Origin of the sequence: Tenacibaculum sp. SZ-18 (genome assembly GCF_002813915.1) — a bacterium.
Taxonomy (GTDB): Bacteria; Bacteroidota; Bacteroidia; order Flavobacteriales; family Flavobacteriaceae; genus Polaribacter.
The window spans coordinates 2,718,907-2,776,577 of sequence record NZ_CP019335.1 but is presented as its reverse complement, the minus strand read 5'-3'; the positions used below and the strand labels follow the sequence as shown (position 1 = coordinate 2,776,577).

Here is a 57,671-nt window from a genome sequence, read left to right as displayed (position 1 = left end):
AATTTTCCATTTTTTGCTAATTGAAATTCTTTAGCGTTTTTAGTTATTTCAATTGGTTTAATACTTACCGCTTCGAAAGGTCCATCATCCATTCCACAACCAACATTAAACTGATACCAAACCAATCCAACTAGTCCTAAATACCCAGTGATTCCAATTCCTGCAATAATTCCGACTCCGATTAATATTCTTTTTAAAATTTTGTTCATTTTTCTAATGCACGCCAACGGTTTGGCTAAGCTGCGTTTTAATGCAGTTTAGGTGTTGTTGTGGTGTCGTTATTTTTCTTTCAATTCAATTTTAGTTCTTTGTGAAATCACATCTCCATTCTCATCAAATTCATTTTCGTGATTTACGTCAACCGTTAAATTACTTTTGTCTAAAATTTTTAAAGTCAATTTTGCCTTTTCTCGAAGAATGTCCCAGTCTTCCTTATGATTCTCCATCTCAAACCAAAAGCCTTCTTCTTTTTCAGAACTCCATTTATCTGTCAAAAAGTCAATGTCATCCAATCGCTTCTTGGATCCTTTGTTAATCAATTTTCGCTCAACAAATCTTACTTTATTTAAAGTATAGTAAGAATAAAAGTCCTCAAGCATTTCATCAGCTGTTGCACCGATTCCATAAAATTCTTTTTGACACTCGTATGGCATTGACATAGCTATCAGAGTTTTGATTAACTCTTGGAATTGCCACATTAAATTGTCAGATTCAAACAATTCGCTACGAATAAGTTCTTTACTTGCTTTTCGTTCTCCTTTCCAAAATTGATTCTTCATATACTTTCGCAAATGTTTTGCCCATTCTGGAGATGTTGTCAAATGTCCTTTTTTCTTATGAGCCATTTTATTTCTCTAATGCACCACAACGGTATCGTATAACCGTCAGTTACGGGTTTAAAGTTACTGTTTTTCGGTTAAGCACTAACGTTTGTAATTCCGAGTGGATTCGGACCTAGTCGAATCCGCCGTAATTGCGGTTATACATTGTTGTATGTAGTTTTTCATTCTACATAGGCTACACTTTCTCCAATTTTATATCTTAACCATTTCTTTTCCGATGTAGATTTTTGAGTTATTGTTCCACCATTTAGATAAACTTTATAACCTCCTATCACAAATATTTCTTTTGTTTTTTTACTTAGAACGATTTTATCTGCATTCTCAAATTCAAACACACTGGTTTTCAGGTTCACATTTCCGGTAAGAGTAATTGTTCCTTCTTCAAAATTCTGTTTTACTATTTGGTCACAAGAGTAAGTCAATTTATTTTCAGGTTCAACTTCATTTTGAGAATAGCAATTCATTCCAATTGCTAAAATCAGACTTACAGTAATAAATAATTTTTTCATACTTTTTAATTTATTATTCATTTTTTTTTGAGCTAGTTGCTCACATTACATACAACGTTTAATGTAAAATGCGTTTTAATGCATTTTTACATATTGTTGTGCTTAGTATTTATTTTATCCATCTCAATTGAGAGAAAATTATTGAATCATTCATTAATGTAATATTCGTCTCTCCGTACCAATCTGTGTCAACTTCGTCAACAATTATGGTGTCCAGGAAGTCGGCTGTCTTTTTATGATAAATTCGGAGTTTTTCGTTTTTTGCAAATTCAATTACCGCCCAACGAATTTCGTCAGTGATATATGCATAAGGATGGCCTTGGTCTCTAACCCTTATTAAACTGTCACTTTGGTTAAACACAACCTCCTTTTCAACTTCCATCTTAGTTCCGAGTGTGTCTGGAATAATTACAGGTTTTCCATTAAAAGTAGTAATATATTCAATTATCTGAGGGTAAGTGAAGTCTTTGTCTTCCCCGTCATTCTCTTTCTCGCAATATTTTATAAGTTCAGCTCTCCCAAAATAGAAATCAGCAACTGATGTTCGATAAATGACATCCGATTCTCCATTAGACTGCTTTAACACAAGAACAGTTTTATTGTGGTCATTGCATGAACTTAAGCAGATGGTTAGAATCAAAATTAATGGTATAATAAATCTCATTTTCATATTAAGCACAACGTAATTGTGTATGAAAAGTTGCGATGATTTTAGTAGCAATTTTTCATTCATTTTCATGATTTAAAAGTAAATATAATTTTTGATTTATAGAGAATTAAGCAATTTTTTATACACGCTGTTAACTAATGTTGGAGAACACTAGCCAAGATTGAAAGCGTTTAGAAAATTTTACACTGAAAGCAAACGAGACAGAATGCAAATCTAAAGGTTTATAAACAAGAACAATTTTCAGCCAAAAAAAGATAAATAGTTACAAGCCTTACTTGCATTTAGTTTGCGTATTTTAAGATTTGTATAAAGCCTTTTTTTAGAAAAAGAACGGATCAGAACGTTCAGCGAGAATTGGCTAAAAATACGATGAGGTTCTACTCAAAAGTAAAAAGTAAGCTAAGTTATCGGAACGATTCAGAGACTTTGCAAACACAAAATAAGAACCGACAATCAAGAAATTAGGAGATTGGCAAATGAGCCAAACCATAAAACGTTTAGTTCTCTAAAAAAAGGACAAGGCTAGAATTACCTTTGAAAAGTAAAATTTTGCAACTTACTTTGATTTATCAAAAAGAGAACTTCACATAATTCTCGACAATGATAGTTAACGGTCTGGCTAAGCTGCGTTTTAATGCAGTTTAGGTGTTGTTGTAAAACGTTTTTAATTTGGTTATTTTATTTTCAATTACAGATTCCGATTCATAAGGTGATTCAGCCATAAAGTATGAGTAAGCCAAATCATTTATTAATTCATAGGCTTTTTCATAATATTCTTCAGCGAATTCTTTTGGGAAATTTTGATGTTCAGTCCAATTTTTGATGAAATCAGATATATACCAAATACCACAAGCAGTATCTCGTGATAAATTCAGACTTTCTTTTGTTCGTTTACATTCAGCATTTAATTCATTCAGTAGGTTAATAAACGAATCGTGATTCCAATTTAAGTCAGTTCTTAATTCAAGTAAAAAAGAACCATTTTCAGCTTTTAATTCGTCTATTAATTTCATCCTAATTGTTTTCAGAGCCCTTGTCTAATTTGTAAGTTACAGAAATAATCTTTCCATCTTTTCGTTCAACTTTGTCAGCGTCTTCAGAAGCTATATTCAAAAATTCCTGCGTAAAAGGATTCGGTTGAGAATATAAGAAACTCCAACTTGAACAATTAAAGACCATTTCTTTCGCTTTTCCGAAATCGATATTTAACTTTTCCACAATTATTTTAATAGTCATAATCGGATTAGAACCTGCTTTTTTTAAATCAGATATAAACTGGTCTATTTCCAATTCAGACGAAGATTCATTTACGTTCCGTTCAATTATTTTTTCAATTTCTTTATTGTGTTCAAGCATTTTTTCAAATGTCTAGTCCTGAAATATGGCTACAGGTTAAAATTTGATTTATGCTGTTTTTAAATATACCATATTTGGTGTTTTATAGTTTAAAGATACGTGTAATCTTATTTGGTTGTATAGATTGATTGCATTTTTTGTAGCTCTTTTTGCATGTATCACATTATCAAATGTTTGATCTAAGTAAAACTCATCTTTTAATATACCATTTACCCTTTCAGCTACAGCATTTTCATAACAATGATTATCTTCTGTCATGCTAATTTTAATGTTCTTTCCTTTTAAAATTTGTGTGTATAGATTACTGCAATATTGTATTCCTCTATCGGAGTGATGTATGAGTTCATCCGTATTTTTAGCTTGATATAATGCTTTTTTTAATGCTCTTACACAGCCGCTAAGCTCTAAGCTATCACTGAGATCATACCCTATTATTTTTCTAGAATACAAGTCGGTTATAAGGGCTAAATAACAAAATCCCTTTACAGTTCTGATGTATGTGATATCACTTACCCATACCTGGTTAGGTCTATCAACAAGCACATCTTTTATAATGTTTTTGTATTTATAGAATCTATGAAAAGAATTGGTAGTTCTATAACTAGGTTTCTTTCTGGTTGTGAGCATATTGTGTTTTCTAAGCACATTGAATAGCATGTCTCTTCCTACTTTAATATTTGCATTATCAAAATCGTTTTTCAAGGATATTTTGAGTTTACGCACACCTTCTCTTGGTAAGGATTTGCGTTTTTGCTTAACAATTTGAATAATCTGTTGTTCTAGCTTTAAACGTTTATCAGCTCTGTGTTTATATTTGTAATATGCATCACGTTTAAGTCCGAAACAGTTAGTTATAGTTGTCAAAGACGCAAATCCTTTAGCTTTGGTTTTAGATGTAATTAACGCTCTATATTTAGCTTTTTTTTTAGTTCTGCTACAGATTTATAACCAAGGTCTTCAGCAGCAACTTCAAGGTATGAATCTTGAATCATAGCATCCAAGTCTTTTTTTAACAAGAGTTTTTTTTAGTTGTTCAATCTCTTTTTGAAGTTGTTTAATTCTGGTTATTTCATCCTTAGTTTTCACGGTTATTCTGGTATTCATAAGGTCTTTACGGTTATACTTTTTAATCCATTCATTAATGGTAGTTGGAGCAATACCATATGCCTTACCTAATTGATACTTGTTTAATTTTCCGGTTGTAAGTTCGTCTAAAATTTTCAATTTAAAAGGTTCTGAATAGCGTCTGATGACTTTGTCGTTTTTATACATAATGTTTAAAATTATGTAGCCTTTATTCAGGACGGGTCAAAATGTTTTACAACGTATTTGTATAACTGTTGTTACGGGATTAAAGTTATATATTTTGTTTAAGAACTAGCGTTAGTAATTACCGAGTGGATTCAGACGTAGTCGAATCCGCCGTAATTGCGGTTATACATTGTTGGGTGACGTTATTTTTTCAATCCCATCAGAATCTCCATTTCTCCTTGCTTAAATCTTAAAATCAATTCATTGTCATTTAAAATTATAATTTCTTGATTAGAAACTTTTCCTTTATCAGTCATTTTAATCGTTTTTTCATCTTTCAGGTATTCCCATTTTCCTTTATTCATTTCACCCATTGTCATGATTTCGTGATTTCCGTCTGAATGGAATATCATCCAATTATTCTCTTTTAGTTCAATTGGTAATGATTTTTTCTGACCAGCCATTTCCATATATTCTAAATACCATTTTCCAGAAGTAATTAAATCTAATTCGTTTTTCTCTTGTCCTACAATTGTCTGAAGTGATGAAATAAGTATTAAAGAGATTACAATCAGTTTTTTCATAATTTTTTAATTCTATATGTTTATTATTTTGTTCAATTTATATTAAAATCGTAATGACACCCAACGTTTCGTGTAAGTTGCGTTTTAATGCAATTTACACGTTGTTGTTGCACGTTTTTTATTTCCTTTGTGATAATGTAATATCATTAATTTTCTCTAAACATTTAAACCTTATTCGGTTATTGCCCCAGTGAAAAGAGTTCATTTTTTTCTCATTTGTTATGTCGAATTCAATTTTCTCTCCGTTGTAACTTTCATCATCTTCCGCACCAATTACTGGTGTTATTTCAATCATTGCTTCAGGATTATTAATCGAGTCATTTGAATGAGTCAGAAATCTTTCGGATAAATGAATTTCTTTAATAAATGGTCTCCAACCTTTTTCGTAGTATAAGTTCCCTTTTATTCGGTAGCTTACAAGAGATTTACTGTTGAAAAGATTCAGTTTGCTGTCAATTATTTTGATCTCAAAAGAGTCAACATTCAGAGCTTCTTGTTTAGACCACCATCCGATTGAGTAAGTTTCAGTTATTTCAACTTTAGGATCTCTCGGTTCAGATGATAGACTATACAGCAATAATCTTGGTAAAAGAAAATAATAAGCCAAAGCAAGAATGGCTAAAATCAGTCCGGTACTTATTAATAATTTTTTCTTTTTCGTCATTTTTGTCAAATGTGCTACAACGTAATTGTGTATGAAAAGTTGCGATGATTTTAGCGGCAATTTTTCATTCATTTTCATGATTTAAAAGTAAATATAATTTTTGATTTATAGAGAAAGAAGCAATTTTTTATACACGCTGTTAACTAATGTTGGAGAACACTAGCCAAAAATTCAAAGCCTTTAGAAAATTTTAAACTGAAAGCAAACGATACAGAATGCAACTCCAAACGGTTTCAAACAAGAACAATTGTCAGCCAATAAAAGATAAATAGTTACAAGCCTTACTTGCATTTAGTTTGCGTATTTTAAGATTTGTAATAAGCCTTTTTTTAGAAAAAGAACGGATCAGAACGTTCAGCGAGAATTGGCTAAAAATACGATGAGGTTCTACTCAAAAATAAAAAGTAAGCTAAGTTATCGGAACGAGCCAAAGACTTTTCAAACACAAAACAAGAACCGACAATCAAGAAATTAGGAGATTGGCAAATGAGCCAAACCATAAAACGTTTAGTTCTCTAAAAAAAGGACGAAGCTGGAATTACTCTTGAAAAGTACAATTTTGCAACTGACTTTGATTTATCAAAAAGAGAACTTCACATAATTCTCGACAATGATAGTTAACGTTTTGGCTAAGCTGCGTTTTAATGCAGTTTAGGTGTTGTTGTGTAGCGTTCTATTATTTAATCAATTTTATCTCAAGTGTATTTCCGTTAAAACCTGAGTCTTTTTTTTCAATCGTCCAATGCTTCATATCAATTGTTTCAATTTCGCTAGAGTCTTCTATCATTTTATCAATAGTTAGCTTGAATTTAAATTCTTCCATCTCAGGAGTTAAAAAGCCTATTCTTCCCTCTACGACGCTTGGGTTCAATTCGAAATAATAGACTTTGGGTTCAATCCAATCACAATATGCATCTAGAATTCCTGAATTAGTTATCTCAAATCTTAGCCCTGTCCAAAAATCTAATTTGTTTTCTGTCATTTTTATTTATGCTACACAACGTTTTGGCTAAGCTGCGTTTTAATGCAGTTTAGGTTTTGTTAGCAATAGTTATTTTCTTGGTATTTGATAATTCAATAAATCGTAATAATATGCTCTCATTTCACTTGAACATTGAATTAATGAGTATCTAGCTATGTTTGAAGTGTATTTTTCAATATTGTTTTCAACAACTAAGTCAGAACTCAAATGCGATGTAAAAGCAAAAATGAATGATATTTTTTTGTCAAAAAGTGATTTAAAATCATCTAGTGATAAGTTGTCAATATTATGTTTTTTTTAATTAATCTGTTATAAATCTTTTCAAGTAATGGTTTGTTTTTGGTTCCAAGTGTTTCTCTTAAACGCCTTGCTGAAATTGTAATTTGATTTGTCAATTCACGTATTTTAGATTGAAAACCATATTTTACGTGTATAAGATAAATATTATTGTCATCGTAATGAATTATATCACATAGTTCAAGTCCATCAGCAATTATAGTATCAATCACTATGTAATTGGGTTTTGAATTATACCTGAAATTATAATCTCCCTCAACTCGAATTACATTTTTATCCCAAGGTTCAGTTAATATTTTATTTGACGCTTTATATGTTTTTAAAACGTGCTTAGTGTTTGTTTTTAAATCCTCAACAAAAGAATCTTGTAAGCGATACCACTTTGTGTCAACCAAAAAAATAGGTGTTCCATCGTAAGGAAATTCTGTGGATATATGGAATATAAAACCAGAACCTATTGAGTGGTTGCCGTCTTGATAGCAAGTTACATAAGCACTTCTAACAAAGTTCATAAAATTGAAACGGTCATTCACTCCAAATCTTTCTACGGCTCTATTTAAAACAGCATCATAAATTTCATTTCTGTCATAGACAATTTTAAATACTGTATACCCATTGTTTTCTGTCTTTTCTTTTAGTCGAAATTCATCAGCCTCATAGAATTTTTCAATATTATTTGGATTACAAAAGTCGTGTTGAAATGATTTATGTTCATTGGATTTTCTTCTACCCAAGTTTTCAGTATCGTTGAACAAATGAGTAATTAATTCTTGGTGTAGAATGTTATCTTTTAGATTTGTATCGGTTATTTCCTTATAAGAATCCAAATAGTCAGATGGTGCAAGCTCAGATATTACAACTAATTCCTCAATGACTTTATGCAGTTCATTAAAATCTAGATTCTTTTTTATTTTAAATGCTTTACTTACATATATTTGAATTTTATCATTTTCCTTGTTTTTTAAGAATCCAAAATGTAAATCTGTTGTTTCTTGACTTAATTTTAAGTGTATTTCTTTGGTAACCTTTCCAAATTTTATATAATCAATTATTCTATAGTTATCCCTAAATTGTTCACTTAGTCCTGCTCTTGAACCTGTAATTCCTCTTGATTTTATTGATGCAATTTGGTCATATTGAGGTTGCATTATTCTAGAATAAACGTTTAGTCCAAAAGATTTATCAATAAAAGGTAATATTATTTGAAAAGCGTTACCTCCAATAATGCAAAAAATGTCAAATTCGGTTTCAGCAAATAAAACTAGTGATAATTTTTGCTGAATGAATCCTTCATTTTGTGTTAATTCCTTAGGTAGAAAATCTTTCCAATCAGATACCGTTTCATTAGAATCATAGAGATATAAATAATATGTGATTTCATCTTTAGAAATTTTCTTTAATGAAGTTGAACTAAAAGTTTCCTTGATTCCAAGTTTCGCAAATGAAGTATTGATTATTTTTTCAATAATCAGTTCGCAAGTAGGTAACTTTGTTAAAAGCCTATCTTTTGTATTAATCCTGTATATTTTAGGATTTTGTGTCATTTAGAATCTTGAGTCATAATTATTGCTAACGTAATTGTGTATGAAAAGTTGCGATGATTTTGGTAGCAATTTTTCATTCATTTTCATGATTTAAAAGTAAATATAATTTTTGATTTATAGAGAATGCAGCAATTTTTTATACACGCTGTTAACTAATGTTGGAGAACGCTAGCCAAAATTCAAAGCGTTTAGAAAATTTTACACTGAAAGCAAACGAGACAGAATGCAAATCTAAAGGTTTACAAACAAGCACAATTATCAGCCAAAAAAAGATAAATAGTTACAAGCCTTACTTGCATTTAGTTTGCGTAATTTGATTGTTGTAAAAAGCCTTTTTTTAGAAAAAGAACGGATCAGAACGTTCAGCGAGAATTGGCTAAAAATACGATGAGGTTCTACTCAAAAGTAAAAAGTGAGCCAAGTTATCGGAACGAGCCAGAGACTTTTCAAACACAAAACAAGAACCGACAATTAAGAAATTAGGAGATTGGCAAATGATCCAAACCAAAAAACGTTTAGTTCTCTAAAAAAAGGACAAAGCTGGAATTACTCTTGAAAAGTACAATTTTGCAACTGACTTTGATTTATCAAAAGGAGAACTTCACATAATTCTCGACAATGATAGTTAACGTAATTGTGTATGAAAAGTTGCGATGATTTTTAGTAGCAATTTTTCATTCATTTTCATGATTTAAAAGTAAATATAATTTTTGATTTATAGAGAAAGAAGCAATTTTTTATACACCCTGTTAACTAATGTTGGAGAACACTAGCCAAAATTCAAAGCCTTTAGAAAATTTTATACTGAAAGCAAACGAGACAGAATGCAACTCCAAACGGTTTCAAACAAGCACAATTGTCAGCCAATAAAAGATAAATAGTCACAAGCCTTACTTGCATTTAGTTTGCGTATTTTAAGTTTTGTAAAAAGCCTTTTTTTAGAAAAAGAACGGATCAGAACGTTCAGCGAGAATTGGCTAGAAATACGATGAGGTTCTACTTAAAAGTAAAAAGTAAGCTAAGTTATCTGAACGAGCCAGAGACTTTTCAAACACAAAACAAGAACCGACAATCAAGAAATTAGGAGATTGGCAAATGATCCAAGCCATAAAACGTTTAGTTCTCTAAAAAAAGGACGAAGCTGGAATTACTGTTGAAAAGTACAATTTTACAACTGACTTTGATTTATCTAAAAGAGAACTTCACATAATTCTCGACAATGATAGTTAACGGTTTGTGTAATGTTAGTTGCGTGGTTTAAGAATCGAATTTAGCAAAAGCAAACCGAATATAAAAGCAGGCAAGATTTTAGATAATAAAATCTGCAATAGCAATTAATTTTACACAGTGTTGCCACCAGTTTCTATTTTTATCAGACTTAAAATCAGAAGTCCAATTAATCCAATATTCAACCAAATCACATACTTTTCCATTCGCTCCTTTTTGTCCGTTTTAAATGTCAATTCTTCTGCGATTTGAATTTTATCAGAAGTGATATTTTTGGTTTCTGTTATTTCCAAATCGTATTCACTGTTTTGCTCTTTTATAACTTTCAAGTATTCAATTGCGCCGTTTCTACTTTTTGCTACAATCCAGAATTCTGTCGTGCCATCATTCTCGAACCAAAAGTCAGACTTCCCATTTGGTTTTAACTCCTTGTCATAAGTCACGTAGTTTTCAGTTCCATTCCAGTTTTTACTCCAAAATGCTATTGCGTAAATTTTTAAGTTTTTATCGGTCAGATTTTCAGTCCGAATATTAACTGGTGTTGAAGCTCCGAATGAATCGTCAAACAAAGAATTCAATCCCAAAGCAGATAGCCCAATTACAATTCCGAAACCTACCAATATTTTCAGTTCTATATTCTGCTTTTTACGAGCAAAATATTTAAGCAATAAGATTGTTAAAAGCAGGAATATTGAAAATAGTAATATTGTCATTTTTCAAATTGGTGGCAACGGTCTCGGCTATGCGTAGTGCGGGATTAGAAAGCACTTCACTGTCCGTTTACCGATATATTTGTTAATATTCATTTACTTTCAAATTTGCACTAAACACCGCATTACGTATAGCCAATGTTGTAGGTAGTGTTTTTATAATTGTGGCCATCCGAAACTATTCAGTTTTTTTGTTTCCATATTATATTCTTTCAGTCTAACATTTGTTTCAAACCAACCGTGCCAACCTCCAATCCAGCTTTTAGTCAATTGGTCTTTTAATCTATAAGGGTCTCGACTAAAATCAATAAATTGAATTACTAATATTTTTTGTCCGTTTTCAATAAAACCTAAATATTGTCGGTCAAATTTTATGCTCTTTTTTGCTTCTTTTTTATTCCATTTCATTAGGTTTTGGAAATCCTTTTGTCTTTCCTCAAGAGTCCATTCAGGGTCGTCCTTAAATCTCACAAAATTTTGATTGTAGGCAAATCTTTTGTCGGAATTCAAATACTGCTTATTTATTTCAATTTCGGCTTTTCTGACTTCATTTTCAGTAGGTGTAAATCTGTTTGATAATCTACCTTTATTGAAATTAGCTTCATATTCTTTTGGAAATATCACTCCTGTACTTTTCTCTAAATCAAGAATTTTCATTTCTCTTTTTACTTCCTCAGAAAGTGGTTCGAGTACAACTCCGTGATTTACGTTGAACTTGGAACTTCCACAACTTAATGTCAAAGCCAAAATTATTGATATGTAAATTGTCTTTTTCAGCATTACCTACAACGTTTAGTATAACCGTCAGTTACGGATTAATATACGTTAATTTTCTGTTTAGCACTTACATTAGTATTTACTAAGTGGATTAGGACGTGGTCGAATCCGCCGTAATTGCGGTTATACATTGTTGGCTTTATGTGTTTTTTCAGTTTAATTTCAGTTTCTCATTTTTTCCAATAAACAAGTACAACAACGAACCTATAAATGGAATCAATATGACTGCTAAAATCCAAATTATTTTGTCATTTTGAGCAAACTTATTTTTTATAATGTCAAGCAAGCAATAAATCCAAAGTCCAATTGATAATAAAATTAAAGCTTGACATATAAAAAGTCCAATTGAGAAATCATTAATTGTTTTATCCATATTATATTTTTATTCAGTTTTTCTTTTTCACAAACTAGCTCAAATTCCGATTTTTTCCGCAAAGCAATTCATTCAGCGTTTAAGTTAGCAATCCCGATGTTGCTTTAAATTCCACTCTTGAATGAGATTTGAGACAGATTTTGGAATTCCACATTACAGTTTTTCTGTTTTATGTTTCATGAAATTCTCAAAAAAACCCAAAAATTCAAACTAGTTTTTTCTGTTTGGCAAACTAACTCTAGCATTAAAGCCAACGTATTTGTGTATGATTTTTTGCGGGAAAAGGACGCGAGTTCTTTTCCGATGTTGCGGAAAGATAATTAATAAGATTGAATTTTTTCGCAGTAATTCAGCCGCAATTAATTATACGCTTTGTTGTAAACAGTTAAATATTTCTAATTGTTTTTCAATTTTGTTAAATTATAAATGTTATAAGTTTTAAGGCTTTTGTCATAATTGATTAACCTTATGTATTCTTTTTGAATAATATAAAAATGCCTGTCTAGATTCATAATATTTTTCAATCTATTGTTATAAATATTTTCATCAATATCGTAATATTTATAGGCATTATTACTGTCAATTTTTTCTAAAGACGAATTTAAATTTAGCTCAAAATAGTTTCCTGTATTTTTCCCATCTGCTAGTGCTTTAAAAATCATCATTTGAGCAGTTGTACCATTAACCGAAAATGCACCAGAATTTAGATTGTAATTTAAAACATAAGCATGGTTATTCCACCAAAAGTTATTTGTAGTTTTATTGTTATAAGAATTTTTATCCAAATGCCCTATTCTTATTAAGTACTCATTATCTATAGTTTTATTCACAGAAATATTAAGAGCTGGAAAGTACATTGAACCAATTGCTTGTGGTGTAAAATCGTTATATATTTTTTTTGGTTTGAAAGATTTCGTAATGTCTTTTCCTCTCATTACAATTTTATTGTGTTTACCAAACTCAGATTTTGTATAACGAAAAGATTTAAGTTTTTCTAATGAGTTTAGTCTATAAATATCAAAAAAAGACTCTTCCTTGTACATTTTAAATGTAAAAAGTAAAGAGTCTTTAACAAAAGAACTTAATCTTTTTAATTTATTTTTATTTCTAACCCGAATATTTTGATTGTTAATTTTACCCGAAGGTTTAATAGTTAGAATATTTGTAACCCCCTTTTTTTTATCTTCATTAGTAAATATTAATTCTTCACCATTGTAAAAGCCTTTATAATCTAAAATAGGCCCATTAGCAAGAAATTGTTTATCATTCACAAATTCAGATTTTTTTCTTGAAGAACTAAAAAATGATTTTTCAAGTTTAGTCTTTGGAGTAATAATTTTGGCCACAGTATTTGATGCTTTTTTTATAAACGCAAAAGGATATGAAACATTTATTTTTTTACCTATAATAAATGTAATATTCTTATGAGAGTAAATTTGTTTCGCCTCAAATGGAATTTCAGAAAGAGTTGTTTTTCTATTTATATAGTTTATATCTTGTACGATAATTTTTTTGTTGGTGGTTTCCCTAACAATTGTTAATGTACTATCATTAACATGAAAAGTCAAGTAATTAGGTTTATTTACTTCATTATATATTTCTAAACCATTTATTTCATTGTTCTTATTCAAAAAGAAAATTTTTGAATTATATTCATTGGAAATTTTATTTATTATTATGTGAAATGAAATTGAATCGTTAATTGCACCTGAAAGGTTTGTTAAATTTTTACCTTCGATTGGAATACTCTTGATTAAATCTTGAGAGGATATAGTTTGGTTAATTCCAATTATAATTAATATTAAAATTAATATAGACTTTTGTTTTTCAGATTTCATATTTTCAATAGTTCTTAATAAGTAAATTTGAGTTTCGTACGTAATTGTTTACAACGGTTTTGCTAAGCTGCGTTTTAATGCAGTTTAGGTTTTGTTGGCATTAGTTTTATACTTTTTTAGTTAAATCCATTAGCTATGTTCATTGAAATAAAAAATAAAACAATATGAATTAGCAATATTCCAAGACCAATCATTTTCCTTTTTTCATGTCTCACCAAATGCAGTATAAATCCATAGAATGGAATTTGAAATATAGCTAGCCACATGGCTAAATCTGTAATTCTACCTTTTACTCCAGCTATCATCATAGGAATTGGATAGAATAACTTTCCAAAGAAATAGGTTCCATGTCCACCGCCCATGAAGTATACGGATAAGATTAAAAAAATAGAGGTCACGATAATCGTCCATTTTGCTATTTGTTTTCCACTTAATGTATTCAATTCTCTTTTAAGATTTTACATTTGATTTAATTAATGCCAACGTAATTGTGTATGAAAAGTTGCGATTATTTTGGTAGCAATTTTTCATTCATTTTCATGATTTAAAAGTAAATATAATTTTTGATTTATAGAGAATGAAGCAATTTTTTATACACGCTGTTAACTAATGTTGGAGAACACTAGCCAAAATTCAAAGCGTTTAGAAAATTTTACACTGAAAGCAAACGAGACAGAATGCAAATCTATAGGTTTTCAAACAAGAACAATTGTCAGCCAATAAAAGATAAATAGTTACAAGCCTTACTTGCATTTAGTTTGCGTATTTTAAGTTTTATATAAAGCCTTTTTTTAGAAAAAGAACGGATCAGAACGTTCAGCGAGAATTGGCTAAAAAGACGATGAGGTTCTACTCAAAAGTAAAAAGTGAGCCAAGTTATCGGAACGATCCAGAGACTTTTCAAACACAAAACGAGAACCGACAATCAAGAAATTAGGAGATTGGCAAATGAGCCAAACCATAAAACGTTTAGTTCTCTAAAAAAAGGACAAGGCTAGAATTACCTTTAAAAAGTACAATTTTACAACTGACTTTGATTTATCAAAAGGAGAACTTCACATAATTCTCGACAATGATAGTTAACGTATTTGTGTATGATTTTTTGCGGGAAAGGACGCGAGTCATTTTCCGATGTTTCGGAAAGATAATTAATAAGATTGAATTTCCGGTGAGGAAATTCAGCCGCAATTAATTATACGCTTTGTTGGTAAACGTATTTTTAGTCCACGTAACCATCATATTCAATTGTTTTTAATCTTTCATTTTCAAAAGTGAACGAAAAAACAGAAGTTTGTTCCAAATTCCCGATTTTAACCAAATCAGTATTCAATTCAGTTTTTAGTAAGTTTTCAAAACTCTGCTTTTTAGTTCCGACAGATAAAGAGTCTAAAAATTTAAATACAGAATTCTCAATTTTGGCGAAATAAATGGACTCCCAGTTTGTTGCTTTATATGAGTAAATAATAGTTTTATCAAAAGTGTATTTTTTAATTGTATCAATAACAGTTTCGTCGAAGTTATTGGTTTTAGGTTTAGCTAATAATTCAAACTTTAGATTTAAAGGAAGCTTATCTAAATCAGTCTCAAAAAGGTCTAATAGACTGTCATTCTCAAAATATTGTTCTGGAATAGTATTCTGTATTTGGTTAGTCTTTTGTTTTTTTGTGAATTTGAATCTTTTTTATTTTCTATTATTTTGTTATCAATTTTAAGAGCCTCTTTTACAGATTTTATATTCTCAGTCTTTTCAGTTTTCTTCTGGTTACAAGAGATAAATAATAAAAGAGTCAATTTAAGTGTAATTATATACTTTTTCATATTTGAATGTTTACCAACGTTTTGGCTAAGCTGCGTTTTAATGCAGTTTAGGTGTTGTTGGGTGCAGTTATTTTATGTTCAAATATTTTCCAAATTTCTGGAAAGTCTTTCTCCAAATTTTCTTCTTTCCATTGTTTTCCAGTCAGTTTTTGTTTTTTAACTCTTACAGGCGACATTAATTCACCAGTTTTATTTTCATAAACGTTTTCGGCAAGTGAGAACATTTCTTCAAGTTGTGGGTCTTCGTCAAAGTGTTTTTTCAATTTCGAGACGTTTAAGTTTTTAACATCCTCAAATGTTTCTTGTCCTTTTGAGATAACCCAAGCTTTGAAGTAGTCAAAAGCATCATCTCCACAACCACGTCTTACTATATAAGCCAAAGCCCAAATTTCCCAACGATTTAGTTCGTTGTATTTGCTTAAAAAAGTCCTTTCAAATCGTTTTATTTCAGTTGGTTTAAACTCCTCTAATTGATTTGATAAATTTTCTATAAAATCAAACTTATCTTCTGACTTTTCACGATTAATTTTGACTAACTCCCAAAATATATTTTTGTCAATCTTTCTTTTATCGGTCGTCTTTTTTGGTTTAGGCTTTTCTAACCTGTCAACTGTTTTTATTAATTCGTTAGTTTTCTCAATTTCTTGTTCAACCCCAAGTTCGACAAGTCCTTGTTTGAATCTGTATAAACCTTCTAAGGTTAGTTTTTGACATTCAAAAGTTTTTTTACTTCCATCCCAATATTCGGTCTTTCTTCCAAACTCTTTGTTCCAATCCCACAAACTCGAAAAACGATGTCTTAATATTCCTTTCCAAAACTTGATAAATTCCTTTTCCAGTTTGTTTTCGATTAAATGCTTTTCAAGTGGTTCAAAAAACTCGTCCCATTGACCAGAGTCCCAATTCTCGTGTATGAATGCAATCAGTTCAGAATATCTTTTGTCTTTTATCCAAATATCCCTTAAGTCCACAAAAGTTTTCTCGTAATGTTGGACAGGAAGATTGTTTTTCTTTCTCCATTCATTCAAGTCTCCAGATTCGTCTAAAAATTTTCCGTAACTCAATTTCGTTCTGTTTTAATTGCACCCAACGTTTTTGTATATGGTATGTTGCGTGTTTTAAGCAACTTAATTAGTAAATAAATACCGACCGAGAAAGTCCACGAGGAGTTTCGTAAGTAGACGTGAAGCCAGCAATAAATTATATACGGTGTTAGCAAATCGTTTTTTATTTTTTCACAAGTTTCAAATTCTGTATTGCGTAGAATTCAATTCCGTTTATTGGTTTTATTTTTCGCTTTTTTATTCGGTAAGTTATGGTCGAATTAATTTCATTCCATTTCTTATCGGATTTACTTTCTTTCTCCAGTTTTATATTCAGAATGAGGGTATCTTTTTCAATTTTCCATTCTCCTTTTAATTCAGAGTATAATATTTCGTGATAATGATAGAATTTTGTTCTATGAAAAGTACCGTCTTTATAAAGTACTAAACTGTCAGAATCGACATAATTCCATTTAATTCTGCTTTTAGGTTTCTGTTTTTTCTTTTCTTTCTTATACACATATTCAGATTGGATTTCTTGCGAAACCAAAATGTTAGTTAGAAAACTAAAAATAAATATTAGAAGTATTTTTTTCAAATAATAAAATTTTTGTTCTTTCAGATTTCGAGTGAGTAATGTTTGCTAACGTTTCGTGTAAGTTGCGTTTTAATGCAATTTACACGTTGTTGTTTGTAGTAAATATAGCTAAAATCTTATAGTTTCTGTTTTTATATTTACGTAGTCAGTCCAGGCGCTACATTCAGATTACTTTAAATCCACTTGTTTTTTCAAGATTATGAATTATATCAACCACAGACTGATATGGTTTGTTATCTGAAAAATGATTTTCTGCTTTGCTGTAAAACATTGATTTAAATAAAATTATCGTTTTAAAACTTGACATTGTCAAAAAAATCTTCTAATTTCGGCAAGCTTTTTACGCTAGCATGCGTATTTGAAAGTGTAACTCTCATACGATGTCAATCGATAAGCTTGACTAAACTGCATTCTTACGTTTAGTTAATTTTAATCCTGTTTTACCTATCCTTCATCACAATCAAAAAGTGTATTTAAAAGCCAAAAGTTGGACTTATTACATACAACGGTCTTGTATATGAAAAGTAGCAGATTTTACGCTCTAACTTTTCGACTTATAACCGACCTTTAATTTATTCATTTTCCTTCGATTAAGCGATTAAGCCGCTATTTTTTATATACGTTGTTACCACACGTTTTTATTTGATTTTCGTGTTAGGTAATGCTTTTTGTAATTCAGAAATATCTTGTTCTGAAATATTATTTCCCCATTTTATAAAAATTGTTTCCAAGCCTTTCATCTTATAAACTGAACTTGGAATAGTCTCAAACTTATTTTCCCATAAAATTAGGGTTTTAAGGTTTTTCAAATTTTCAAAACCTATTGGCAAATCAGACAGTTCATTTGCTCTAATATCAAACCATTCTAAACTTTCTAATTGATTAAATTCAATTGGAAGTACTTTTATCTGATTCTGTGAGATTACTAACTTTTTCAAATTTTTTAATTGACCTATTTCTGAAGGGATATTTTTAAGTTTATTCAAATCTATTCCCAAATATTCCAGATTTTTTAGGCAAGTAATTTCCTTTGGAAACTTCTTGAAATTGTTGCTATGCAATCCTAAAGTCTTTAGCTTTTTTAGTTGACAAATGGATTCATCGATTTTTGACAAACTATTAATATTGAAATACAAAATCTCGAGATTATAAAATTGCTTTATCTGTTTTGGATATTCAACCAATTCTCTGACTTCGAGATGTAGTTCTGTTAATTCTTCAATTTCCTGTGTGGTAAAATCAAACTCAACTTTCCTTTTTTTATTTAGTATTTCACTTTCTAATTTTTTCTCCCAAGACTTACCGTTTTTTTGATTTAAAAATTCTGTTGAATACTTATTATAGCTATCAACTAATTCTGGGATATTGCCTACAATACAAGAACAGTTTACACTTCCATATTTAAATCCATACTTTGATGTCAATCCATCAAACCATTCCCCATATCTACCACAATTACCATTCGTTCCCCAAGTTAGAATTAAACCTGTTCCATCAGAAAAATGTTTCTTTGACAATTCACGAATTCTCGACTCAAAAAAGGTTAAGTTTTTCTGCGAACTATACTCTCCATATTTAAGCACTTTATCTAATGAATTTAACTTTATATTTAAGCTATCCTCAAGCTTTTCAAGGTTTGGATTATTCTTGAAATCGGAATATTCCTTTTTAAAAATGCTTTCTAAACTTTGTCCAATTGATAGATTAGTAAAAGTCAAAAGAAGAATTAGTATGTAGTTTGTCTTATTCAATGTCGTTTTTTTCAAATGTGTGGTAACGGTTTGGCTATGAGTAGTTGCGTGGGATAGCAGTTAACTTTGCAAGTACACACCAAACTGAAAATCCTTGCGGATTTTCAGAAGTAGGTGAGAATAAGCAATTACTTATAGCCATTGTTGTAACCAGTTGTTTTAGAAACTAAATGTACGTTCCTGTCTTTTCATTCTAATATCCATTATTATTCCAATTCCAATTATTACTAAAGCAACTGAAACTACTCCAATCTTAATGCTATTATCTAAATTATTTTGAACAGCAAAACCAGCAGCAAACGAAAGTCCAAAACTAGCTGTCCAAGTTGTGTAATAATTATTTGGAACGAAATGTAATTTGTTTTTGAGGTACTTTTTAAATTTAGTCAGTTTCTGTTTAAACATTTCGTTGCTAAATGAAGGTATTTTTTCAAGTTCCAGAAATTGAATGTAGCTTTCAATTCCATCAATTTGTTCAGGACTCAAATCCTTTTCTTTTAGGCTCTGTAAAATAGCTATGAATTTTTCAAACGTCTTGATTTCTGATTTTTCGTTGGTTTTCGAAAGCTGTTTTTTTAGAAATATTATAGTTGCTTTTAAATCGTTTGTTTCAGCGACTAAATCAGAACCAGTCAGTTCTGTTAATTGCACATCTAAAGCATTGGCTATTCTTTTAACTGTTTCTCCAGTAGGTTCGGATTCATTATTCTCAATTCTTTGGATTGTTCTTAAACTTACTTTTGACTCTTCTGCCAAATATTCTTGAGACATTCCTCTGATTGCTCTTAATTCTTTTAATTTTTGTCCTAAATTTTTTGTTTCCATTATTCGTAATATTTGATGTTTCAGCAAATGTATATCGGAAACATATTCACTGATTACGTCAAGTTAACGTCATCTTTGCGTCAATTGGTTACAACGTAATTGTGTATGAAAAGTTGCGATGATTTTTAGTAGCAATTTTTCATTCGTTTACATGATTTAAAAGTAAATATAATTTTTGATTTATAGAGAAAGAAGCAATTTTTTATACACGCTGTTAACTAATGTTGGAGAACACTAGCCAAAATTCAAAGCGTTTAGAAAATTTTACACTGAAAGCAAACGAGACAGAATGCAAATCTAGATGTTTATAAACAAGAACAATTGTCAGTCAATAAAAGATAAATAGTCAAAAGCCTTACTTGCATTTAGTTTGCGTAATTTGATTGTTGTAAATAGCCTTTTTTTAGAAAAAGAACGGATCAGAACGTTCAGCGAGAATTGGCTAAAAATACGATGAGGTTCTACTTAAAAGTAAAAAGTAAGCTAAGTTATTGGAACGAGCCAGAGATTTTTCAAACACAAAACAAGAACCGACAATCAAGAAATTAGGAGATTGGCAAATGAGCCAAACCATCAAACGTTTAGTTCTCTAAAAAAAGGAAGAAGCTGAAATTATTGTTGAAAAGTACAATTTTGAAACTGACTTTGATTTATCAAAAGGAGAACTTCACATAATTCTCGACAATGATAGTTAACGTATTTGTGTATGATTTTTTGCGGGAAAAGGACACGAGTCATTTTCCGATTTTGCGGAAAGATAATTAATAAGATTGAATTTCCGCCGAGGAAATTCAGCCGCAATTAATTATACGCCTTGTTGCCCATAGTTATTTTAGTTTTATTTCCCATATCAAATATTTTCCGAATTCCCATTTCATTACAATTTCTTGAATTTGTTTGTGCTTTTTGAATTTCAAAACATGTTTTATGTCTTGATTTCGAGAAAATCTCATATTTTCTTCATACTCATTTAAGTTTTTAGTATCAACTTTTTCAAGTTCAAGTATGGATTCCCTGATGAGAGAGTAGATTCCAGATAAATCATTTTCGATTTCGTTTTTCCAAGAGTGTTTAAAAAAAAGTGTTTCATTATTTTTATAGATCTCAAGTCCTGGTGATAGAATTTCAGAAATCTCTTGGTTGTCTCCTTTTAGTTTTTTTAATAAAGAACTAAAACTCGGTATTTTTTCAGCTTTTGGTTTAGGGAAGAAGTTTGAGTATAATTCTTTTATTTTAATGCTTGACAATCTATTTTGTTTATTAATTTCAAATGAATAATTTGAATTATCGTACTCTAACATTTCTCCGTATTCCCCAACATTTGTAACTTTAGAAGGTTGTCCAATGTTTTTTATAACACTCTCCTTTGTCATTCCCATTTTTAAACCTTTAAAATTAGGATCAATATTTTCATCATCTCCATATAATTGAATTGACCAAATAATGTTTTTATCCCAATTAGGATATTCAAAAATCATGTATGCACTAGAGTCCGGTTTTATAAGATATAATTCAAATTCAAAACCGTCATCAAAAGTTTTTTTCTGCAGTGGTTCTTTTAATTCAGACAAAGGAACATCTCTGAATTGATTTAGTCTGAAACCATTAAGTTTGTCAACTAAGTCTTGTGAAAAACTAATAAAAGAAGTTATAAATAATATTAATAGTAGAATTCTATTCATAATTATGGGCAACGTTTTGGCTAAGCTGCGTTTTAATGCAGTTTAGGTGTTGTTGGCAACAGTATTTTTATTTTATGGCAGAAGAAAAAATCTTATTCCACCCCAACGGTTTCTATAATTCTCTTCAAAACTCAAAAGTTCATTTGATTTTGGTAGTTTATTATTCTCTGCATACTCATTAAATTCAGATTCGGTTTTGAATTCAACTATTTTGTCCGTTTTCAAGTTTAACACAAAATATGAGTTCTGAAATTGATAGAACCAACTTTCTAAATTACCACACAACTTATCATTTACAACTTTGAATCGTGTGGTTTCAATGTCATATCCATCGCTGGTCTTTTGTCCTTTTAGGTATCCGTATTCATTCCAATTCGTGTTTTCAATCGTTTCCCAATGTCCAATTGGAATCATTGGTCCATCTCCAAGTCCGTGATTTCCCCAATAAGTAAAAGAAAAAATGAAAAGCCCGATTGAGATTAAGAAACCAAAAGAAAACCAATATTTTTTCTTTTCCGATTTTACCCTTTTCAGATAATCATTCGGTTTAAATTTTCCAACAATTAATAGAATTCCAATTAAAATAAACGAATAAACTGATGCGAGAATTCCTATTTTAATTAACTGAAATATGAAGTGAAAAAGTACTTCCATTGATTTGGGTTATATTGTTGCCAACGTAATTGTGTATGAAAAGTTGCGATGATTTTAGTAGCAATTTTTCATTCGTTTTTCATGATTTAAAAGTAAATATAATTTTTGATTTATAGAGAAAGAAGCAATTTTTTATACACGCTGTTAACTAATGTTGGAGAACACTAGCCAAAATTCAAAGCCTTTAGAAAATTTTATACTGAAAGCAAACGAGACAGAATGCAAAACTAAAGGTTTACAAACAAGCACAATTGTCAGCCAATAAAAGATAAATAGTCAAAAGCCTTACTTGCATTTAGTTTGCGTATTTTAAGATTTGTATGAAGCCTTTTTTTAGAAAAAGAACGGATCAGAACGTTCAGCGATAATTGGCTAAAAATACGATGAGGTTCTACTCAAAAGTAAAAAGTAAGCTTAGTTATCGGAACGAGCCAGAGACTTTGCAAACACAAAACAAGAACCGACAATCAATAAATAAGGAGATTAGCAAATGAGCCAAACCATAAAACGTTTAGTTCTCTAAAAAAAGGGCAAAGCTGGAATTATTGTTGAAAAGTACAATTTTGAAACTGACTTTGATTTATCAAAAGGAGAACTTCATATAATTCTCGACAATGATAGTTAACGTATTTGTGTATGATTTTTTGCGGGAAAAGGACGCGAGTCGTTTTCCGTTGTAGCGGAAAGATAATTAATAAGATTGAATTTCCGCCGAGGAAATTCAGCCGCAATTAATTATACATTTTGTTACCATACGTTATGAATTTTAAATTTATTGTTTTTTTAGAAAATCATAACCTTTGTGTTTAAGGTAAGTTTCTCCATGTATTTTCAACTTTGTTTTTGTCAATTTTTCAATTTCTACAGTATTATTTCCAGATAAACTTATAAATTCCATTATAGTTTTCCCCTCAAATTTTGTTAGTTCTATAAAAGGAGCGGAAGTGAAGTAGTGAAGCGTTTTAGTTTTTTCATGTTCCTTGTTATATAGAATGGTTTCCCAACTTGTAGAATTACTATTACCAATAAATTCCAACCATATTATTTCATTAGAGTCTACCTTATCTTCAAGAATCCAAAACCCTCTCAGATTTTCACGAACAGAATCTAATTCGCTCAAATCAATTTCATAATCATTTTCCACAATAATTAAATCTCGTTTTGGATTTGAACACTTAGCCAATAAAAGGGTCAAAATTGATATGTAAATGATTAATCTCAAATTGCAATTTTTAAATGTATGGTAACGGTCTCGTATAACCGTCAGTTACGGGTTAATATACGCAGACTTTTCGGTTTAGCACAGGCTTTAGCAATTCCGAGTGGATTCGGACGTAGTCGAATCCGCCGTAATTGCGGTTATACATTGTTACCTGCTGGCTTTTATTCATTTACAGACTCTAATTCTGTTTTCATTCGTTTTCCACAATCGGTCAGTCTTTTCATCAGAGAAGAATCTATTATGGTTGAAACTACTTTGCTATCAGCTATTTTGTTAAATTCATATTTATTCATAAAAGTAGTTTCGTAAATAGTATCAGAATATGTCATTTTACTTGGGTCATATTCATATTTCTCAAGAGGATATTTTTTCAAGTATTTTCCATCCTCTGGGAAATATTCTCTATATTTAATTCTTAAAATTTTATTACCATTCCAATATATTTTTTTGCTCGAAAAGCCTAATTCAGCACCATATTTAGAGTCTATTAATTTCAATTCGTCATTGTAATAGAATCCGTAAAGTCCACCTCCACAAACTGACATATTAGGATAGAATTTTTTAGTCAGAATTCCATTGTCAAAAAGCGAGTCAATTTCCATTATCGTAAAATTGGTCAATTCCGTTTTCTGCTCCTGTTCAATTTCTATTTTAATGTCGGGTTTTGATTCAACCGATTTTTTTCCTGTTTCCGTTTTACAGGAACTTAATATCAAAATCAGAAATATTATTCTTAAACTTTTCGTCATTTCAGCTTGCAGGTAACGTAATTGTGTATGAAAAGTTGCGATGATTTTTAGCAGCAATTTTTCATTCGTTTTTCATGATTTAAAAGTAAATATAATTTTTGATTTATAGAGAATGCAGCAATTTTTTATACACGCTGTTAACTAATGTTGGAGAACACTAGCCAAAATTCAAAGCGTTTTGAAAATTTTATACTGAAAGCAAACGAGACAGAATGCAACTCTAAAGGTTTACAAACAAGCACAATTGTCAGCCAATAAAAGATAAATAGTTACAAGCCTTACTTGCATTTAGTTTGCGTATTTTAAGATTTGTAAAAAGCCTTTTTTTAGAAAAAGAACGGATCAGAACGTTCAGCGAGAATTGGCTAAAAAGACGATAAGGTTCTACTCAAAAGTAAAAAGTAAGCTAAGTTATCGGAACGAGCCAGAGACTTTTCAAACACAAAACAAGAACCAACAATCAAGAAATAATGAGATTGGCAAATGATCCAAACCATAAAACGTTTAGTTCTCTAAAAAAAGGACGAAGCTGGAATTATTGTTGAAAAGTACAATTTTGAAACTGACTTTGATTTATCAAAAGGAGAACTTCACATAATTCTCGACAATGATAGTTAACGGTTCGGCTATGAGTAGTTGCGTGGGTTAGCACTCAACTTTGCAAGTACACACGGAGTTGGAAATTCCGCAGGAATTTCCAAAGTAGACGAGAACAAGCAATTACTTATAGCCATTGTTGCCAGTAGTATTTATTTCAGAGTTAATATTTTATTCAGTTCCTTTTTTATTCCGTTTTCTTGGTATTGCACAATGTTAATTTTGGAATTCTTGATTTCAATTTTGTCAACAATACCATAGATTTGACCAATTCCACGATTCCAATCTTTTGGCAAATTCACTTTTTCTGTTTTTTGGCTATCAGTTTCGATAATTATTAGACTTAACGAATTATCATTGTTTTGCTCAACTGCAATATATAAATTCGGATTGTCTGTCTTGTAATCTGCGTATTTTATTTCGGGATAATATTCAATTGGCATTACGATTGGTTTTTCCGATTCCGTATTAAAAATCAATACATATCTGCAATTCGTTCCGCAACCGTTTATCAAAGCAAAACTTTTTTCTGTAATCCACTCAATTTGATTTGTGAACGGAATTCCGAGCATTTGATATTCCTCCGTTTTTAAGTCAATCTTATGTTTTTTGTTTTCGTTTCCAAATTCAGCTGTCAGATTTTGCCAATCATTTTCGGGTGTTGAATAAATTTTCAAGAATTTGTCATTTGAAATTGTATCAAGCCAAAAAATTGTTTCACTTTTCTCGGTCAGTTCAGTTTTGGTTTCCGTTTTTGCTAAATTCAGGTTTTTCTCTTTTTGATTACAACCAAAAAAAGTAAGAATTATCAATATTAACGGTATTTTTTTCATATTAATGGCAACGTTTTGTGTATTGTTATTTGCGTTTTTTAGCTGTAAAGTTAATTAAAAGTGGTGAACTTTTGGTTTTGCGAGATTTAGTCCGAAGGATTAAATCCGCAAGCAATTAACTATACATTTTGTTATGTGCAGATGTTTTATTTAAAATATCTTTTTCCAATTTTTAAATTAGGATATTCCTTTTTTAATTTATCGATAACTTTTCTTTCTATACTACTTGGTGTCAAAGCTAACATTTTAAGGTTTCCATTTATTATACTTTCATTGAAATTTTTTAGTTTAAAGTTGTCAGCAAATGATAGAGTTTCAAGTTTTTTTAATTCCCTTATTTCAATAGGTGTATTATTCAGATTAGTATTTTCAAACCTGAAATGTTTCAAATGTTTCAAGAGTTTAATTTCAGGTGGAATTGTATCAATTTCATTTCCTCTTAACATTAAGTTTTCCAGTTTTTTAAGTTTAAAAATCCATTTAGGAAACTCTTTGAAATAAGTGTTAAGAATATGTAATTTTTTTAAATGCTGTAAATTTCCAATATTTTCAGGTAACTTAGAAGATATATTATCTGAAAATTGAATTTTTAAAATTTTCAAATTTTCAAATTTTAGAATTTCACTATCATATTTGTTTAAGCTAAATTCAAAAGATTGATAGAAAGATAATTTTCTATAATACTTTGCTTTTTTTAAGACCTTTTCAAAGTCGTAATTGTCACTTATCGTTTTGCTAAAGAACATTAATTTTTTGAGGTTTTCATTTTCATAATTTGCACATAACGGTATTGTATAACCGTCAGATACGGGTTTAAAGTTACTGCTTTTCGGTTAAGCACTGACGCTTGCAATTCCGAGTGGATTCGGACGTAGTCGAATCCGCCGTAATTGCGGTTATACATTGTTGTACAACGTTTTTTATCTGTCCCAACCATCAATCACGTAATTTTTTTCACACAGTTTTTTTTCAGTTCCAGAACTTTCGGATTTAAACCATAATTCAAATCGAGCAGGATAGTAATGTTCAAAAGTTCCTTCGTCAATCACAGTATTTCCCTCGTACAGTTTATAATTATTACTTAATTCCGATATTTTGTTATTTGTCCGATTGCTTAATTTCCATTCCGATAATTGTATGTTTTGAGTCAATTCAAACGCTTTTATGTAAATTTCTCCTTTTTCTTTTGGTTTATGGTACATATAAAAATCGTAACCACTATATCCATCTCCAATAACAATAATTTTTTCCTGGTTCACAGTGATTTTTTTCAGAGAATCCAATTGTTGATTAGTTAGAAATTCAATTGGTTTTTCAAAAGTCAGATTTTTTGGAATTTCAATATTATAAAATTTTTTTTCTTTATAATCTTCTGCAAAAAGTCCAATAATAATCCAGCCAATAAAAAGTCCGATTAAGATTAAAATTCCGAATATTATTTTTTTTGCGATGGTCATTTTAAATGTTGTACAACGTAATTGTGTATGAAAAGTTGCGATGATTTTAGTAGCAATTTTTCATTCGTTTTTCATGGTTTAAAAGTAAATATAATTTTTGATTTATAGAGAAAGAAGCAATTTTTTATACACGCTGTTAACTAATGTTGGAGAACACTAGCCAAAATTCAGAGCGTTTAGAAAATTTTACACTGAAAGCAAACGAGACAGAATGCAAGTCTAAAGGTTTATAAACAAGAACAATTGACAGCCAATGAAAGATAAATAGTCACAAGCCTTACTTGCATTTAGTTTGCGTATTTTAAGATTTGTAATAAGCCTTTTTTTAGAAAAAGAACGGATCAGAACGTTCAGCGATAATTGGCTAAAAATACGATGAGGTTCTACTCAAAAGTAAAAAGTAAGCTAAGTTATCTGAACGAGCCAGAGACGTTGCAAACACAAAATAAGAACCGACAATCAAGAAACAATGAGATTGGCAAATAATCCAAACCATCAAACGTTTAGTTCTCTAAAAAAAGGACGAAGCTGGAATTATTGTTGAAAAGTACAATTTTGCAACTTACTTTGATTTATCAAAAAGAGAACTTCACATAATTATCGACAATGATAGTTAACGGTTTGTGTATGATTAGTTGCGGGAAAAGGATACGAGTCTTTTTCCGTTTTTTCGGAAAGATAATTAATAAGATTGAATTTCCGCCGAGGAAATTCAGCCGCAATTAATTATACGCCTTGTTGGCAATTGTAATTATTGTATAGTTTTCAAAATTTCAATCTGTTTATCCGGAAATTTCATAATCATATAATGTAAAAAATTTTTCTCAATCATCTGCTTTTTGTTATAGGAAAGAGAGTAGTTGTAAAATTTAATCAGTTTTTGGTAGTCATCAGACCATTCAATCCAAGAAGTTATTTGAGTTTCAATAAAATCAATTATTTTCAGGAAATCAATTTCTGAAATATTATAAATATTTATATTATTACTGTAAATCATTATCCCTTCATTTTCATTGTATCTTGAGTCTCTGTTTATTGGTTCTCCGAAAACTTTAATAATTTGTTCTTTACCTTTTGGTACTTTTTCAGATAGTCTGTAAAAGTTTGGGAATCCCATGAATCCTTTAGAAGAAACTCCTTCGTTTTTTAATTTCTTAATTAATTCTAGAGAAACGAAAGTTGGAATAATTTCCAAATTCACATACTCTCCTGGGGTATTTGATCTACTTGACCAAAAAGAAATCTCAAATTTTATTGATTTATTTTTAAAAGTGATTTTTGGTTTTGATTTAGCATATTTCCAGCCTTTTTTTGAAAAATATTCACCAATTTCATCGCAAGTTGCTTTAAAAATCTCTTTACAATCAGTATTCTTATCATAGGTATTTAGAATACTTTCTTTTTTCCATTTCCAATTCATTATTCACTATTATTGCCAACGGTCTCGTATAACCGTCAGTTGCGGGTTAAAGTTAAATTAATTTTCGGTTAAGCACTGTATTTAGCAATTCCAAGTGTATTTGGACGTAGTCGAATCCGCCGTAATTGCGGTTATACATTGTTGGCATTAGTAATTTTTATCCGGTTTGTTGTTTTTCCATTGTCAGATATTAAAGTCAGTCCATTGTTTTCATCTTTTTCCATAGTCCAATGAAATGACTTTATTCCAGTTTCCAAGACTTTCGTTTTATTTTTCAATCGGTCATAATAAATCAAGTCATTATTCGCTTTAGTATGAACTCCGCTTTTAATAGGATTTGAATTCCATTTTTGCAGATAAACTCCGTTTTCTGTTCTAAAAAACCAGTCTCCGTAAAACTCCTTTCCGAACGCATTCTTTGGTTCCGTTTTGATGTGAACAAAAGCAGGTCCAAATCTTAATTCGCCAGCATATTTACTCATTATTTTTGATTCCGAAATCGAAGTCAGTATTGACCAATCATTTTTCTCGTCAGCGTACGAGTCATATTCCGCAATTTTGTCAATCCGCTTTTTTTGTAATAGAAGGACAAGAACTAAAATTCCAAGGATTATGTATAAAATTGTCGATGTTTCCATTATTAATGCCAACTCGTTATATCAGTATAAAAATTCCTGTTTATCGATTAAATATTCCGGATAACAGGAACTTTTGTGTTTTTTCTTGTTTTTATTTAGTAGTGTATTTCTTCAAAAGTATGGAAAATATACTTATACCCACATAAAACTTTTCCTCAGTTTGAGATACTGATTGAAGTATTAACAGGATAGTTGAGATTAATGTTGATTATGAAACTGTAACCAATGTGTAACAACATGATCATATTTGTATTTTAAAACTTCTCCTATATTAGGATCATAAAACTTATTGTTTCTTTTTAATACGAAAGGACCTTTTTCATTAGGGTATTGAAACCTTACTACTGAATCATTAGGAATTTCATCAAGAGTAATATCCACTCCTTGAACCAATCTTGTTTTATAGCCTTTAGAATTCAGATAAAACATTATGTCTCCTCTTAGACTTAATGACCAATTGTTTTGAAGGTTTTTACAAATCTCTTGGATTGATTCTCCTGTTATTCTTTGGATATAAAACTGAAATCCATATTATTTATAGCTATTGTTGTAGCACGTTTTGTATTATTTTAAATCATTAGAGAAGTGTCCTTTGTTTTTCCCTTTTGAAAATTTCTCTTTGTTAAATTCATTCGATTTACCTTTCTGAATACTCAAGCTTTTACATTGGTCTTCTTTTATCATTTTTCCAATATAAAGGATTTGTAAAATATGATAAGGATAGTACGCTAATTGTCGATTTATCGTATCTATAATTGAATGTTCTTGATTTCGTATATATACTTTTGCTTTAAAGTTATCTTTATTTATCGAATACAGTGCATTGAATAAGCAATTCCAGCTGTTATTATATTTTTCAATTAATTCGGCTTTGGTTTTTATAACCGATTCAAATTATAAAGCCCTATTTCGCCATCCTTTTCCTCCGTCAGAATTTAAAAAATTAGTCTACCGTGATTTCATATTTCCCCAAAATTGATTACGATTATTACAATTGAGTTCGATTCACTGTTAAATTGCCAAAATAGACTTTTCTCATCAAGTTGATCAAAAGTTTTTTCTCCAACAGGTTTATAATGTTCAAACTACTTTTTAACACTATTTAGATATTCATTTTTCATTCAGCGCTAGTTTTTACTCAAACTGGCCTGCGGTTCGGCCAAGCTACGTTTTAATGGTGTTTCTTTATTGTTATACAAAGTTGTATCTTGTTCTTGTGAAAATTTTTCAGTTAACAAATTCCATAGTGTAGAATAACCATTATCATACCCTAGTGCCCAAATTCCAACCCCAGCAATTTTGTTGTTTTTTATCCAATCGTATTTAATTGATAGGGATTTTACGTCTTCAAAAAATAATTGTCGATAGTTGTTTACACTATCTTTAATAATGATATAACTTGAAGAGCTTTTGGGGTCAAATTGTAATGGAATACTTAAAGAATCAATATAATACTTCCTTATTGACTTATAAGGTGGATGAGTTTTGAATCTTGTTACAATAGCTCCTATTTCAGGACTTCTTGTGTACCATTCAGCTCCATAATAGGGTAAGCCAACAATTAATTTGTTGAGATGAACTCCTTTATTTTTATAAGCATTAACGGATTCCACAAGACCATTTCCAAATCTCTCACTTTTTTTAAAAGGTGTCACAGGACCAGTCGTTTTACTGAAGCTTCCGTAGTAGTCATATCCCATCAAAGTGTAAAAATCTACCTGCGAATCAATAGCTTTAATGTCGAAAATATTATTCCAATCCTTTGCGTAGAGGCAAAGAGAAACCATATATTTTGGATTAACTTGTTTGAGCTTTTTTGAAACTTCAAAAATAAATTTCGTGAAATCCTTTTTATTTTTTTTTGGTACTCCTTCAAAATCAATATTTATACCATCAGCAGCTCTCAAAGCAAGCAAACTTGACAAGCTATCAATTAGTGTTCTCTGAGCCTTCGGATTTTCTAGAAAAATAGAATTATTATCCCTTCCGAAATTAGAAACTGAAAGAAATACTTTGCAATCATTCGCTTTTGCACTATCAATCAAAGCAGTTGTTTTCCACTGATGTATGCTTTTATAATTACCTGTTTGTGGTTGGATTGTGTATGAAAAGTAGGATAATCCCCATAACATGGGAAAATTGTAATTTTTCCATGAAGAACCGTTGGAATAAATATGCCAGCCAAATGTGCGTATATCCGGATTAATTTTTCCTTTTTTATAGGATACATGTTCATGAGAAATATTATTCAGACTATCCCATTCCCGCTCATTCTTAAAATTAAAATCGCCATATATTTTTTCATGCAAATGGCGTTGACTTATAAATTCTTTTTTGACCGATGATATAATTACATTTGCATTTTTGCTGTCATTGAGACACGCTGATATAAGATTTAATGAAGTAAGAACGATTATTAATTTTCTCATCTAAATATTACCTGACTATCTCGTATAATTGTCAGTTACGTTTTTAAAGTTATATTTTTTTTCGCTTGCTATTTTTTTTAGGAAATTAAATTCAATTACAAGACCTACGCTATAATTGCGGTTATAAATAGTTGCCATTAGTTTTTAGTTTCCAATCCAATTAAAAAACATTTGTATTGGTAAAGTCAGAATGACGATGATAAAGTCCATTAAAAATCCAACAATTGGCAGAATTAAAAATATCCACCATTTAATTTGAATTTTGTCGAAATGCCATTTGTCAAATTCTTCCAAGCAATTATTATTTTATCCTTATAATAGTATAGAATTAATAAATCAGCTAAAATCATTCCACTTATTCGGACAGGAAGAGCGTACCCATGTACTCCTGTTGTAAAAGAAATATCGATTATCAAAATTTGACTTAAAATTGATAAGACTAATAAAGTTCCTATTAGCAAAGTTCTATTAAAAATCAGTAATATTCCGCCTATAATTTCCAGAATACCAGTCGCAATATTGAAAAAAATGCTTCTTTCAAATAAATGCCAAGCCAAATAAAAACTATCAATATCTTCAATTGGCTGTTCTAAAATTGATGTATCATGAACTCCAAATTGACTTAAGGTAAGTTTACTCCATCCATAATTAATCATATAAAAAACCAAATACCAACGTAAAGCCAGTATTCCAAAGTCCAATATTTTCTCTTTTTTCAATTTAGCTTTTCTCAAATTAATGCCTAAGGTTTAATGTAAAATACGTTTTATTCACTTTTACACAGTATTGTGCTTATTTATTTCCATTTACAGAATTAAATATTTCTTTATCCAAAGACTTTTTCTCAATATCAAATATTAGGGTAATCAACTTACGTTCTTGGGTGTTAATATTATCAAGAAATCTATCAAAAGTAATACTATCCTTTTCTATAATGGGAGCAGTTATTGAATAATTGAATATTGTTTTTTGAAGATTCTTATAATCTAAAAAGCTTTTGGTGTGTTTCGAAATTCCATCAGTTTGTTTGTAAACTTCAGGGTAAATGCCTATTAAACTTGTTAATGTGGTAAACAAGATGAAATATGCCTTTAAATAATTGTTACAAGAACTCCAACCCTGTTGTATGATAAGAAATACTAATATTGCTGTAATTGCTGACATGAACGGAAACATTGTAAATAAAGCATATTTGTTCTTAGAAAGCTTTTGTATTAAGTCTATGTGAAGCGATTTGTTGACTTCTATTATTGAAATTTTTTTTAATAAAATGTTTACCTGATCATCTTTTAAAAAGTTGCTTGAGGCAGTTTTTGTGAGCTGAATATTTTCTTTATATTCTTTATCTAAAAAAGTCAGATACGTTTTACTCAGCTCTTCAAATTTTTTGAGGTTAGTTTTAAAACTAATAACTACAAGTATTAGAATTAATAAAATAGAAAGGGTTATCAACAACCATTCTGGAAAACTCTTTATTTTATCTACTAACTTCATTTTTTCTGTATTAAGCTCAATTCGTCATATTATTACTAACGCACTTGTTCATCAATGTAATTTTCAAAATAACGTGAATTATAGCATTTTTTTTAGTGTTTCTATTTTTCGGGGTATTCTCAAAAATATTGAAAATATATTTATCTCCAAAAACTTTTGCACAGTTTGAGATACTGATTAAAGTATTATATAGATGGTTTAGATTTTTTTACTGATGTAACTGTAACTAATGTGTTACAACATGATCATCCTTGTATTTAAGGACTTCAACGACTCTCGGATCATAAAATAGATTATTAACTTTTAAGGCAAAATGTCCTTTCTCATTTAAATATTGAAACCTTACAATTGAATTATTTGGAATCTCACCCTGATAAATATAAATATCTACTCCTTGAATCATTCTTGTTTTATAGCCTTTAGAATTGAGATAAAACATTATGTCTCCTCTTAGACTTATTGACCAATTGTTTTGAAGGTTTTTACAAATCTCTTGAATTGATTCCCTTGTTATTCTTTGGATATAACACTGAAATCCATATTAATTATAGCTATTGTTGTTAGTAGGCTTTTCCAGTAAAAAGGAAACCAAATAAACCATGATTAAGTAGTAACATTTAATATCGTTTATTATTAAATTATAACTATCGATGAATGGATCAAATTACAGTCAATACTTAATCATTATTTAATGGGGTTACTAACTCTATTTTTTGCTGTTTCCCTCTAAGAGTAATATTACCAACAGATTTAAATTCTTTATCTAGAAATTTTAGATCTATTTGTTTCATTAAGTTATTAGATAGTAATATATCGGTGTTCATTTCTTTACAAAGTGATTGTATCCTAGAAGCCGTATTTAAAACATCTCCAGAATACACAATTTCTCTTTTTACAATTCCCATTTCACCAGTAATGACATGACCAAAATGTAATCCAGCTTTAAATAGAGGTTGTGTTCCGTAGGTCTCATCAAAATAAACGGATTGTTCCTTTAGTAGTTCGATTATTTCAAAATAGCAACGAATACAATTTGCTTTGTTAACTCCTTTTTTTATCAGCCAGCTAATTACTATTTCATCACCGACATACTGGTAAATTTCCCCTTGCGTAAGTAATATTCCAGGAGTTGCTATTCTAAAAGTGTCATTTAAGAAATTGAAATAGCGTTCCTCTCCAAGCCTTTCAGCGATTGCAGTGGACGATTTTAAATCCATAAACATAAAGATGCGCTCTTCGCGTTTTGGCCTTAGGTATTTTCCTTTTAAAAAATTAACAAATGTAATTGGGCCGAATTTATCCCTAATGAATAAAAATAAAATGGTCATTAACGTAACGACCAGCCAATATATATAGTTGACCAACAGTACGAGATTAAATGCCTCTTTAAATTTAAGTACAAATATTTCTGTATCCATTGCTTGTTTTGAGCTATTTAGCTCCGTCAATACTACTTCCAAAGGACGAAAAATAAAAAAAACAAAGGAGTAGAATAGTAAAATATAAAACATGGCTTTGAAGTAGACGATTCTTCTCAGCCAACGTTCCCAAAGAAATACTAAACTGGTTCCAATAATCGAACCTGCAGAAATAATGATTAGAATACTTGATACTATTCCTTCATTTAATTCTAGAGAATCCGTATTTACGGCATAGGTTTCAAATAATATAAATAATCGTATTAAAGTCCAAATTAAAGTTATCCATAAAACGGTTATTATTTTTCCTTTAATGCTATAATGAGAGAGTTTTTGTCTTATACTTGCGAACATACTCGTGGATGATTTTAAATACCTGTAAATTAATTCACATTTCTTACAACGTATTTGTGTTTGATTTTTTGCAGGAAAAGGACGCGAGTCGATTTCCTATGTTTCGGAAAGATAATTAATAAGATTGAATTTCCGCTGAGGAAATTTAGCTGCAATGAATCATAGCCATTGTTAGTAGCTGGGTTTTTATTTTATTAAATTCTCCATTTCATTTTGTAGTCTCTTTTCTGCACCCATTATATCTAAAATCAGCATCTTAAGAATCTCCTTTTTTGTTCTATCCGTTTCCTCAAAGTTTTGGAATATAAACTCAGTATGTTTCTCGATCCTTTTTATTAAATTCTGTTTCCGATAATCTACGTCAGCAAGGGCAGATAGCCTATTGTATTCAATCAATTCGATTTTGGTATTCGCTATGGCGTTCCATGCATTGGTTTTAATTGGAGGCGAGTGAATTCCGTTTGCTTTTATTATTATTTGGTACACTGAAATTCGATCATTATTCAAGTATACATTGATTGTGTCGACAGAAGCTTGGTGTTTGGGTAAAACTTTTTTAATATGATCAATGTTTTCTTTCAACTCGTTCTGAATGGAAGAATAAACTTGATTTAGATATTTCTTTTCCTTTCTTTCATCATTCCAGTTATTTATGAATAATGCGATTAAAATTCCAATCATAACTGTCAAAATCTCCTTTATTAAGTGCTTTATTCCTTTCATAAATAATTCCTTCTTTATATTGGATTTTTTCGCTGTCTAGTTCTGAAATATGGCTACAGGTTAAAATTTGATTTAGGCTGTTAATTTGTATGCCATATTCGGTGTTTTATAGTCTAAAGATACGTGTACTCTTATTTGGTTGTATAGATTGATTGCACTTTTTGCAGCTCTTTTTGCATGTGTCACATTATCAAAATCATTTAGGATATTTTGAGTTTATGAGCACCTTCTCTTGGTAAGGATTTATGTTTTTTATTCACAATTTGAATAACCTGTTGTTCTATCTTTAAACGTCTGTCAGCTCTGTGTTTATATTTGTAATATGCATCACGTTTAAGTCCGAAACAGTTAGTTATAGTTGTCAAAGACGCAAATCCTTTAGCTTTGATTTTAGATGTAATTAACGCTCTATATTTAGCTTTTTTTTTAGTTCTGCTACAGATTTATAACCAAGGTTTTCTGCAGCAACTTCTAGGTATGAATCTTGAATCATAGCATCCAAGTCTTTTTTTAACAAGAGTTTTTTTTGTTGTTCAATCTCTTTTTGAAGCTGTTTAATTCTGGTTATTTCATCCTTAGTTTTCACGGTTATTCTGGTGTTCATAAGGTCTTTACGGTTATACTTTTTGATCCATTCATTAATGGTAGTTGGAGCAATACCATATGCCTCACCTAATTGATATTTGTTTAATTTTCCAGTTGTAAGTTCGTCTAAAATTTTCAATTTAAAAGGTTCTGAATAACGTCTGATGACTTTGTCGTTTTTATACATAATGTTTAAAATTATGTAGCCTTTATGCAGGACGGGTCAATATTGTTGCCAACGTTTTAGTTATGAGTAGTTGAGTGGTTTATCACTAAACATTGCAGGTATTTAACAAATTGAAAATCCATTAAGGTTTTCAAAAATAGGCGAGAACCAGCAATTATTTATAGCCATTGTTGTAAGCAGTTATTCTATAATTTTAGTTTCTAATTTTTCTTCAATTATTTTTCCATTCTTCTCTTGAACGTAATAGGAAAATGATTTAGAGTCCGTTGAAACACTTTCGGTGGCCAAATCATTGATAAAAAGAATACCAGAGTTGTCATCACAAGCATATCCACTAGATAATTTTTTCTTTAAAATATTTTCATGATATAACGGCTTTCGAGACTTTTCTGAATGATAATGAGGACAATGACTGTAATTTAAAAAGCTAAGTCCATTTACTATAGTTAATTCTTTAGGTCTAGAATCAGTTGTTCCAGCGTTGAACCAACACAATGAACCTGCACTACCTCCTGCCAGTACGATCCCTTTTTCATAAGCTTTTTTAAGTGCTAAATCTATTCCTTGTGCTTTCCATATAGCCAACATATTTAATGTATTTCCGCCTCCTACAATGATTGCGTCCATATTCAATAGTATTTCTTCGAACGACTCCTTTTGAGTACTTGAGTTAATCCATACTTCCATAACCTTTGGGATCAACTTCAAGTCAGAACATAATTGATACCAGTAGTTAATATAATATTGATTATCGCCTGTTGCAGTTGGCAAAAAGCATATTTTCGGATTTTCTTTGCCTGTCAATTCAGCAGTATACTTTATAAACTCTTTGGTTATTTGACCGCCATAAACAAATAATTTCTTGTCATTTTGCCCGAAAGTTAATAGGCTAGAACATATTAGTAATAAAAGTAAAAATCTCTTCATATTGTTGATTTTAATTTCGATTATCGTCAAGTTTTTTATTAATGTTTTTAGTTCCCATATTGCTCTTGACGGCTGCTAAAGTCTTAAGGAATTTTTTGATTTCTATAGGGATTGCTATGGTTTAGTTTAAGAATAGTAAGGGGTTAAAACGCACTTATATTTCTGTTTTGTACTTAGCTAAATTTAGAATTTTATCGTTATTTTTCTTTTGACCATCAAATTATTAATTTAACTGACTTTGTTTTATTATTTATATACTTTATTAGCAAACGTATTTATTTCTTATCTTTTACAGCTTTTTCAGTTTTTTTAATATGCTTCTTAATATCCCAAGTTATATTCCAATTACTTATGTAACCTTCAATTGGTCCAAGTCCAACTTTTGCTCGTCTTTTATCTACATTTTCAGGGTCAATTAAAGGCAAAACAAAGTATTCTCCAGTTTCTTGGTCTCGACCAATCTGACTTCCGTAAATTTGTTTTCCACCTTTTCTTAATGATACTCTATCTTCTAAAAGTGCTAAACTACTCGCCCTTGCATTTCCATTTTTTACAGCTTCACGCATCATTGGTAAATATCTTTCTTGAACTTTTAAAGGTGAATGTTGGATTACAAGAAATAATGTTGAGTTTCCCTGATTACCAATTATTTTTGAACTTAACCAACCTCTTTCGTCAAGAATTTTTTGAACTTTAATTAAATTGATTGCGTCTTTTTCGTTAATCAGCTCCCAATGTTTTTTCATTTCGTCAGAATCACGACCATATTTTTCCTCGATTTTTCCAATTTGTTTTCTATAGGTTTGGTCTTCTCTATAAATTGTATCAAGAATAGCTACAAGAGGTTTGTCTAAATCCTCTTCGGCTTCATCTTTATTTACTTTTACTAATTTAATTAGCTTTTCCCATTTTGCATCATTATGAAGTGAATTCAAGTCTGAATCTGTAGTGATATGATTATAGTTTTTGTATTTTATTCTAGGATGTTCAGCTGAATAAATTAAATGATAAAATGCCTTTTCCGAATCTCCTGCCAAAGCAAAAGCACAAGCTGCATTATATCTATCTCTAGGATAAGCTTTTCCTTCATTAGAATCAAATGCGTTTTGATATGCAGTTGCTGAATTTTTATAGTCTTTAGCGTTATATAAAGAATCTGCTGTATTTATAAGTGCCTTATACTTAGTCATATCTTTTTGCCCAAATGCAAAATTCGATATTAATATTACGATTACTGCCGTTAAAATTATTCTTTTCATGCTATTTGTTTTTATTTTTGCTAAGGTTCTTGGTTATGCTTTCGTTACGGAATGCTACGCGAGTATCATTCTGATGTAACCATAAAGTTAGCAAAAAGGTTCGAAATTCCGATTAGAAATTTCAGCCGTAATTAATTATATCCTTCTTAAGTTGAATAGATTATCGTTGTTTTTTACCTCAGTTCTTTGTTGTAGAGTGTTTTTATTCTTCATTCCATCGTTCTAAATCCTCAACTGGACTAGGAAGTCTACCTTCAATCCATTTCATAAGTGCTTCTGGGTTAAACTTTTTATCTTTTGTTTCTATGACCCATGAGAGAAAATCATATGGGCCACCATTCATGTAGGGCGGAGGAGAAACTGGATAAAATATTGTTGGTAGTCTCTCTTCAATTGACAAGTAGTTCATCACGTGTCCAAATTCCTGAACCACATTCCAAGCCAATTGATTTTCTATGTCAAGTGAAAATTTTATCCACCAAAACCCATCTTCGTCACCATATGATATTGGTATCTGAACGGAAGGTACTTTTCTAGGTATTCAATCAATGTTTTAAATGCTCTTTCGTTCATTATGTTTACTAAAATTGGATTGGTTTATGGAACAAACATTTATCAACTACTTCCTCAACTGAAGGGTTATAATTAGATATATCGGCTCTCCTTGCGTTATGATTCTCTGGATAAAAAAATAGATTAGAACCATTTGGATGAGGAACATTTTTGTCAAACATTTCTGTCAATATATCAATATCTTCTTCTGTACTATCACATGCAACAATTCTTCTCCCAATATCAATTAATTTCTCTCGTGTCATATTCTTCTAATACTCTACAATGTTTTGACTAAGCTGCGTTTTAATGCAGTTTAGGTGGTGTTATCTGTATTCTTCTATTTTAAATTTCTTCTGTTTTTGTAAAGTCTTACCTGCAATTTTCTCAATCGAGATGACTTTTTTACAAATCCGTAATTTATCAGTCAGTTGCTCTGTTATTAATTTCAATCTGACTTTCTGCTTGTTATCAATCAAATTCTGATATGTATATTCCGTAATTGGTGCATAGTCTTTGGCAGTCAAATAAACAATGAAGGTGGAATCAGAGTCAGTTTTAAGGTATATAAAGGGACTTTTTACTAAATCGTGTTTTTCTAATAATTCAATATGAGACGTTCCTATTGAATCCTGTTTTCTAAGTTCTTCAATCCCAAGGCTATCTCTTAACTCGGTATAATTTTGATAGAGGCTATCAGGTTGTTGATAAAAGCTACCTAGTTTCAACCAAGTATAATATAGGTCGCCTTCTAAATTTGGTTTTTCTTCTGGTTTGGTTTGACAACCTAATACAACTAAAACTGAGCCTATAATTATTATTAAGTTTTTCATTTATTTCTTATTACAGATAACGTGATTGTATAAGATTAGTTGCGTGGTTTAAGTACCTAATTTAGCAAATACAAACCGAATATAAAATCCGCGAGGATTTTCAGAAGTAGGCGAGAACAAGCAATTACTTATAGCCATTGTTGCCAGTAGTTTTTATTCGTTTATAAATTTTTCAAATTCCGATTTATTTATTTTCTGCTCTATTCTTGGTTTTTCAATTTTTAGTTGTCCATTTTCCGAAACGGAAGCAACTTTATCATTAGGTTTCTCCATAAAATATGCGAACGAGTTATCGGTAAAATCATATTCTGACCATACATAAATATCTTTTTTGTTTTCATTTTTGTAATAGTCAGTTTCAGATTTTGCATTTAAAACTCCATATTCAACAATTTTTTTAAAATGTCCATTTTTTGAATTTTCATTATACCAAACTAGTTCGAATTGCTCTGACCATTCAGGAATATACTTTAGATTGCCTGATATTTGTGGGATTCCTAATTTCAATCGTTCCGAATTGTATTCAACTCCGTGAGTTTTATTTAAGGGAATGAAATAAGTGTAAGCAGATTTAATTCCAATTATTATTAAAAGAATAAAACAATATTCAAGAACCTTTTTTCCAACTTTTTTTAAAGAAAACTTAAATTCTTCCTTATCACTTTTATAATCTAAATAATATGCTCTAGAAATCGCAACAATAAAAATTGCTAGAAGTATTAATGTATATTCCATTTTTTCAAATTACTGGCAACGTTTTGGCTAAGCTGCGTTTTAATGCAGTTTAGGTTTTGTTGGCATTAGTTTTTTATTTTTTCAATCGCATGGTATTGTATAGGACTTTATCAATTTCATTTGCCCGTTCACATTTGCAACGAAATAGGTCGAATAATCTTCTGGATATGGGAAGTTCTTATCTTCAAACTCAAATTTTTTGAATTCTCCTGTCTGCTTTAAGTTCTTAGGTAGATTTTCTGTGGTTAGAAAAAGCATGTTATCAATCATAAAATATCCTTTATATTCTGCTTCTCCAACATCACTCGCCATTGTCAAATGGTAGACGTTTTCCTGCCATTCAAACAATGTCCAATGCAGAGCGCTTAAGTTTGAACTTAGACACTTTTTTTCGCTCTTAACTAGTGAATCTAATAGAGAATAGAGTACACTATCCATGACTTCAAATTCTTTGAGTTCGAGTTTTACTTTATGTGTTCCTGTCCAATCTTCAGAAGTATCTTTTAAGGTGCCATCTGCGATTCCGTCCAATTTGGTTGCTTTTGTGTCAACCTTAACTATTTTGTTTGATGATGGTTGAAGTTGGATAGTGTCTTCCGCATTAACACGGATTGTATTTTCATTGCTAGACTTATTGCCTTTACAACCTATCATCGCTATTGCTAAGAAAACTATTATGAAGATTTTTGTATTCATCAAATTAATGCCAACGATTAGTATATGGCAAGTAGGGCAGAAGAAAGCGATAGACTTTCAAGTTTGCACTGAGCCAAAACGTTGTATTTTATTTTTAATTTATTCATTTTTAAAAGCCAAATCAACGATTTGGCGGTATTGATAATAGCACTGAACTTTTGTTAACCACTGAAAGCCCTATTTGCTATATACATTGTTAGCACTAGTATTTATTCAATTATATTCATTTTACTTAGTGCTTTAATTGATACTTCTTGCCTTAAAGGATTGAAATCATCTCTAGCCATATCATTTAATCTTGGACTTATTTTGGTCGCGAAGTAATAAACATTACTTTCTTTCTCAACGAAACCTACAAACCAACCAACATCTTTCTCTCCATATACAGACAAACCTGTTTTACCGCTCAATGTGTAGGAATCAGTAGATTCGATTTTTAATATGATTTTGATAGTTTCATGAGTAGATTTTGAAATTGGTAACTGTTCTTCCTTTAGTCTTTTTAAGAAGTCAACTTGTTCAAATGGACTTATTTTAGAGGATCCCATTAACCAAAAATTATCTATGGTCTCTTCGCCTATGTCCATTTGTCCAAATTTTAGCTTTTTGACATATTTCTTCATTTCTTCTACTCCAATTTTTCTAGCAAGTTCTTGGTAGCAAGGAACACAGGATGTTTGAAATGCATCTTTTAATGATAGGTCTTGTTCCCAAACAGGAAGATATCTTTCAGTTCCATCCCATTTGAATATTGTTTTGTCATTTTCTAAAATATTTAATTCAAGTCCTATTATTGAATTTGGAATTTTAAAAGTTGAAGCTGGCAAATGTTGAACTCTTGATTCCGAAAAACTATTTGAGTAATAAGTGTTTTTTTTCTTGTCGTAAATTAGTATTGCTCCTTCTAAATCTGAAGAGTCTAAAATTGTTTGAAATTCAGGTACTACTACTTCTGCAGGGGTATCAAATTTTACGTCTTCCTTACTTTCCTTTGTTTTGCAGGAAAACATCAAAATAGGTAGTAGGGTGATAATTAAATATCGCATTTGTATTCTATTAGTGCTAACGTTTCGTGTAAGTTGCGTTTTAATGCAATTTACACGTTGTTGTTTGTAGTAAATATAGCTAAAATCTTATAGTTTCTGTTTTTATATTTACGTAGTCAGTCCAGGCGCTACATTCAGATTACTTTAAATCCACTTGTTTTTTCAAGATTATGAATTATATCAACCACAGACTGATATGGTTTGTTATCTGAAAAATGATTTTCTGCTTTGCTGTAAAACATTGATTTAAATAAAATTATCGTTTTAAAACTTGACATTGTCAAAAAAATCTTCTAATTTCGGCAAGCTTATTACGCTAGCATGCGTATTTGAAAGTGTAACTCTCATACGATGTCAATCGATAAGCTTGACTAAACTGCATTCTTACGTTTAGTTAATTTTAATCCTGTTTTACCTATCCTTGATCACAATCAAAAAGTGTATTTAAAAGCCAAAAGTTGGACTTATTACATACAACGTAATTGTGTATGAAAAGTTGCGATGATTTTTAGTAGCAATTTTTCATTCATTTTCATGATTTAAAAGTAAATATAATTTTTGATTTATAGAGAAAGAAGCAATTTTTTATACACGCTGTTAACTAATGTTGGAGAACACTAGCCAAAATTCAAAGCGTTTAGAAAATTTTATACTGAAAGCAAACGAGACAGAATGCAAATCTAAAGGTTTATAAGCAAGAACAATTGTCAGCCAATAAAAGATAAATAGTTACAAGCCTTACTTGCATTTAGTTTGCGTATTTTAAGTTTTGTAAAAAGCCTTTTTTTAGAAAAAGAACGGATCAGAACGTTCAGCGAGAATTGGCTAAAATTACGATGAGGTTCTACTCAAAAGTAAAAAGTGAGCCAAGTTATCGGAACAAGCCAGAGACTTTTCAAACACAAAACAAGAACCGACAATCACGAAATTAGGAGATTGGCAAATGATCTAAACCATCAAACGTTTAGTTCTCTAAAAAAAGGACGAAGCTGGAATTACTGTTGAAAAGTACAATTTTACAACTGACTTTGATTTATCTAAAAGAGAACTTCACATAATTCTCGACAATGATAGTTAACGGTCTCGGCTATGATTTCGTTGTGGAATCATCCGCAGGATTATTCCACCGAAATCCAGCCGTTTGATTTATACTTTTACTTTGGTGTGGCACAAAACCACAATGAATTATAGCCATTGTTAGGCACAGTTATTTTAATTCCAACCTGGTCCGAGTTTTTCATTCGGTTCAGGTTCAATTATATTCATATGATTCAATTCCATTGGATTTTCTCCTCTTTTTATTCTTTTATGCATATCAAGTAGAGTAGTGAAAAGAAATATTATTCCCTCATTTTTCTTGTCATTCTCTAATTTTAATTTCGTTAATGCCTTTTGAGATGCTTCCCAAAAATATTTTCGATTTGCAGGTGTAAATGACCTTAAATCAAAATTGAACATTATGTCCTCGTTATCTCGAAAAAATCCACCGTAACCATTGTATTCATCTCCATTTTCTTCTCGAAACACAAACTTTTCTAAGTATGTATAAAATTCCTCGGCTCCATTTATGTTCTTAAGTTCGTTGGTTATTAAATCTAACATATATGACATTCCAGACCAACGTCTTGCAAATCCTCTTCCGTCTTCTAATGTCCAAAATGCTGATGCCATAATTTTGTTTCTAATTGTGCCTAACGTAATTGTGTATGAAAAGTTGCGATGATTTTAGTAGCAATTTTTCATTCATTTTCATGATTTAAAAGTAAATATAATTTTTGATTTATAGAGAATGAAGCAATTTTTTATACACCCTGTTAACTAATGTTGGAGAACACTAGCCAAAATTAAAAGCGTTTAGAAAATTTTATACTGAAAGCAAACGAGACAGAATGCAACTCCAAACGGTTTCAAACAAGCACAATTGTCAGCCAATAAAAGATAAATAGTCACAAGCTTACTTGCATTTAGTTTGCGTATTTTAAGTTTTGTAAAAAGCCTTTTTTTAGAAAAAGAACGGATCAGAACGTTCAGCGAGAATTGGCTAAAAATACGATAAGGTTCTACTCAAAAGTAAACAGTAAGCTAAGTTATCTGAACGAGCCAGAGACTTTTCAAACACAAAACAAGAACCAACAATCAAGAAATTAGGAGATTGGCAAATGATCCAAACCATAAAACGTTTAGTTCTCTAAAAAAAGGACGAAGCTGGAATTATTGTTGAAAAGTACAATTTTGCAACTGACTTTGATTTATCAAAAAGAGAACTTCACATAATTCTCGACAATGATAGTTAACGTTTAGTATATGGCAAGTAGGGCAGTAGAAAGCACTGAACTATCGGGTTTGCTCTGAGCCAAAACGTTGTATTTTGTTTTTAATTTATTCATTCTTAAAAGCCAAATCAACGATTTGGCGGTATTCGTAAATAGCACTGAACTTTCGTAAGCCACTAGATGCCCTATTTGCTATATACAGTGTTGTAAAGCGTTTTATTTTGTTAAATAAAAGAACTCTCTTTCTAATTCGTGTTTTAGCCTTTTAGTACTTCTTTTCATTATAAAGTATGGTATTCCCATCATAAAAGCAGCATGTATAATAATGAAAGGAAAAGCAAATCCTGGGGCATTTCCCCCAATTTCATCTGCTGACAAAAATCCAACAATGAATACACCATAAATAATGATGCAAAAAATATAGAAAGGAATCATCATTCCATGAAATCCATTTATTTCTGTATCAATAATCAGCTTGTCGTCTTTTTGACTATACGTGCCTTTAGCGACTGCCATATTCATATTCATGTCAAAGAATTTTCTTCTTCTTTTTATTTTGAATCCATTAAAGCTAACTTCTCCTTTGTATTCATTCTTGCTGGACGAAAAAACGTCAAAAGTGTCCGAGAAAATCCCTGTACTTCCTTCGTCCACATGATTTCTTAATTTATTTACAAAGTCATTTTTTTGAATTATTAGTTCTGTTTGTAAATAATCAATAAGTTTTAGTTTTTTTAAGAGTTCTTTCATTTTCTGTATTCAATGCTTTACAACGGTTCGTATAACCGTCAGTTACGGGATTAAAGTTACTATTTTTCGGTTAAGCAGAAACGTTAACAATTCTGAGTGGATTCTGGCGAAATCGAATCCGCCGTAATTGCGGTTATACATTGTTGTGAGAAGTATTTTATTCATTAATAATTTCAAAATCAGTTCGACGATTTTCTTTTCTCCCTTTTTCATTTAAAGGAGCGTTTGGTCGGTCGTTTTTAACATCAAGTATTTCAATCCGATTTTTTTTAATTCCATTCTTAATCATAATCATCTGAACAAATTCAGCCCGCTTGAGTGATAATTCAGGATTGTTTTTTAATTCAAATTTATCCAAGTTACCAATTATCCGAATTCTTAAATTCTCGTTTTTAAGCATAGCTCCAATTGCGCAATAAGCAAATTCTAACTTCTCTGTTGTAAAGCAATTCTGGTTGAAGTAAATATTACTCTCAAAATTAATATCACTTATAATTCCTTGCTTTTCTAATTCTGCTTTTTGTTCCCGCTCACTTTCTCTAATTGCAAAAATACTATCTGATTTTGAAACTAAATACTCGGTCGATTTTTTTTCAATTTTATTTGCATTCACGCAATTTTTTTTCATTCTAACGCAAGCTGAAATAATGGTCAAAATTAATAATGCAAAGAGTTTTTTCATATTGCTCACAACGGTTTCGTATAACCGTTAGTTACGGGTTAAATTAGTTATTATTTTCTTTTTTATTCACTAGCGTTAGCAATTCCGAGTGGATTTGGACGTAGTCGAATCCGCCGTAATTGCGGTTATACTTTGTTGTGCTTTGTGCTTAATCAATTCTGTTATTTTTGTTTTTTCTTAAATTCTAAATTATTGAATATAAAAATAGCATCATTCTCATAATTTTTATAGTACTTAATCTCAGATGAGTAACTGAATTTATATATAAAATCACTATGCTTGAAATAAAAAAATGTTTTTTTATAATGTTTAAAATTCCAATTATGTTCGTATTCAAACCTATAAGTTTCTCCATATTTTGTGCTTTCTTTTGAGAGTTTTTGAGAGTCAATTTTTACTATATTATTCAACCTTTCAACGTCCTCTTGAACAAAGTTGTTGAGAGAGCTCTCTTTATTACCAGTTAATTTTAACTCGTAAATTCGTACTATGTTTTTATTAATGTCTTTTAGGTTTTTAGGGGAATAACCCAATAAGTCGTGAGAATCAAGAATAGGCTTCCAATTTTCGGGTAGTATTACATTGTAATGTGTTGATTCCTTAAAATTTTCATTTTTTTGTTCTAACATAATTTTCTTTTTAACTCCGCAATTTGTTAGAGTTATAAGTGAAATCAGAATGAAAGTAATCTTTTTCATAATTATTTTTTTAGGTATTAAGCACAACGTAATTGTGTATGAAAAGTTGCGATGATTTTAGCAGCAATTTTTCATTCATTTTCATGATTTAAAAGTAAATATAATTTTTGATTTATAGAGAATGCAGCAATTTTTTATACACACTGTTAACTAATGTTGGAGAACACTAGCCAAAATTCAAAGCGTTTAGAAAATTTTACACTGAAAGCAAACGAGACAGAATGCAAATCTAGATGTTTATAAACAAGAACAATTGTCAGCTAATAAAAGATAAATAGTCACAAGCCTTACTTGCATTTAGTTTGCGTATTTTAAGATTTGTAAAAAGCCTTTTTTTAGAAAAAGAACGGATCAGAACGTTCAGCGAGAATTGGCTAAAAAGACGATGAGGTTCGACTTAAAAGTAAAAAGTAAGCTAAGTTATCGGAACGAGCCAGAGACTTTGCAAACACAAAACAAGAACCGACAATCAAGAAATTAGGAGATTGGCAAATGATCCAAGCCATAAAACGTTTAGTTCTCTAAAAAAAGGACGAAGCTGGAATTACTCTTGAAAAGCAAAATTGTGCAACTGACTTTGATTTATCTAAAAGAGAACTTCACATAATTCTCGACAATGATAGTTAACGTTTAGTGTAAAATGTGTTTTAATGCATTTTTACACCTTGTTACCCAACGTTTTTTATCATTTCGTTTATTCTATTTTCCGCTTCTGATTTTAAAATTCCATCATAATAATCACGAACAAATGGATGGTCAAAATCTTCATGAGGAAAAATTTCAGGTCTGTCATTTCCACTTTTTGTTATTACATCACAAGGAATTGACATAGTATCTCCGTATTCTGGAATATTGCTACAAAGCCAACCAAAATATCCAGTTTCGTGATTTTCATTGTTAAAATTTGCTTTATAATCTGAATAGCTTTTCTCGCTTAACGAAACCCAAAGTCCATAATCCAAGTTTTCACAAGTATCATTCACTTTTTGAGTCAGTGTTACTCTTATAAATCGATCAATTTGGTCTTCATAATGAATTTCGCAAAAGTCAGAGTCTAATTTACCAAGTTCACACTTTTCTTGGTCAGAAAGGAAATCATAATTTGCTGGCGATTTAAAAGCTAATGCTGGCCAGTCAGAATGCACGTTGCCACATTCAGAACAATTAAATTTAGTCGACTTATTTTTCTTCTTTTTCCAGAACATTTATAATTGGTTAAGCATCAAATTCTACATAATGGATCAATCTGTCGCATTTTTTTTCAAGACTGGGATATTGTGATGATACATCTTCCATAAATTCTTTAATCAGGAAAGCTTCCATAAAATATTCGAAACCTGGGCATTTCTTTTCTGTTATTTCAAAAGTTTTCCATTCTAATTCTTCTTCCGTTAAATTTAGTATTACCACTTCTGATTCTCGCGAAAAATCACCATCAATTCTTTTTACATAAAGAACGGCTTCCTCGTCTATTTCATCAATGTTCGTTATAAGTTCAATTAGTTTCATCTAATGTTGGGTAACGTTTTGTGTATGATTAGTTGCGATTTTTTTTACCAAATGTAAATAAAAATTATTGGTTTTTGTTTCAGGGAATACTTTTTAAAGTACAGTGAACCTAGCAATTAATTATACATTTTGTTGGCAGTAGGTTGTTTATTCATCATAATAATCGCTATCAAATGATATTTCTTTCTTTAATATTGGTATAAACTGTTCTCTGTCAATATATGTTATTTCTAAATTATGATTAAAGTAAATATTAGTTTCAGTCAAAGGGTCTCTAATTGGATTTTCTGTAATTAATTGAATTTCATTTTTTTCTTTTTTCGGTTTATTATTATCAATAGTTTTAAATTCTTCTTTTTCTGTTTTATTGTGGTTTTCTAAATAAGAAGTAATTTTAAACATTTTTATAAATTTCCGTTTTGTATTTCCGAAGTAGATTTTTATCCCATTAAACTCATAATTTGTTTTAACATCAAAATTGTTTTCCCTCCACAATTGTATGTCGAAAGTCAAATTAGAATTTCTAAATAAGTCTTTTTCTTTCCTAAGATTAACATACAACGTCAAATTATTCTTATCTACTTTATAGGGGAGTTTTTTTAAGTCAGAATTAACTATTGTAGTCAAAATGTAGTTAAGTGTTATCTTTAGTTTTGAATCATAGTTATCAATAAATTTCTTTGTTTGAAAAGAACTCGAAATAAAATAGATTAATATAATAATGAGGTGTTTTTTCTTCATGTGGAGCCATTTTTAAGACTTACTGCCAACGTAATTGTGTATGAAAAGTTGCGATGATTTTAGCAGCAATTTTTCATTCGTTTTTCATGATTTAAAAGTAAATATAATTTTTGATTTATAGAGAAAGAAGCAATTTTTTATACACGCTGTTAACTAATGTTGGAGGACACTAGCCAAAATTCAAAGCCTTTAGAAAATTTCACACTGAAAGCAAACGAGACAGAATGCAAATCTAAAGGTTTACAAACAAGCACAATTGTCAGCCAATAAAAGATAAATAGTCACAAGCCTTACTTGCATTTAGTTTGCGTATTTTAAGATTTGTAAAAAGCCTTTTTTTAGAAAAAGAACGGATCAGAACGTTCAGCGAGAATTAGCTAAAAATACGATAAGGTTCTACTCAAAAGTAAAAAGTAAGCTAAGTTATCAGAACGAGCCAGAGACTTTTCAAACACAAAACAAGAACCGACAATCACGAAATTAGGAGATTGGTAAATGATCCAAACCATAAAACGTTTAGTTCTTTAAAAAAAGGACAAAGCTGGAATTACTGTTGAAAAGTACAATTTTGAAACTGACTTTGATTTATCAAAAAGAGAACTTCACATAATTCTCGACAATGATAGTTAACGGCTCTGTATAAAGTTTGTTGCGTTGTTTTCACTTTAAAAGTAAGTAAATTATTACTAATTAGAAAGTTCGCTAGGACTTTCGCAAGTAGACTAAAAACAGCAATAAAATTTATACTTTGTTGGGTACAGTTAATATTTCACCTTTTTTTGTTATTTCAAATTTCAGCTCATTAAGCTTTCCATTTTCTCTAATATAAATTTTTAAAAGTTTCCCTTTTTTATAAATTAGTCTTTGAGTTAGTTCTCCTTTAGAGTTATAAAACTTTGAATCTCCGTGAGGTTTCCACCTTTTAATGTTTATTTTATATTTTACTTTCCCATTTTTATAATTGTCTGATATAAAACCATTTTTTGGACCATCTAACCAAAAGTTTCCACTTATTAAATAAATTTCTCCTAAATCAACAATGTCGTCATTACATTCAACTTTTATTTTTGTTATATAATGTCCAAAATATTTAAATGTAATTTCGTTAATTCCGTTTTCAGTACAAACTAGATTAATTATTCCATTATAGCTCATCCATTCGGTGGGTTCTCCGTTTATAAATATTTCAGCCCACGCAGCATTACCATATTCATCAAAAAGTTGTCCTTTGATTTTAGATTGTCCACTCGAAATTATAGAATAAGATAATATAAAAAAGGTCAATAGTATTTTTTTCATAATTGTACCCAACGTTCCGTGTATGGTGCGTATCCCGCAGGGTATGCACTATACACCGTGTTGTGGTGTCGTATTTTTTATTTTTTCAATTAGTTCTTTTCCAAAATCGGAACTCAACTCATCTGTCAATCCAGAATAATGGCAGTAATATAATTTGCCTGTTTGCTCGCCTTCTTTAATCGCAATAATTCCATCGTCAAATTCTGCTAGATGGTAGTAGTTACCATCATCAAGTCCAGTTGTATAGATTTCTGAAACTCCCAATATTCTGAATTGCTTAAAATCTAGTCCTTCGGTTTGCGTGATTAATTCAACATATCCGTCTGGAAGTTTTGAGTCAATAAGTCTCGTGTAATTTCCGAGAAATTCCGAGCCGATTGGATGCCATGACTCCTTGACATTATCAAACTCAGTCAGTTTGGAAATCCAACCAGTAAAGGTCGGGACTTCTTTTACTTTTTCCTTTTTGAAAGATGGTTGGGCGAAAGAGTCTGGGTCAGTATTGATTTTCTTGCTCGTTAATTCAAATGAATTAAATTTCATTATTGACTTTGGATTAGGTCTTATTTTCCAGCCCCAAAGTCGACCATCGTAGTTGTCAAATTCGACTGAATACTTTTCGTTATTGACCTTAAATCGAATCGTAGCAAGTTTGCTCTCATCTCTTCTATTATATCGCAATTCGTCCGATAGAGGATTGGTATTGTCTCCATAAAGTTCCACCGACATACTCTTTTCCCAATACTGTCTCCATTTTCGTTTGGGTTCGAAATATTCAACTTGTTTTTTAAGCTTGTTAGACAAATCTGGTTCAAAGAGGTCAAAAAGCTCTGTTAAGAGATTCTTTTCTAGTAAAGTAAATCCTTTGTTATTGAATTTTGGTCTTCTTCTATTTGTGGCAATGACAAGTCCCAGAAAAATCAGTCCGATTATTCCGCCAATTACTGCCAATATGATTAGTAGAGTTTTCATTTTACATTATGCACCACAACGTAATTGTGTATGAAAAGTTGCGATGATTTTTAGTAGCAATTTTTCATTCGTTTACATGATTTAAAAGTAAATATAATTTTTGATTTATAGAGAAAGAAGCAATTTTTTATACACGCTGTTAACTAATGTTGGAGAACACTAGCCAAAATTCAAAGCGTTTAGAAAATTTTACACTGAAAGCAAACGAGACAGAATGCAAAACTAAACGTTTTCAAACAAGAACAATTGTCAGCCAATAAAGGATAAATAGTCAAAAGCCTTACTTGCATTTAGTTTGCGTATTTTAAGATTTATATAAAGCCTTTTTTTAGAAAAAGAACGGATCAGAACGTTCAGCGAGAATTGGCTAAAAATACGATGAGGTTCTACTCAAAAGTAAAAAGTAAGCTTAGTTATCTGAACGAGCCAAAGACTTTTCAAACACAAAACAAGAACCGACAATCAAGAAATAATGAGAATGGCAAATGAGCCAAATCATCAAACGTTTAGTTCTCTAAAAAAAGGACAAAGCTGGAATTATTGTTGAAAAGTACAATTTTGCAACTGACTTTGATTTATCAAAAAGAGAACTTCACATAATTCTCGACAATGATAGTTAACGTTTTGGCTAAGCTGCGTTTTAATGCAGTTTAGGTTTTGTTGTAGCCTGTTTTTATTCTTTTTTTAAAAATGTGTTTTCTGTTCCCATGGAGTACTTAATAGCTTCTCCTTTTACTGTAAAATTAGTCTGATTTTCTGATGTTTTTACTAAAGCCAAAGCACTACCAGATTTATATCCTTCAACACAAGTCAACAACATAAAGCCTCTTTCACCAGGAATTTCAGCTAACATGTACTCATAAAAATCATCCTTTTTATCGGCTACATTGAGGCCTATTCCATATTGACGAAAACGAGTTCCTTTCCAAAATTCTATTTGGTCTTCAATGTCTTTTAGTGGAATCAATTTTATATTCTTTTCCATATAATTTATGCCATATTATATCATGATCCCTTGAAACCATTAGCCTAACATGTATAGTTCCTGGGAAAGTATTTTCATCAAACTCAACCTCAATTATGGGTATTCTATCAATATCATTCAAAATTAGAATGTCATTTTTTTGAACTTTTCCACTAAGAAGAATTCCTGTCAATAAGAGTCCTTCCTGTCCTTGGTTATAAAATCCATTATCAATTTTGACTTTATTCATTATTATTCTCTAATTGGCTACAACGGGTTCGTATAACCGTCAGTTACGGGTTAATATGCGTTAATTTTCGGCTTGGCACAGACGTTAGCAATTCCGAGTGGATTCGGACGTAGTCGAATCCGCCGTAATTGCGGTTATACATTGTTGTGCGTAGGTTTTTCATTCCGCTATTGTCTTCTGCTTTTTATTTTTTAAAAGTCCGATAAATATTTAATCCAAACACAAGAATTGAAATCAAGCTAATTATTAAAACTCTAGTTCCAAATAAGTCGTTTACGATTCCAATTATTAAAGTCAAGATAAAAATCGCTAAATGAGCAATTGATAAATTTAAGTCAGTTTTTTTTCGCATTAGTGCTACAATTCCGTAACCGATAAAAAAAATCAACCACGAACCAAAAACTATCAAACCGTTAATAATCCATTGATTTGATTGGTCAAATGTCCAGCCAACAGTTTTATTCTCTCCTATTATTTCTTGTCCACTGAAATAATTACCCATGAAAAATGTCAGGATTAAAATCCAAAACATTCCTTTTTCAAAAATCCATTTCCAATTCATAGCGTTTTTCTCAACTTACGCACAACGTTTTGTGTATGAAAAGTTGCGATGATTTTAGTAGCAATTTTTCATTCAATTTCATGATTTAAAAGTAAATATAATTTTTGATTTATAGATAAAGAAGCAATTTTTTATACACGCTGTTAACTAATGTTGGAGAACACTAGCCAAAATTCAAAGCGGTTAGAAAATTTTACACTGAAAGCAAACGATACAGAATGCAAAACTAAAGGTTTTCAAACAAGAACAATTGTCAGCCAATAAAAGATAAATAGTTACAAGCCTTACTTGCATTTAGTTTGCGTATTTTAAGTTTTATATAAAGCCTTTTTTTAGAAAAAGAACGGATCAGAACGTTCAGCGAGAATTGGCTAAAAATACGATGAGGTTCTACTCAAAAGTAAACAGTAAGCTAAGTTATCGGAACGAGCCAAAGACTTTTCAAACACAAAACAAGAACCGACAATCAAGAAACAATGAGATTGGCAAATGAGCCAAACCATAAAACGTTTAGTTCTCTAAAAAAAGGACGAAGCTGGAATTATTGTTGAAAAGTACAATTTTGAAACTGACTTTGATTTATCAAAAAGAGAACTTCATATAATTCTCGACAATGATAGTTAACGGCTCCGGTTATGAGTAGTGCGGGTTTTGACAGCTCTTTTGTTTCAATCGAGCACTAACTTAAGCGAGCCATTTTTATGTTTATTATTTTCTTGATTAAAGATACAAATTGCGAGCGGAAAAAGAACCAGAAAGTAATGTTTTAGAAACTAGTCCCGCATTACTTATAACCGTTGTTAGGTGTAGTTTATTAATTCAATGGAATTCCGAATTCTTTCGCTGAATTCTTTTCTAAAAATATCGGTAACTCTTTATGTTTTCTTTCAAAGAAAAGTTTGAGTCCTTTTTCAATTGATTCTTCGCTAAACCCTTCTCTAAAACTTTCTTCCCATTCTCCGTTCACTTTGTATGAATGATAGATTACGTAGACAACTTGGTCATTTTTGGGATAGGTAAAAATTCCAAAATCATAGTCATTTAGATTGTCCTTAATTCCGATTGTAGGGTTTGATTTGGTCTCTGGATTATTGAATTTACTTGTTTGTTCTTTCCAAGGAAAATTTCGGAATTCTGATATAATATTCTTTAAATCCGTTTCCCCTTTGTTTTCAACTTGAAAATTATCATAGTTGTAATATTGAAAGTTATAAGTAAACTTATCAACTTTTTTTGTTCCGCAACTAATTAATATAAGTCCGATTATTAATGCTGTAAAAGTTCCTTTTTTCATATGAGTTTTTATTACACCTAACGGTATCGTATAACCGTCAGTTACGGGTTTAAAGTTACTGTTTTTCGGTTAAGCACTAACATTTGTAATTCCGAGTGGATTCGGACCTAGTCGAATCCGCCGTAATTGCGGTTATACATTGTTGTATGTAGTTTTTCATTCTACATAGGCTACACTTTCTCCAATTTTATATCTTAACCATTTCTTTTCCGATGTAGATTTTTGAGTTATTGTTCCACCATTTAGATAAACTTTATAACCTCCTATCACAAATATTTCTTTTGTTTTTTTACTTAGAACGATTTTATCTGCATTCTCAAATTCAAACACACTGGTTTTCAGGTTCACATTTCCGGTAAGAGTAATTGTTCCTTCTTCAAAATTCTGTTTTACTATTTGGTCACAAGAGTAAGTCAATTTATTTTCAGGTTCAACTTCATTTTGAGAATAGCAATTCATTCCAATTGCTAAAATCAGACTTACAGTAATAAATAATTTTTTCATACTTTTTAATTTATTATTCATTTTTTTTTGAGCTAGTTGCTCACATTACATACAACGTAATTGTGTATGAAAAGTTGCGATGATTTTAGTAGCAATTTTTCATTCATTTTCATGATTTAAAAGTAAATATAATTTTTGATTTATAGAGAATGAAGCAATTTTTTATACACCCTGTTAACTAATGTTGGAGAACACTAGCCAAAATTAAAAGCGTTTAGAAAATTTTATACTGAAAGCAAACGAGACAGAATGCAACTCCAAACGGTTTCAAACAAGCACAATTGTCAGCCAATAAAAGATAAATAGTCACAAGCTTACTTGCATTTAGTTTGCGTATTTTAAGTTTTGTAAAAAGCCTTTTTTTAGAAAAAGAACGGATCAGAACGTTCAGCGAGAATTGGCTAAAAATACGATAAGGTTCTACTCAAAAGTAAACAGTAAGCTAAGTTATCTGAACGAGCCAGAGACTTTTCAAACACAAAACAAGAACCAACAATCAAGAAATTAGGAGATTGGCAAATGATCCAAACCATAAAACGTTTAGTTCTCTAAAAAAAGGACGAAGCTGGAATTATTGTTGAAAAGTACAATTTTGCAACTGACTTTGATTTATCAAAAAGAGAACTTCACATAATTCTCGACAATGATAGTTAACGTTCCGGCTATGAAGCGTAGAAACGGTTTGGTTGGTTAGGGCTATGCTTTATAGCCATTGTTGTGCAACGTTATTTGTTTTTTTCAATCGCTTTATTTATTGATTCGGAAACTAATTCTTTTAATTTGGAATCTTCAGTGTCAGTTTCGTCTAATCGTTTCAAAATTTTATTTAATACAATTCCATCGTGGATTGGATTTCCCAACTCTTCAAGGACGAAATCTGTTTTTTCATTGCTTCTTGTTTTTGTTGAAAATCTACTTAAAAATGCAATAAACATTTTTGGGTTTTTCTCAAGCATCTTAAAAATCAGTTCATTGTTCCATTGACTGTATTCAACGTTGTTCGCACAGTCAATTCTCATATTCACAATGAACTTAAGATATGCTTGTGCATCAAGTTCTGTATTACGTTGCATCAAGGAATCAATTTCTTTTAAAGTTCTAAAATCACAAGGTCGAGTGATTTCTGGTTTTGATTCTTTTATTAGAGAAGCTGTTCCTTCTTCAATTGAGTCAGTTTTAATTTCCGCTATTCCCTCAATCCGTTTTTCAGTTTGATCTTGTTTTCCATTACAACTTAATAGAAAAGCAGTAGTTAAAATCAGTAATATTTTAGTTTGGAATTTCATTTTTTCTAATGTTGCACAACGTCTCTTGTATGGTGCGTTTGCTTACCGAAGGGAGCAAATGAACTATACAAATTGTTATGTCTTTTTTATTTTATTCAAATAGTTGTTTCATTTCCTCGTTCTCCGATTTTTGAGCAAGTCTATTTCCCAAATTCCAGATTTCCTTCTCCCAAATTTTCCATTGTCCATTATTTGGGTTGTTGACAGAAAAATAGGTTTCGATATTTCGAGTTATCACATTGTATTCATAGTATACTCCGTCAAGAGTAATTCCCTCATTTACGGTAAATAGTTCAAGATTATTAATGTTCTTTATAGGATCATTAATCTCGTCAATCTGCTCCTCAAAATATATATCTTTTATATTTCCTTTTGAATCATAAAGAAAAATTCCTTGGATTAGTTTTTCAGGATTTTTAATCTCTCGGAATTCACTTTTATCAAATTTTATAGTTATCAAACCTCCGAATCCAACAAAAGACCTATTAATTTTAGTAATCCAAATGTAATCTATTCCTATTTCGTTATCTCTCCATCCTTTTTCATTTCGGATAGTATGACCTCCGCTGTAAAGTCCGTCAAATCCAAATTTAAGAGCAAGAGATTTTTTTATCCTCTGATTAAATTGAAAAGTTGTTAAGTTTTCAGCTTCTTTAGTTTTGGCTCTATTCATTTTTTCTAATTGGGTATATTTTTACACCCAGTTTTTCAACTTTTATTTGGCCAAATTCTCATTTGAATTCTCTCTTTAGCAACTAACCTTTTTCTCCAAATAAGATTAACTAATATATTAGTAGCAGCAAAGTCAAATTTTGATCTGTCAGTGCGCGAACTTTCATCAATGTCTTCTGGCCCATACCAAGAAAGTTTATCAAGTTGTCCTTTAATTTTGGGTGATTTGAATGATATATCTTGCCAATTATGACCGAATTCATTTCTTATTTTTCTAATAACTTCAATTAAATCAAATTCTTCTTTTTCAATTAAGGAAAGAGAGTAACAAGCTTTTATTCTTGAAGAAAATGTACCTAGAGGAGCAGCAAATCCACTCAATAAGTCCTCTGAAACTTTATCTTGAATCAAATATGATTTTAAAATTTCAAAAAGCCATTCGTCAAGAATTGAAGCAACTAATAGAACTGTTCCTCTATCACTTTCTCCTTGAATAGTGCTGAAAAACTTTCCTAGCTCTTTTATTTCAGGTTCTGTTTGTTTTTTATTCATTTCTTAATTAGACATAACGTAATTGTGTATGAAAAGTTGCGATGATTTTTAGTAGCAATTTTTCATTCGTTTACATGATTTAAAAGTAAATATAATTTTTGATTTATAGAGAAAGAAGCAATTTTTTATACACGCTGTTAACTAATGTTGGAGAACACTAGCCAAAATTCAAAGCGTTTAGAAAATTTTACACTGAAAGCAAACGAGACAGAATGCAAATCTAGATGTTTATAAACAAGAACAATTGTCAGTCAATAAAAGATAAATAGTCAAAAGCCTTACTTGCATTTAGTTTGCGTAATTTGATTGTTGTAAATAGCCTTTTTTTAGAAAAAGAACGGATCAGAACGTTCAGCGAGAATTGGCTAAAAATACGATGAGGTTCTACTTAAAAGTAAAAAGTAAGCTAAGTTATTGGAACGAGCCAGAGATTTTTCAAACACAAAACAAGAACCGACAATCAAGAAATTAGGAGATTGGCAAATGAGCCAAACCATCAAACGTTTAGTTCTCT

65 protein-coding genes and 2 pseudogenes (1 of these 67 running past the window's edge) are annotated in these 57,671 nt (G+C 30.4%); all 67 read right to left on the bottom strand.

Annotated elements, in window-relative coordinates:
* Nucleotides 1-209, bottom strand: the 5' end (the start) of a protein-coding gene (locus BTO06_RS12405; RefSeq protein ID WP_100925608.1) for a hypothetical protein. Its footprint begins 265 nt before the window's first position; 209 of the gene's 474 nt are visible here — the first part of the coding sequence; its start codon is at nucleotides 207-209; its stop codon lies off the left edge, out of view.
* Between the two features lie 69 nt (nucleotides 210-278).
* On the bottom strand, nucleotides 279-845 hold the full coding sequence (locus BTO06_RS12400) for a hypothetical protein (RefSeq protein WP_100925607.1): 567 nt from the start codon (nucleotides 843-845) through the stop codon (nucleotides 279-281).
* Nucleotides 846-1,003: 158 nt separating this feature from the next.
* Nucleotides 1,004-1,351, bottom strand: a complete 348-nt coding sequence (locus tag BTO06_RS12395) for a hypothetical protein (RefSeq protein WP_157811832.1) — start codon at nucleotides 1,349-1,351, stop codon at nucleotides 1,004-1,006.
* Between the two features lie 109 nt (nucleotides 1,352-1,460).
* Complete coding sequence (locus BTO06_RS12390; RefSeq protein ID WP_157811840.1) at nucleotides 1,461-2,015, bottom strand: hypothetical protein; 555 nt, start codon at nucleotides 2,013-2,015, stop codon at nucleotides 1,461-1,463.
* A 647-nt stretch (nucleotides 2,016-2,662) separates the two neighbouring features.
* Nucleotides 2,663-3,034, bottom strand: a complete 372-nt coding sequence (locus BTO06_RS12385; RefSeq protein ID WP_100925605.1) for a hypothetical protein — start codon at nucleotides 3,032-3,034, stop codon at nucleotides 2,663-2,665.
* Between the two features lies 1 nt (nucleotide 3,035).
* A complete protein-coding gene (locus tag BTO06_RS12380; protein ID WP_100925604.1) occupies nucleotides 3,036-3,377 on the bottom strand; it encodes a hypothetical protein in 342 nt (113 codons plus the stop codon).
* A 48-nt stretch (nucleotides 3,378-3,425) separates the two neighbouring features.
* Complete coding sequence (locus tag BTO06_RS12375) at nucleotides 3,426-4,241, bottom strand: IS3 family transposase (protein WP_100925603.1); 816 nt, start codon at nucleotides 4,239-4,241, stop codon at nucleotides 3,426-3,428.
* 105 nt (nucleotides 4,242-4,346) lie between these two features.
* Nucleotides 4,347-4,649, bottom strand: a complete 303-nt coding sequence (locus BTO06_RS12370; RefSeq protein ID WP_232731451.1) for a transposase — start codon at nucleotides 4,647-4,649, stop codon at nucleotides 4,347-4,349.
* A 182-nt stretch (nucleotides 4,650-4,831) separates the two neighbouring features.
* Nucleotides 4,832-5,212, bottom strand: a complete 381-nt coding sequence (locus BTO06_RS12365; protein ID WP_100925602.1) for a lipocalin family protein — start codon at nucleotides 5,210-5,212, stop codon at nucleotides 4,832-4,834.
* A gap of 118 nt (nucleotides 5,213-5,330) precedes the next feature.
* Nucleotides 5,331-5,876 carry a hypothetical protein gene (locus tag BTO06_RS12360; RefSeq protein WP_100925601.1) on the bottom strand — a complete coding sequence of 182 codons (546 nt, stop codon included), beginning with the start codon at nucleotides 5,874-5,876 and terminating at the stop codon, nucleotides 5,331-5,333.
* Nucleotides 5,877-6,552: 676 nt separating this feature from the next.
* Nucleotides 6,553-6,858: a hypothetical protein gene (locus tag BTO06_RS12355; RefSeq protein WP_100925600.1), complete on the bottom strand. Its 306-nt coding sequence runs from the start codon at nucleotides 6,856-6,858 to the stop codon at nucleotides 6,553-6,555.
* A gap of 266 nt (nucleotides 6,859-7,124) precedes the next feature.
* Complete coding sequence (locus BTO06_RS12350) at nucleotides 7,125-8,699, bottom strand: DUF6119 family protein (RefSeq protein WP_100925599.1); 1,575 nt, start codon at nucleotides 8,697-8,699, stop codon at nucleotides 7,125-7,127.
* A gap of 1,340 nt (nucleotides 8,700-10,039) precedes the next feature.
* Nucleotides 10,040-10,639, bottom strand: a complete 600-nt coding sequence (locus tag BTO06_RS12345; protein WP_157811839.1) for a hypothetical protein — start codon at nucleotides 10,637-10,639, stop codon at nucleotides 10,040-10,042.
* 153 nt (nucleotides 10,640-10,792) lie between these two features.
* A complete protein-coding gene (locus tag BTO06_RS12340; RefSeq protein ID WP_100925597.1) occupies nucleotides 10,793-11,416 on the bottom strand; it encodes a hypothetical protein in 624 nt (207 codons plus the stop codon).
* A 148-nt stretch (nucleotides 11,417-11,564) separates the two neighbouring features.
* Nucleotides 11,565-11,786, bottom strand: a complete 222-nt coding sequence (locus BTO06_RS12335; protein WP_100925596.1) for a PLDc N-terminal domain-containing protein — start codon at nucleotides 11,784-11,786, stop codon at nucleotides 11,565-11,567.
* Nucleotides 11,787-12,181: 395 nt separating this feature from the next.
* Nucleotides 12,182-13,624: a hypothetical protein gene (locus BTO06_RS12330; protein ID WP_100925595.1), complete on the bottom strand. Its 1,443-nt coding sequence runs from the start codon at nucleotides 13,622-13,624 to the stop codon at nucleotides 12,182-12,184.
* A gap of 116 nt (nucleotides 13,625-13,740) precedes the next feature.
* Nucleotides 13,741-14,067 (bottom strand): hypothetical protein, encoded by a 327-nt coding sequence (locus tag BTO06_RS12325; protein ID WP_157811838.1) that lies wholly within the window; start codon nucleotides 14,065-14,067, stop codon nucleotides 13,741-13,743.
* Nucleotides 14,068-15,489: 1,422 nt separating this feature from the next.
* On the bottom strand, nucleotides 15,490-16,506 hold the full coding sequence (locus BTO06_RS12315) for a DUF4240 domain-containing protein (RefSeq protein ID WP_100925592.1): 1,017 nt from the start codon (nucleotides 16,504-16,506) through the stop codon (nucleotides 15,490-15,492).
* Nucleotides 16,507-16,669: 163 nt separating this feature from the next.
* On the bottom strand, nucleotides 16,670-17,083 hold the full coding sequence (locus BTO06_RS12310) for a hypothetical protein (protein ID WP_157811837.1): 414 nt from the start codon (nucleotides 17,081-17,083) through the stop codon (nucleotides 16,670-16,672).
* Nucleotides 17,084-17,246: 163 nt separating this feature from the next.
* Nucleotides 17,247-17,390, bottom strand: a complete 144-nt coding sequence (locus BTO06_RS18525) for a hypothetical protein (protein ID WP_157811692.1) — start codon at nucleotides 17,388-17,390, stop codon at nucleotides 17,247-17,249.
* Between the two features lie 331 nt (nucleotides 17,391-17,721).
* Nucleotides 17,722-18,849, bottom strand: coding sequence for a leucine-rich repeat domain-containing protein (locus BTO06_RS12305; protein ID WP_198517079.1), 1,128 nt, complete (start codon nucleotides 18,847-18,849; stop codon nucleotides 17,722-17,724).
* 144 nt (nucleotides 18,850-18,993) lie between these two features.
* On the bottom strand, nucleotides 18,994-19,659 hold the full coding sequence (locus BTO06_RS12300) for a helix-turn-helix domain-containing protein (protein WP_100925589.1): 666 nt from the start codon (nucleotides 19,657-19,659) through the stop codon (nucleotides 18,994-18,996).
* Nucleotides 19,660-20,486: 827 nt separating this feature from the next.
* A complete protein-coding gene (locus BTO06_RS12295) occupies nucleotides 20,487-21,341 on the bottom strand; it encodes a hypothetical protein (RefSeq protein WP_100925588.1) in 855 nt (284 codons plus the stop codon).
* 72 nt (nucleotides 21,342-21,413) lie between these two features.
* On the bottom strand, nucleotides 21,414-21,995 hold the full coding sequence (locus tag BTO06_RS12290) for a PepSY domain-containing protein (RefSeq protein ID WP_100925587.1): 582 nt from the start codon (nucleotides 21,993-21,995) through the stop codon (nucleotides 21,414-21,416).
* Nucleotides 21,996-22,767: 772 nt separating this feature from the next.
* Nucleotides 22,768-23,217 (bottom strand): hypothetical protein, encoded by a 450-nt coding sequence (locus BTO06_RS12285; protein ID WP_157811835.1) that lies wholly within the window; start codon nucleotides 23,215-23,217, stop codon nucleotides 22,768-22,770.
* 161 nt (nucleotides 23,218-23,378) lie between these two features.
* A complete protein-coding gene (locus tag BTO06_RS12280) occupies nucleotides 23,379-23,966 on the bottom strand; it encodes a hypothetical protein (protein ID WP_100925585.1) in 588 nt (195 codons plus the stop codon).
* Between the two features lie 749 nt (nucleotides 23,967-24,715).
* A complete protein-coding gene (locus BTO06_RS12270) occupies nucleotides 24,716-25,396 on the bottom strand; it encodes a hypothetical protein (RefSeq protein ID WP_100925583.1) in 681 nt (226 codons plus the stop codon).
* A gap of 146 nt (nucleotides 25,397-25,542) precedes the next feature.
* Nucleotides 25,543-25,998 (bottom strand): leucine-rich repeat domain-containing protein, encoded by a 456-nt coding sequence (locus BTO06_RS12265; RefSeq protein WP_157811834.1) that lies wholly within the window; start codon nucleotides 25,996-25,998, stop codon nucleotides 25,543-25,545.
* A gap of 318 nt (nucleotides 25,999-26,316) precedes the next feature.
* Nucleotides 26,317-26,853, bottom strand: coding sequence for a hypothetical protein (locus BTO06_RS12260; protein WP_100925581.1), 537 nt, complete (start codon nucleotides 26,851-26,853; stop codon nucleotides 26,317-26,319).
* Nucleotides 26,854-27,604: 751 nt separating this feature from the next.
* On the bottom strand, nucleotides 27,605-28,273 hold the full coding sequence (locus BTO06_RS12255) for a hypothetical protein (RefSeq protein ID WP_100925580.1): 669 nt from the start codon (nucleotides 28,271-28,273) through the stop codon (nucleotides 27,605-27,607).
* A 131-nt stretch (nucleotides 28,274-28,404) separates the two neighbouring features.
* A complete protein-coding gene (locus tag BTO06_RS12250) occupies nucleotides 28,405-28,911 on the bottom strand; it encodes a hypothetical protein (protein WP_100925579.1) in 507 nt (168 codons plus the stop codon).
* A gap of 198 nt (nucleotides 28,912-29,109) precedes the next feature.
* On the bottom strand, nucleotides 29,110-29,340 hold the full coding sequence (locus tag BTO06_RS12245; protein WP_100925578.1) for a hypothetical protein: 231 nt from the start codon (nucleotides 29,338-29,340) through the stop codon (nucleotides 29,110-29,112).
* Between the two features lie 267 nt (nucleotides 29,341-29,607).
* Nucleotides 29,608-29,772 (bottom strand): annotated as a pseudogene (locus BTO06_RS18875) (DUF1572 family protein); the annotation flags it as partial.
* 98 nt (nucleotides 29,773-29,870) lie between these two features.
* Nucleotides 29,871-29,948: pseudogene (locus BTO06_RS18870) on the bottom strand (hypothetical protein); the annotation flags it as partial.
* A 90-nt stretch (nucleotides 29,949-30,038) separates the two neighbouring features.
* Entirely contained in the window at nucleotides 30,039-31,340 is a 1,302-nt protein-coding gene (locus tag BTO06_RS12235; RefSeq protein ID WP_100925577.1) for a glycosyl hydrolase family 18 protein, read from the bottom strand.
* A gap of 233 nt (nucleotides 31,341-31,573) precedes the next feature.
* Entirely contained in the window at nucleotides 31,574-32,074 is a 501-nt protein-coding gene (locus BTO06_RS12230) for a DoxX family membrane protein (RefSeq protein WP_100925576.1), read from the bottom strand.
* Nucleotides 32,075-32,132: 58 nt separating this feature from the next.
* Entirely contained in the window at nucleotides 32,133-32,834 is a 702-nt protein-coding gene (locus BTO06_RS12225) for a hypothetical protein (protein ID WP_100925575.1), read from the bottom strand.
* Between the two features lie 226 nt (nucleotides 32,835-33,060).
* Nucleotides 33,061-33,273, bottom strand: a complete 213-nt coding sequence (locus tag BTO06_RS12220) for a hypothetical protein (RefSeq protein ID WP_100925574.1) — start codon at nucleotides 33,271-33,273, stop codon at nucleotides 33,061-33,063.
* A gap of 238 nt (nucleotides 33,274-33,511) precedes the next feature.
* On the bottom strand, nucleotides 33,512-34,606 hold the full coding sequence (locus tag BTO06_RS12215) for an adenylate/guanylate cyclase domain-containing protein (RefSeq protein WP_100925573.1): 1,095 nt from the start codon (nucleotides 34,604-34,606) through the stop codon (nucleotides 33,512-33,514).
* A gap of 186 nt (nucleotides 34,607-34,792) precedes the next feature.
* Entirely contained in the window at nucleotides 34,793-35,329 is a 537-nt protein-coding gene (locus BTO06_RS12210) for a DUF6090 family protein (protein WP_100925572.1), read from the bottom strand.
* 400 nt (nucleotides 35,330-35,729) lie between these two features.
* Entirely contained in the window at nucleotides 35,730-36,101 is a 372-nt protein-coding gene (locus BTO06_RS12205; protein ID WP_100925571.1) for a transposase, read from the bottom strand.
* Nucleotides 36,102-36,281: 180 nt separating this feature from the next.
* The gene (locus tag BTO06_RS12200) at nucleotides 36,282-37,028 is read right to left on the bottom strand and encodes a peptidase E (RefSeq protein ID WP_100925570.1); all 747 of its coding nucleotides are present in this window, start codon (nucleotides 37,026-37,028) and stop codon (nucleotides 36,282-36,284) included.
* A gap of 275 nt (nucleotides 37,029-37,303) precedes the next feature.
* A complete protein-coding gene (locus tag BTO06_RS12195; protein ID WP_232731454.1) occupies nucleotides 37,304-38,287 on the bottom strand; it encodes a DUF6624 domain-containing protein in 984 nt (327 codons plus the stop codon).
* A gap of 202 nt (nucleotides 38,288-38,489) precedes the next feature.
* Nucleotides 38,490-38,732 (bottom strand): hypothetical protein, encoded by a 243-nt coding sequence (locus BTO06_RS12190; protein WP_198517078.1) that lies wholly within the window; start codon nucleotides 38,730-38,732, stop codon nucleotides 38,490-38,492.
* 136 nt (nucleotides 38,733-38,868) lie between these two features.
* On the bottom strand, nucleotides 38,869-39,105 hold the full coding sequence (locus tag BTO06_RS12185; RefSeq protein ID WP_100925569.1) for a bacteriocin immunity protein: 237 nt from the start codon (nucleotides 39,103-39,105) through the stop codon (nucleotides 38,869-38,871).
* 60 nt (nucleotides 39,106-39,165) lie between these two features.
* Nucleotides 39,166-39,672 carry a hypothetical protein gene (locus BTO06_RS12180; RefSeq protein WP_100925568.1) on the bottom strand — a complete coding sequence of 169 codons (507 nt, stop codon included), beginning with the start codon at nucleotides 39,670-39,672 and terminating at the stop codon, nucleotides 39,166-39,168.
* A 153-nt stretch (nucleotides 39,673-39,825) separates the two neighbouring features.
* Nucleotides 39,826-40,407, bottom strand: a complete 582-nt coding sequence (locus tag BTO06_RS12175; protein WP_100925567.1) for a hypothetical protein — start codon at nucleotides 40,405-40,407, stop codon at nucleotides 39,826-39,828.
* A gap of 81 nt (nucleotides 40,408-40,488) precedes the next feature.
* Entirely contained in the window at nucleotides 40,489-40,938 is a 450-nt protein-coding gene (locus tag BTO06_RS12170) for a hypothetical protein (protein ID WP_157811833.1), read from the bottom strand.
* Between the two features lie 374 nt (nucleotides 40,939-41,312).
* Complete coding sequence (gene blaOXA / locus BTO06_RS12165; RefSeq protein ID WP_443081492.1) at nucleotides 41,313-42,155, bottom strand: class D beta-lactamase; 843 nt, start codon at nucleotides 42,153-42,155, stop codon at nucleotides 41,313-41,315.
* A 128-nt stretch (nucleotides 42,156-42,283) separates the two neighbouring features.
* The gene (locus BTO06_RS18520) at nucleotides 42,284-42,427 is read right to left on the bottom strand and encodes a hypothetical protein (protein ID WP_157811692.1); all 144 of its coding nucleotides are present in this window, start codon (nucleotides 42,425-42,427) and stop codon (nucleotides 42,284-42,286) included.
* Nucleotides 42,428-43,361: 934 nt separating this feature from the next.
* Nucleotides 43,362-43,820 (bottom strand): hypothetical protein, encoded by a 459-nt coding sequence (locus tag BTO06_RS12160; RefSeq protein ID WP_100925564.1) that lies wholly within the window; start codon nucleotides 43,818-43,820, stop codon nucleotides 43,362-43,364.
* An 818-nt stretch (nucleotides 43,821-44,638) separates the two neighbouring features.
* Complete coding sequence (locus BTO06_RS12155; protein WP_100925563.1) at nucleotides 44,639-45,172, bottom strand: hypothetical protein; 534 nt, start codon at nucleotides 45,170-45,172, stop codon at nucleotides 44,639-44,641.
* A 157-nt stretch (nucleotides 45,173-45,329) separates the two neighbouring features.
* Entirely contained in the window at nucleotides 45,330-45,800 is a 471-nt protein-coding gene (locus BTO06_RS12150) for an OmpA family protein (protein WP_157811729.1), read from the bottom strand.
* A 215-nt stretch (nucleotides 45,801-46,015) separates the two neighbouring features.
* Nucleotides 46,016-46,552, bottom strand: a complete 537-nt coding sequence (locus tag BTO06_RS12145; protein ID WP_100925562.1) for a hypothetical protein — start codon at nucleotides 46,550-46,552, stop codon at nucleotides 46,016-46,018.
* 668 nt (nucleotides 46,553-47,220) lie between these two features.
* Nucleotides 47,221-47,757, bottom strand: coding sequence for a DUF2199 domain-containing protein (locus BTO06_RS12140; RefSeq protein ID WP_100925561.1), 537 nt, complete (start codon nucleotides 47,755-47,757; stop codon nucleotides 47,221-47,223).
* A gap of 10 nt (nucleotides 47,758-47,767) precedes the next feature.
* Nucleotides 47,768-48,061: a hypothetical protein gene (locus BTO06_RS12135; protein ID WP_100925560.1), complete on the bottom strand. Its 294-nt coding sequence runs from the start codon at nucleotides 48,059-48,061 to the stop codon at nucleotides 47,768-47,770.
* Between the two features lie 147 nt (nucleotides 48,062-48,208).
* Entirely contained in the window at nucleotides 48,209-48,802 is a 594-nt protein-coding gene (locus BTO06_RS12130) for a hypothetical protein (protein ID WP_100925559.1), read from the bottom strand.
* Nucleotides 48,803-49,543: 741 nt separating this feature from the next.
* Nucleotides 49,544-50,101: a hypothetical protein gene (locus BTO06_RS12125; RefSeq protein WP_100925472.1), complete on the bottom strand. Its 558-nt coding sequence runs from the start codon at nucleotides 50,099-50,101 to the stop codon at nucleotides 49,544-49,546.
* Between the two features lie 48 nt (nucleotides 50,102-50,149).
* A complete protein-coding gene (locus tag BTO06_RS12120) occupies nucleotides 50,150-51,073 on the bottom strand; it encodes a hypothetical protein (RefSeq protein ID WP_100925558.1) in 924 nt (307 codons plus the stop codon).
* A 673-nt stretch (nucleotides 51,074-51,746) separates the two neighbouring features.
* A complete protein-coding gene (locus BTO06_RS12115; RefSeq protein ID WP_100925557.1) occupies nucleotides 51,747-52,058 on the bottom strand; it encodes a hypothetical protein in 312 nt (103 codons plus the stop codon).
* Nucleotides 52,018-52,287 carry a hypothetical protein gene (locus BTO06_RS12110; protein WP_100925556.1) on the bottom strand — a complete coding sequence of 90 codons (270 nt, stop codon included), beginning with the start codon at nucleotides 52,285-52,287 and terminating at the stop codon, nucleotides 52,018-52,020. The genes BTO06_RS12115 and BTO06_RS12110 overlap by 41 nt, the downstream gene beginning before the upstream one ends.
* Nucleotides 52,288-52,471: 184 nt before the next feature.
* On the bottom strand, nucleotides 52,472-52,849 hold the full coding sequence (locus BTO06_RS12105) for a hypothetical protein (protein WP_100925555.1): 378 nt from the start codon (nucleotides 52,847-52,849) through the stop codon (nucleotides 52,472-52,474).
* 814 nt (nucleotides 52,850-53,663) lie between these two features.
* The gene (locus tag BTO06_RS12100; RefSeq protein ID WP_100925554.1) at nucleotides 53,664-54,143 is read right to left on the bottom strand and encodes a hypothetical protein; all 480 of its coding nucleotides are present in this window, start codon (nucleotides 54,141-54,143) and stop codon (nucleotides 53,664-53,666) included.
* A 156-nt stretch (nucleotides 54,144-54,299) separates the two neighbouring features.
* Nucleotides 54,300-54,647: a hypothetical protein gene (locus BTO06_RS12095; protein WP_157811832.1), complete on the bottom strand. Its 348-nt coding sequence runs from the start codon at nucleotides 54,645-54,647 to the stop codon at nucleotides 54,300-54,302.
* A gap of 725 nt (nucleotides 54,648-55,372) precedes the next feature.
* Nucleotides 55,373-55,933 (bottom strand): hypothetical protein, encoded by a 561-nt coding sequence (locus BTO06_RS12090; protein ID WP_100925552.1) that lies wholly within the window; start codon nucleotides 55,931-55,933, stop codon nucleotides 55,373-55,375.
* 91 nt (nucleotides 55,934-56,024) lie between these two features.
* A complete protein-coding gene (locus BTO06_RS12085) occupies nucleotides 56,025-56,606 on the bottom strand; it encodes a hypothetical protein (protein WP_100925551.1) in 582 nt (193 codons plus the stop codon).
* A 35-nt stretch (nucleotides 56,607-56,641) separates the two neighbouring features.
* The gene (locus BTO06_RS12080; protein ID WP_100925550.1) at nucleotides 56,642-57,157 is read right to left on the bottom strand and encodes an MltR family transcriptional regulator; all 516 of its coding nucleotides are present in this window, start codon (nucleotides 57,155-57,157) and stop codon (nucleotides 56,642-56,644) included.
* Nucleotides 57,158-57,671: the final 514 nt, after the last annotated feature.

Coding starts and splice junctions, on each gene's coding strand:
- BTO06_RS12400 (WP_100925607.1), bottom strand. CDS start 845: ATGGCTCATAAGAAAAAAGGACATTTGACAACATCTCCAGAATGGGCA.
- BTO06_RS12395 (WP_157811832.1), bottom strand. CDS start 1,351: ATGAAAAAATTATTTATTACTGTAAGTCTGATTTTAGCAATTGGAATG.
- BTO06_RS12390 (WP_157811840.1), bottom strand. CDS start 2,015: ATGAGATTTATTATACCATTAATTTTGATTCTAACCATCTGCTTAAGT.
- BTO06_RS12385 (WP_100925605.1), bottom strand. CDS start 3,034: ATGAAATTAATAGACGAATTAAAAGCTGAAAATGGTTCTTTTTTACTT.
- BTO06_RS12380 (WP_100925604.1), bottom strand. CDS start 3,377: ATGCTTGAACACAATAAAGAAATTGAAAAAATAATTGAACGGAACGTA.
- BTO06_RS12370 (WP_232731451.1), bottom strand. CDS start 4,649: ATGTATAAAAACGACAAAGTCATCAGACGCTATTCAGAACCTTTTAAA.
- BTO06_RS12365 (WP_100925602.1), bottom strand. CDS start 5,212: ATGAAAAAACTGATTGTAATCTCTTTAATACTTATTTCATCACTTCAG.
- BTO06_RS12360 (WP_100925601.1), bottom strand. CDS start 5,876: ATGACGAAAAAGAAAAAATTATTAATAAGTACCGGACTGATTTTAGCC.
- BTO06_RS12355 (WP_100925600.1), bottom strand. CDS start 6,858: ATGACAGAAAACAAATTAGATTTTTGGACAGGGCTAAGATTTGAGATA.
- BTO06_RS12350 (WP_100925599.1), bottom strand. CDS start 8,699: ATGACACAAAATCCTAAAATATACAGGATTAATACAAAAGATAGGCTT.
- BTO06_RS12345 (WP_157811839.1), bottom strand. CDS start 10,639: ATGACAATATTACTATTTTCAATATTCCTGCTTTTAACAATCTTATTG.
- BTO06_RS12340 (WP_100925597.1), bottom strand. CDS start 11,416: ATGCTGAAAAAGACAATTTACATATCAATAATTTTGGCTTTGACATTA.
- BTO06_RS12335 (WP_100925596.1), bottom strand. CDS start 11,786: ATGGATAAAACAATTAATGATTTCTCAATTGGACTTTTTATATGTCAA.
- BTO06_RS12330 (WP_100925595.1), bottom strand. CDS start 13,624: ATGAAATCTGAAAAACAAAAGTCTATATTAATTTTAATATTAATTATA.
- BTO06_RS18525 (WP_157811692.1), bottom strand. CDS start 17,390: ATGTCAAGTTTTAAAACGATAATTTTATTTAAATCAATGTTTTACAGC.
- BTO06_RS12300 (WP_100925589.1), bottom strand. CDS start 19,659: ATGGAAACAAAAAATTTAGGACAAAAATTAAAAGAATTAAGAGCAATC.
- BTO06_RS12295 (WP_100925588.1), bottom strand. CDS start 21,341: ATGAATAGAATTCTACTATTAATATTATTTATAACTTCTTTTATTAGT.
- BTO06_RS12290 (WP_100925587.1), bottom strand. CDS start 21,995: ATGGAAGTACTTTTTCACTTCATATTTCAGTTAATTAAAATAGGAATT.
- BTO06_RS12280 (WP_100925585.1), bottom strand. CDS start 23,966: ATGACGAAAAGTTTAAGAATAATATTTCTGATTTTGATATTAAGTTCC.
- BTO06_RS12270 (WP_100925583.1), bottom strand. CDS start 25,396: ATGAAAAAAATACCGTTAATATTGATAATTCTTACTTTTTTTGGTTGT.
- BTO06_RS12260 (WP_100925581.1), bottom strand. CDS start 26,853: ATGACCATCGCAAAAAAAATAATATTCGGAATTTTAATCTTAATCGGA.
- BTO06_RS12255 (WP_100925580.1), bottom strand. CDS start 28,273: ATGAATTGGAAATGGAAAAAAGAAAGTATTCTAAATACCTATGATAAG.
- BTO06_RS12250 (WP_100925579.1), bottom strand. CDS start 28,911: ATGGAAACATCGACAATTTTATACATAATCCTTGGAATTTTAGTTCTT.
- BTO06_RS12245 (WP_100925578.1), bottom strand. CDS start 29,340: ATGTTTTATCTGAATTCTAAAGGCTATAAAACAAGATTGGTTCAAGGA.
- BTO06_RS12235 (WP_100925577.1), bottom strand. CDS start 31,340: ATGAGAAAATTAATAATCGTTCTTACTTCATTAAATCTTATATCAGCG.
- BTO06_RS12225 (WP_100925575.1), bottom strand. CDS start 32,834: ATGAAGTTAGTAGATAAAATAAAGAGTTTTCCAGAATGGTTGTTGATA.
- BTO06_RS12220 (WP_100925574.1), bottom strand. CDS start 33,273: ATGTTTTATCTCAATTCTAAAGGCTATAAAACAAGAATGATTCAAGGA.
- BTO06_RS12215 (WP_100925573.1), bottom strand. CDS start 34,606: ATGTTCGCAAGTATAAGACAAAAACTCTCTCATTATAGCATTAAAGGA.
- BTO06_RS12210 (WP_100925572.1), bottom strand. CDS start 35,329: ATGAAAGGAATAAAGCACTTAATAAAGGAGATTTTGACAGTTATGATT.
- BTO06_RS12205 (WP_100925571.1), bottom strand. CDS start 36,101: ATGTATAAAAACGACAAAGTCATCAGACGTTATTCAGAACCTTTTAAA.
- BTO06_RS12200 (WP_100925570.1), bottom strand. CDS start 37,028: ATGAAGAGATTTTTACTTTTATTACTAATATGTTCTAGCCTATTAACT.
- BTO06_RS12195 (WP_232731454.1), bottom strand. CDS start 38,287: ATGAAAAGAATAATTTTAACGGCAGTAATCGTAATATTAATATCGAAT.
- BTO06_RS12185 (WP_100925569.1), bottom strand. CDS start 39,105: ATGACACGAGAGAAATTAATTGATATTGGGAGAAGAATTGTTGCATGT.
- BTO06_RS12180 (WP_100925568.1), bottom strand. CDS start 39,672: ATGAAAAACTTAATAATAATTATAGGCTCAGTTTTAGTTGTATTAGGT.
- BTO06_RS12175 (WP_100925567.1), bottom strand. CDS start 40,407: ATGGAATATACATTAATACTTCTAGCAATTTTTATTGTTGCGATTTCT.
- BTO06_RS18520 (WP_157811692.1), bottom strand. CDS start 42,427: ATGTCAAGTTTTAAAACGATAATTTTATTTAAATCAATGTTTTACAGC.
- BTO06_RS12160 (WP_100925564.1), bottom strand. CDS start 43,820: ATGGCATCAGCATTTTGGACATTAGAAGACGGAAGAGGATTTGCAAGA.
- BTO06_RS12155 (WP_100925563.1), bottom strand. CDS start 45,172: ATGAAAGAACTCTTAAAAAAACTAAAACTTATTGATTATTTACAAACA.
- BTO06_RS12150 (WP_157811729.1), bottom strand. CDS start 45,800: ATGAAAAAAAATTGCGTGAATGCAAATAAAATTGAAAAAAAATCGACC.
- BTO06_RS12145 (WP_100925562.1), bottom strand. CDS start 46,552: ATGAAAAAGATTACTTTCATTCTGATTTCACTTATAACTCTAACAAAT.
- BTO06_RS12140 (WP_100925561.1), bottom strand. CDS start 47,757: ATGTTCTGGAAAAAGAAGAAAAATAAGTCGACTAAATTTAATTGTTCT.
- BTO06_RS12135 (WP_100925560.1), bottom strand. CDS start 48,061: ATGAAACTAATTGAACTTATAACGAACATTGATGAAATAGACGAGGAA.
- BTO06_RS12130 (WP_100925559.1), bottom strand. CDS start 48,802: ATGAAGAAAAAACACCTCATTATTATATTAATCTATTTTATTTCGAGT.
- BTO06_RS12125 (WP_100925472.1), bottom strand. CDS start 50,101: ATGAAAAAAATACTATTGACCTTTTTTATATTATCTTATTCTATAATT.
- BTO06_RS12120 (WP_100925558.1), bottom strand. CDS start 51,073: ATGAAAACTCTACTAATCATATTGGCAGTAATTGGCGGAATAATCGGA.
- BTO06_RS12115 (WP_100925557.1), bottom strand. CDS start 52,058: ATGGAAAAGAATATAAAATTGATTCCACTAAAAGACATTGAAGACCAA.
- BTO06_RS12110 (WP_100925556.1), bottom strand. CDS start 52,287: ATGAATAAAGTCAAAATTGATAATGGATTTTATAACCAAGGACAGGAA.
- BTO06_RS12105 (WP_100925555.1), bottom strand. CDS start 52,849: ATGAATTGGAAATGGATTTTTGAAAAAGGAATGTTTTGGATTTTAATC.
- BTO06_RS12100 (WP_100925554.1), bottom strand. CDS start 54,143: ATGAAAAAAGGAACTTTTACAGCATTAATAATCGGACTTATATTAATT.
- BTO06_RS12095 (WP_157811832.1), bottom strand. CDS start 54,647: ATGAAAAAATTATTTATTACTGTAAGTCTGATTTTAGCAATTGGAATG.
- BTO06_RS12090 (WP_100925552.1), bottom strand. CDS start 55,933: ATGAAATTCCAAACTAAAATATTACTGATTTTAACTACTGCTTTTCTA.
- BTO06_RS12085 (WP_100925551.1), bottom strand. CDS start 56,606: ATGAATAGAGCCAAAACTAAAGAAGCTGAAAACTTAACAACTTTTCAA.
- BTO06_RS12080 (WP_100925550.1), bottom strand. CDS start 57,157: ATGAATAAAAAACAAACAGAACCTGAAATAAAAGAGCTAGGAAAGTTT.